Source organism: Providencia rustigianii DSM 4541 (genome assembly GCF_000156395.1).
Classification (GTDB): domain Bacteria; phylum Pseudomonadota; class Gammaproteobacteria; order Enterobacterales; family Enterobacteriaceae; genus Providencia; species Providencia rustigianii.
The window spans coordinates 603,437-661,107 of the sequence record NZ_GG703817.1; the positions used below are offsets into that span (position 1 = coordinate 603,437).

The following is a 57,671-nucleotide window of genomic DNA, read 5'->3' on the forward strand; positions in this document are numbered from 1 at the left end:
AGTACAGAATTACTATGGCAACTTTTGCTGCATTAATTCAGTCAATTCCAATCATATTTAGATGATAATTTTTTGATATATAAAAATTTATATTACGACACGAAGCAATGAAATAAAAAATAATAATGTGAAGCAATGAAAAATAAGTGTAAGGGTTTATTATGAGCAATAATCATGTCGGACTATCCCGCAGACACTTTATAAAATGTGCTGTCGTTGCTGGGATCTCTTGTTATATCGCCCCTTTATATAGCCGAGCTTTTGATGTGCTATTTGAGGAGAAAATTCTACAAGCCCCAGACTGGAATCCTGTCGATAAAAAAATTAAATTTCGCATGGATGGCTATGCAAAAGTACAAGGTGAAAAAGTCTTTGCTAGAGATATTCGAGCGCGCGACATTCCCCATTGGCCCAAACAACAAGGGCATGCTTTTCTACTACGAGTAACCCAAGCAGATAAAATTTATGAAGGTTTTAACCTCGATTTACTCAATAACGGGTTAATGCCTGACCGTATTGTCACTGCAAGTGATTTAGAAAAAGATGGCGTCGCATTTCCTGAATTCTACGGCGATGACCTACTACTTCCGACTGGAAAAACCCCTGCATATTTAGGCCAAGCCGTTGCTTTGCTTGTTTACCATGACTTTGCCAAATTTAGCTTTGCAAAAGAAACACTCAAATTTCGTGATGACGTGATCCAATACGGCGCATATACAGGTCCATTGGAACGTGACCCATGGGGCAGCTATCGAGGGGTTCGTATCGGTGGTGAAACGCCATTTTCTCCCGATGTTTATTCCAGCCTGAAAGATATGCCGATCTCCCCGATTGGAATGAAAAAGCACTTACCTATTTGGCCAGAAGGTCGTGAAGGTGGAAAGCTCGACGAGGAAGGCATGTATTATGCGGATGAGCTTGCCAAACTATTGGAAAAACCGCCCGAAGATTGGCTAATTATCAAACGTAAATATGCCTCACAATCTATCGATACCTCTGCATTAGAACCGGATAATGCCAATGGTTGGTACGATGCTAAAACACAATCATTTCATTTGGTTATCCCTACCCAGTCACCACAGGAAGTTGCAGGTTCACTCCCTGAAATGCTGGCGAAAAGCAAATTCCCTATCAAGCAAATTTTCTTACACCCTTGCTTTACTGTAGGTTATGGATCAAAAGACCATACCCCATTCCCGTATTATGGTGCGATGGCAACGTTATATGGTGATGGTGTACCGATCCGTTTAGCCAATGACCGTTATGAACAGTTTCAATCCACCATCAAACGCCATGCGTTCGACATGGATTACACTCTCGCAGTTAATAAGAAAACCCATAAAATTGAAGCACTTTCAGCTTCATTTATTGGTGATGGTGGTGGTCGATGTAACTTTACCCCTTCGGTTGTCATGGTAGGCGCGACCGGCGCTCAAGCTATCTATTATATTCCTCGAAGTGACCTATCTGCGGTCGGTATTGCATCGCGAGCTGTGGATGCAGGCTCCGCTCGTGGCTATGGGACATTACAAGCCATGGCTGCTACAGATATGTTGATGGAAGAAGCAGCAAAACTGCTCAATGCCGATCCTATAGAATTTCGCTTGAAAAATATCATTAAATCGGGAATGAAAAATACCCAAGGAGCGATCCCTGGAGGTGCAATTCGTGCCGATGAAGTACTAATTCGCTGTGCTGACCATCCAATGTGGACAGAAAGAGCCTCACGAAAAGCCGATTTTGAAGCGAAGAATGCCGGTAAATTGTTTGGTACAGGAATTTCCTGTGTTCAGAAAGATTTTGGTACAGGTGCCGAATCCTCTTTTGCCCGCGTCGAGCTAACGTCTGAAGGAAAAATAGCGATTTACCATAGTGGGGCTGAAATTGGGACAGGAATGTCCACATCCCAAGCCGTCGTATGTGCTAAATGGTTAGGTAAACCCGCAGAAGAAGCCCATTTTTCTGTCATCGACTGGTCTGTATTGCCTATGGTATCCACAGGGAATCCATTTGCCATGTCACAAGATGAGCAAAATAAACTTTCGTTAGATCCACTTTGGACACCGAATTATTGCTCTCCTGCGAGTGCCAGTAACTCCGCTTATTACTTTACTCATAGTACGGAAGAAGCCGCTAGATTAATCTTTGAGTATGGGCTTTGGCCTGCGGCAATGTCTATTTGGCAAGAAGGTATTGGTGGTGGACAAGCGGCACCATTAGTCGTACGGCGTGAAGATGCTCGCTGGGTCGCTAATGGGCTTACCGCCGATGGCTTAGAAGTTCTCAGCTTGCAGCGTTTGATCGACCGTACCTTTGAAATGGGAGGCTTAACCGGTGCCGTTTGCCATGTGTTTAACCGTTGGGAATGGGCGGAAGCTGATTTCCATATAAACGATGAAACTCGTCGTCTCCCTATTGACGGACTATCACTACGTTTTGCCAATAAAGATTACCAAGTTTGGAAACGTCAAAAAGCCTACTATCCTGATACCCAAAGAAATAATGCTGGCGTAACTTATTACAGTGCTGTCGCCACCGTTTCAGAGCTTGCTATTGATAAAGCTACAGGTCATGTCGAGTTACTCGACCACCATAGCGTAGTGGAATGCGGTAACCTGATTGTTCCTCAGTTAGTTTCTGGACAAATTCAAGGTGGGCTTGCTATGGGAATCGGTCATGCGCTCCATGAATATTTACCTCTGTATGAAGATGGACCGGGCAATGGAACGTGGAACTTCAACCGTTACCACTTACCTCTGGCAAGTGAAGTCGCTGTTTGGAAACAAACCAGTGAAATCCTTCCGGGGTTATCCGAAACCGATCCACCGAAAGGGGTCGCTGAAGTCGTTATGATCCCCGTCGTTTCTTCCATCGTTAATGCGATAGCTGATGCAACAGGACACCATTTTTTAAGCCTACCTGTTCGCCCTAAAGACATTCTAGAGGTATTATCATGAGCCTAAATTTACTTCCACTTACCATCAACATTAACGGTCAGCAATATGGACCGATGGATGTGCCTGAAGGTCTCATGATGATCGACTTTCTTCACGAATATATCGATCTCACAGGCTCTCGACTTGGCTGTGGACAAGGAATTTGCCACGCATGCGTAGTGATTTTAGATAACCCATCGGGTACGAGTGAAGAAGTACGAACCTGCATCACAGGAGCGCACTTCTTCAACAATAAACGCATTCGTACTATCGAAGGGGCTGCCACTAAAGAAGAAAATGGTGAAGTTAAACTATCCCCTGTACAGCAAGCATTTATCGACAATTTTAGTTTCCAATGCGGTTACTGCACCCCCGGTTTTGTCAACGCAGCAACAATTTTTGTTGAAGAATTACAACGTAATCCAATTGCAGAAGCTGACTTGGAAGATGCGATTAAAGAAGCCCTGAATAACCACATTTGTCGTTGCACAGGTTATGTTCGCTATTATGAAGCAGTGCGTGATGTCGTGATGAGTACTCCAGGGCTGATCAAGGAGACGATAAAATGATTAAGCGCATTATTTTATGGTTAATAGCAATAGCTATCGTCGTCTGGGCGGTTCTCTATTGGTATGAAAGTCGCAAACCCGACGGTCCAGTACAAAAAGTCACAGCAAGTGCAGAAGAAATCGAACGTGGTCGCTACCTCACTCTTGCTAGTGATTGTGCAGCATGCCACACCAGTGCTAATGGTGCACCGCTAGCGGGAGGTTTTCCACTTGATACGCCATTTGGTACCATTTATAGCAGTAACTTAACCCCCTCTGCTGATTATGGTATCGGTCGATGGACTAAAGAAGAGTTCCACAAAGCGTTAACTGAAGGGATTTCGCCGCCGAGTAAAAATCTTTACCCTGCGATGCCATATACATCATACAAAGGAATGACGCGTAGCGATTCTGATGCCATCTATAGTTATTTAATGAGCCGCCCTGCGGTAGATGTCGCTCCACCAGAAAATTCTCTTCCATTCCCACTAAATCAGCGTATGGCAATGATTGGTTGGAATCTTTTATTTTTCAATGATAAACCGCTACCTAATAGCTCTCAAGGTAGCTCACCTGAATGGGTGCGAGGTAAATACTTGGTTAATGTGTTAGAGCACTGTGCTGAGTGCCATACACCAAGAGGGATATTTGGGGAGATGGAGTTAGATAAGTACATGAAAGGTGGCTCATTAGGTCGTTTTACTGCCCCTGATATTACACCTGAAGCCCTTGCTGCACGCGGTTGGAACAAGGAAGACCTGCAACAGTTTTTTATGACGGGACTGGCGCCTCAAGGTTCAGCTTACAGTGATATGCATCCAGTTATTTATCTCAGCTCTCAACATTTAACACCGGAAGATAATAAAGCCATTGCAACCTATCTGATGGGGGACAATCCACCAGCCACATTACCACTCGAAATGGGGGAAGGTAATCCACAAGGAAAGCAAGTTTACCTCGAAACCTGTTCCGGATGTCACTCTTATGATGGTAGTGGAAAACCGAATGTGTCTGTAGCAATGAAAGGTAATTCCACATTACGTGATGTGGATAGTACCAACCTCATTAATGCGATTCTAGATGGTTTACCAGAACAACCGTTCCCAAATAACCAAAATATGCAAAGCATGCCGGGATTTGCGGACAAACTCGATGATCAGCAAATTGCGAATTTGGTGAACTTCCTTCGAGTCCAATGGGGAGGGCAACCAGCAGATGTCACCCCAGAACAAATTAAAGCACTACGTCAATAAATAGCGATTAGTTACATAAAGGCTTACTGGAACCCAGTAAGCCTTTTTATTTAGCACTCTCTGCATTTACCCTGTACTGAGTATATTTATTTTTTACTTTTTATCTGTGGATTTAAAAACCAGTGAATCACTGGGTTGGTCGACAGTAGAAGCGCTAAAATAATCGTAATCAGTGTTAATGCTATTAATATCGAAAGCCCAGTTTCAATATTTAAAGCCCCTACTCCCGTTAACAATAAAAAACAAATAATAGGATGTATTAAATACACACCTAGCGCATTATTCGCTATTTTTACAAAGCGCACCGTGGATAATGCAAAACAAATAGCCACAATCGCAATCAACACCCCGACTAAAAACGAAAATATCTGCATAAAAAATGCACAGATTAAGAGTCTATGACCGAATACCTGCATCAATAAACTTTCAATTTCAGATTGAAAATAAAAATAAAACCCAACCAATATGATCATCAAAGGGGCAACAAAAAAAGTATGCCGACGGAGCCATTCTAATTTTTTATCATCGCAAAAGTAGGCCACGACAAAGAATGGAAAATACTGCAAGATTGCAGCAAAACTGGTTCTTTCCAAAAGGGAATGAACTGCCCAAAAGGCAATAAAAAGGCTAAGCAGTAACGTAATAAATAACCCTATTCCTTTACTTTTTATTCCGAGAGGCAACAATAAAAAAAACGCTTGCCATATTGGCACAGCCAAGAAAAACCAAACCCCATTTTGAGGAAATAATAAATATTTCTCAATGCTTAATGTCCCCGTGTAATACAAAGGAATAGCATCAAGCGTCTGGAATGTGACATAAATTATCAATGGTGGAATTAAGTGGGTATGCCAATCCTGCCATGAAATTCCTTTGCTGGTATATGCCGCAATAAATACAAACATAGGAATAAGCACTAAATCAAATAGGTTAATTAATATTGAATAATCAACTTTCACAACAGGATTGGAGGCTAGGTAAAAATTAAAGACAATTAATGAGCTTAGGATTAATTTCAATGTCTGCCAATTGGGTAATTTATTCGCTTTTTCTAGCATTGTGAGAGTCTCATCCCTCATATTGATATCTTCTGTATTAAAATGAAATTCAATGAATGACTGAAACCATTCATATTCACTTCACTAACGAAAAATAGCGTGTGCAAATAGCTCTGGAGGCGACTCACTCCAAGAGCCATTATATTTGATAGGAAAATCTATAAAGGTAATGCGTACGTAACTTTAACAGTCTCCATTGGCACTTCCGTTTTAATGCTCTGTACACTACCAATCTGGGTCAAATAATCTGCATGAAAACGGCGGTAAGACGCCATATCTTCAGTAACAATACGGATCAATGCATCACATTCACCCGCCATTAAATGACATTCCACTACTTCAGGCATCTTTTGAATGTCCGCAACAAATTGATTAATTGTCTGCGCGTCTTGAGCTTTAAACCAGATGCGGGCAAATAAAGATAAACCCGCACCAATTTTAGTTCCGTCTAAGACCGCAACATAACGCTTAATAACGCCGGCATCTTCCAGTAGTTTTACACGCCTTAAACAAGGTGATGGTGATAAACCGACCTCTTTTGCCAACTCAACATTTTGAATCTTACCGTCGCGCTGTAGCACTTGAAGAATATGCTTATCAATAGCATCTAATTTGATGGATGATGAACTATGATGTTCTAGTTCATTTTTGTCCGAATTGTTCAACCCTACGCCCTTTGGCATGCCAACCTCTTTTGCTTTTATTTTTTGATATTAAATGTCAAACACACGTTATTAGCAAGCAACAAAACAACCAAATTTCAACAAAAAATAGCTATAATGACCAGCATCAATTTCCGGTATGAAATAACAATAAATAGAGGTGTTTGATGGAGCTACAAACGTTATTACTGTTTAGCGCAACGGTGATCCCTCTGGTTTGTACACCTGGACCGGATATTTTATTTATCTCTTCACAGGGGCTTTCAGGTGGTATGTCCGCCGCTTGGAAAGCTAATTTGGGCATTATCCTCGGTTACATGACACATGCTATTCTTGCTGCACTTGGGTTAGCTGCAATTGTTGCCACATCCCCACTAATATTTAACACCATAAAATGGGTTGGTGTCGCCTATGTCGCTTATTTAGCAGTAAAAATGCTTCTCTCTGCGATTCATGCCAGAGAATTTCAGGTGCGACCCATATCGACCCAAGCGGTGATTGGCAAAGCATTCCTAACTAGCTTTCTTAACCCCAAAGGACTATTAGTCTATTTTGCTATATTGCCCAATTTTATCCATGTCTCCGAGAGTGTTGCAATACAATCTTTAATATTATCAGCGACATTTATTAGTTCGTGCATTGTTATTTATGGTGTTATCGGCATGTTGTTCGCTTCCATGCATAATAAACGCAAATATAGTGATAAGAATCGCCGTATCACCGAAGGTGTAGCAGGAGGCATGTTAACTTTCGCTGCCATTGGGCTGGCAAGTAGTTAGCAAGGGATACATTCTATCCAAAGTAATTGGCTATCGAAGCTACAGGGGGTTAACTCCCCTGTTCTAATATCTGGAAGCCACCAGCCGCCATCCCCCTCAGACATTCGCTCACAGTTACCGCCAGACACTAGCCACTCTCCTGATAATACATACACTAATCCAGCTTGATGTGCGGGGAGTTGCTGCTGAGAGTCAATGAGATAACTTCTCACATTCCAACGATCTGAACGGTAGATAAAATTCATTAATCGTATTGGCTGTTGTAATTCTACATTGACATACAGTTCAGCAGGACATCGAATAGACTCACCAACTTGATGAAAATATTCGTCAATCCGGTGGTTATCATGTATTCGTAGCGTTTGGTTATCCAACAGGATTGTAAGCCTTTCCCCTTCAGGGTACTGCTTTAGAAAACTTGATTGTTCAATCTTCGCAATACTGGCACGTAGCGAGTAATCAGATGCAACGGGCCAGCAAAAGACTTCTTGGCTAGTGCCACAGTTATCATTCCACTCAAACACGGGTAAGTCAGTTGTACTAAAGCATTTAATTTTCATATGACCACCTCAGTTTCCCTTACGTATCTTTAACTAGATTCGCAAAGTTCTTTTTTTAAGGCAATGAAATCACCGCGATAATGTGACTGCTCACCCTCTCTGTTTTACGCTTATTTATCCTCGATCAATGTGTGGCATAAATCCCCTAAAACTTTCATTGACTGTTCCAAACGATCATTCCATGCAAACGAAGCATTTAAACGAAATGCATGGTTAAACTGGTCGCTGGTTGAAAACATGCTGCCCGGCGCAATACCAATTCCTTTTTTTAACGCTAATTGATATAAACGAATTGCATTAAAGGGCGGCTCTAACTCAAGCCATAAGAAATATCCCCCCTTCGGGGTATTCACTTTCACGGATGATGGCAAATATTTGGCGATAGCATTCAACATGAGGTGCTGACGTTGTTCCATCGTCTGACGCAGTTTTCTCAAATGGGTATCATAGCCACCTTGGGATAAATATTCCGCAATGGCTAACTGTGTCGGTACACTTGCCGAAACTGTACTCATCATCTGCAAATGCTGAATTTTTGAAGCATGATGCCCCGCAGCAACCCAACCAACCCGATATCCCGGCGCTAAGCATTTTGAAAATGACGAACAGTGGAAAAAATTACCTTGAGTATCAAGAGATTTTGCAGGAATTGGCTGCTTATTACCAAAATAGAGTTCCCCATACACATCATCTTCAATAAGTGAGATTCGATGTTTATTCAGGATCTCAACCAACCGTTTTTTATTGGCTTGTGGCATCGTGCCACCTAATGGATTTTGGTAATGGGTCATCAACCAACATGCTTTGATTGGGTATTTATCCGCAATATCCTCGAGAGCATCAAGATCAATACCAAAGAGAGGGTCTGTTTTAATTGCGATCGCCTTTAATTTTAAACGTTCAATCGCTTGCAACGAGCCATAAAAAGCGGGTGATTCAATGACCACCCAATCCCCCGGCTGTGTAACGGCTTGTAAGCTTAAAACTAATGATTCCATCGCACCCGCAGTAATAACAATTTCATCAGGGGCGACATGGATCCCTTGAGTCGCATAGCGTTGAGCAATATTACGGCGTAATTGTTCATTTCCCGGTGGTAAATTGGCAGTGGTATTAAATTTCGATAGACGACGAGCAACAGAAGCCAGTGATTTAGCCAATTTGGGTTCATCAAGTAAGGCTGGGTCAGGAAACGCAGAACCAAATGGAATAATATCAGGATCCTTACAGGCTTGCAGGACACCAAAAATGGAGGCATTAATCTCAACATTTTCATTAAGATGTAGCCCTTTCCCTCCTTTCGCTGCGGCAAATGTATTGTTGCGATTTGCAACGTAGTAGCCCGATTGTGGTCGAGCCGCAACCCAACCTTGGCTTTCAAGCAATTGGTAAGCCTGTACTACTGTCATCAGACTTAAACCGGATTGTTTCACGCTTTCTCTAAGTGAAGGTAATCTGTCACCAACTTGCCAGATATTATCTTCTATTTGTTGACGAATTTGTGCCGCTAACTGTTCATATCTCGTCATTCCCGCCTCACTGTTATAGGTATTTTCCTAAAAATTGTTACTATTATAGTTTAACGTCTCATGTTCTACTTATCCACCACATTCACCTGACTTTTTTAACTATAAGCACAAAACATTTCTAGCTGGATTTATGAGTGTTAACAATCCAACGAAAACAATTATTTATTGCTAAGGATTTCGTCAAATTGCTTCGCAATGGCTTTAAATGTCGCGTGTCGTAATCATTTCCATTCAGGGGTCAATATGTTTGGACTAACTGCGCTGGAACTTGCCCGTATACAATTCGCATTTACGGTCTCGTTCCATATTATTTTTCCAGCTATTACTATCGGGTTAGCGAGTTTTCTCGCCGTGCTTGAAGGTTTATGGCTAAAAACTCGAAATCCTGACTACATAAAACTATTCCATTTCTGGTCAAAAATTTTTGCAGTCAATTTCGGGATGGGGGTAGTTTCTGGATTGGTGATGGCGTACCAATTTGGGACTAACTGGAGTTTCTTTTCTGACTTTGCAGGCAGTGTCACTGGACCGTTGCTCACTTATGAAGTTCTCACCGCATTCTTCTTAGAAGCAGGATTTCTTGGTGTCATGTTATTCGGCATGAACCGAGTGGGCGAAAAGCTACATTACTTTGCGACTTGCATGGTGGCACTCGGAACCATTATATCCACCTTCTGGATCCTCGCTTCTAACAGCTTTATGCAAACCCCTCAAGGATTTGAAATCGTTGATAACCGAATTGTGCCTGTCGACTGGCTAGCCGTAATTTTCAATCCTTCATTCCCCTATCGCTTACTGCATATGACAACGGCAGCCTTCCTTGCCGCAGCATTTTTTATTGGCGCATCCGCGGCATGGCATCTGCTCAAAGGTAATAAATCCTCTGCCATGAAGAAAATGTTCTCCATGTCATTGTGGTTGATCTTAGTGCTAGCACCAGTTCAAGCATTTATCGGTGATGCTCATGGTTTAAATACATTGAAATATCAACCTGTTAAGGTAGCTGCGATGGAAGGCCACTGGGAAAATAAACCCGGTGAAGCAACTCCGCTGATCCTCTTTGGTATTCCTAATATGGACAAAGAGAAAACAGAATATGCCGTTGAAATCCCTTATCTGGCAAGCCTGATTTTAACCCATAGTATTGATAAACAAGTTCCTGCTTTAAAAGAGTTTCCACCTGAGGATAGACCCAACGTATTTATGGTGTTCTGGTCATTCCGTGTGATGGTTGGATTGGGCTTACTCATGATCGCTGCTGGTGTCTGGGGATTATGGTTACGTTCACGTAAAAGACTCTATGAGTCCAAAACATTCTTACGCTTTATGTTTGTCATGGCGCCATCGGGACTCATTGCGATTCTTGCTGGTTGGTTTACAACCGAGATTGGTCGCCAGCCATGGGTTGTTTATGGCTTACAACGTACAGCTGATGCTGTGAGTGCTCACGGAGAGGTGCATATGAGTATTAGCTTACTCGCGTTCTTTGCCGTATATGGCAGCGTATTTGGGATTGGCTATATGTACATGATGAAATTAATTCGTAAAGGCATCACCGAGGAGACAGCTCATGGGCATTGATTTACCTCTCATTTGGTTTGTCATTATTGTTTTTAGTATGTTGATGTATATCGTCATGGACGGTTTCGATTTAGGCATCGGTATCCTTTATCCAGCCTTAAAAGATAGTCAAGACCGTGACTTAATGATGAACAGCGTCGCTCCTGTTTGGGACGGTAATGAAACATGGCTAGTACTAGGCGGTGCTGCATTATTCGGGGCATTTCCTTTAGTCTATGCCATCGTATTGGATGCTCTATCGATTCCACTAACCTTTATGTTATTGGCCTTGATTTTTCGTGGTGTCGCCTTTGAGTTCCGTTTCCGTGCTGATGAATCTCATCGTCGCCATTGGGATCATGCTTTTATTTGGGGCTCAATTTTTGCCACATTCAAGGCGTTGTTGTCGGTGCATTTATTCAAGGCTTCCACGTTGAAAATCGCGTCTATATGGGCGGGTATTTCGATTGGTTCTCCCCTTTCCCTCTATTTTGTGGATTTGGGCTAGTCGTCGCTTATGCCTTACTCGCCTGTGGCTGGCTGATTATGAAAACTGAGGGACATTTACGTAAAACAATGTACCGTATTTTGCGCCCATTAACCCTATTAATGTTAGCGGTGATCGGCGTAATCAGTGTGTGGACACCAATGCAAAGTGAAGCCATTTATCAACGCTGGTTTACCTTGCCAAACTTGTTTTTCTTTCTCCCCGTTCCACTACTTGTAATAGGTTGTGTCTGGTTAATCATCAAGAGTGTGAAGCGTCAACAACACGATAGCATTCCATTCTTATCAGCATTAGCTCTGATTTTCCTTGGCTTCACTGGATTAGGTATTAGCATCTGGCCAAATTTAATTCCACCAGCCATCAATTTCCGAGATGCCGCTGGCCCACCAGAAAGCTTAGGCTTCATGTTGGTCGGCGCGTTATTTATTATCCCTGTTATTTTGGTTTATACCTATTGGAGTTACTATGTCTTCAGAGGAAAAATTACCCCTGAACAAGGCTACCACTGATCATTTAGTGAGTTCACCTTGGTGGAAGAAAATGGGTTGGATGGCAATAATCTGGTTAGGAAGTGTATTAGCGCTATTTGCGTTCTCTTCCTTGTTTAAATTGCTGATGACCGCAGCGGGAATGAAAGTAAAATAGTGATTTTCCCCCAATGCCGCATAATATTCTGTTATGCGGCATTTTGTTTTTCACGACCTATTTCACTGTATTATTTGAATGGTTTTCTTATTCTTACTCGTGATATGATAATGATAATAATTAACATATAATAAAATTATCATTAAGAAAGGAGACGGTTCGTGGCTAGTACACCAACAGTTGAAAAAAACATCTACCGCCCAGCACCACCGCAACTCATTCAAGTTAAATCCATCACTGATATCAGTCCATCAATTCGCCGCATTACATTTACGGGCGAAAGACTGACTGATTATCCTGATAACTGCGAAGGTGGGCATCTCAAGATTTTCATTGCGCCAGACTATGCTAGCCAACCAGCACTTCCCGTCTTGACCGATAACGGACGCAGTTGGCCAGAAGATAAACCTCGCCCATTTGTACGGACTTATTCTGTACGTGCCATTCGCCCTAAATTAAGTGAAATCGATATTGAATTTGCGATGCATGAAGGCGTGACAGGTCCAGCATACCTCTTTGCTCGTGATGCCAAGCCGGGTAATTGGCTCGGTATCACAAACCCAGGAGGTCCGGATCCACTGCTTCCGGTTCGCTCTCACTATTTTATGGCGGGAGACTCTAGTTCATTGCCAGCCATTGCCGCGCTGTTAGAAAAGATGCCAGAAAATGCTCAGGGTCGTGTTGTTCTACGCTTAGAACATCAAGCTGATCTTCGCGAACTTTCCAAACCTGCGGGAATGGAGATTGAGTGGGTCGTTGGCGATATTAGTCAAACATCCGCATTGATTAATACATTTAAATCATGGGATATCCCTACAAGTGATGTCGGTTTTTGGATTGCTGGCGAAGACCAAATTATTCGCGAATTACGTCGTTTTGTGCGTCGAGAGAAAGGCTTTAGCCGTGAGGATATTTACGCAATTCCTTACTGGCGGTATGGCTATGATGAAGAAGGCTACCATCATGAACGCCATGCAGTCATGGATAACCCGGACGATTAATCGATAAAAATACTGCCCCGATGATCGGGGCAGATAAAAAGGTTAATCATTGTACGCAAGTAGCGCTTTATGACACAGTTCAGATCTCACACAATCGTCAATCGTAAAATTCACCATAGATACCAAGCTATCACTATTAAAACGCTGTAATGCATCCGCCAATCCTGATGGAACACCGCTCGGTAAATCACACTGAGTAATATCCCCATTGACGATGACTGTCACGTTCTCCCCTAAACGAGTTAAGAACATTTTCATTTGTGTGACTGTCACATTTTGTGCCTCATCGAGGATCACGATTGCATTTTCAAACGTACGACCTCGCATATACGCAAATGGCGCAATTTCCACTTTCGCAATTTCAGGTCGCAAACAATACTGTAAAAATGATGCTCCCAATCTTTTCATAAGAACGTCATAAACAGGTCTAAAATATGGCGCAAACTTTTCAGACATATCTCCAGGTAAAAAACCCAGGTCTTCCTCTGCTTGCAATACAGGGCGAGTTACAATGATTTTACTGATCTCTTTATTGATTAAAGCATCTGCAGCTAATGCGGTACTAATGTAAGTTTTACCGCATCCTGCTTCACCATTAGCAAAAATGAGCTGCTTATGCTTGATGGAGTTGATGTAGAGCTTTTGGGCTTCATTACGTGGAGTGATTGGAGTTTCATCGCGACGTTCTTTCGCCATACCAATAGGCTCAATGCCGGTATATTCGGCAAAGGAGGTTACATTATTCATATCATACCTCCCTGAACGATCCTTGCGAGATGTGCGTTTCATTTCCCGACGTGTTTTTGTTGCAGCTTTCTGTCTACTCATAGTATTAACCCTTCCAGGTATCAGTGATGTCAATTCAAATGACGAACTATTCAAAACAGAGAGGAGCTCCCTTCAAGCTCTTATGTGACATAGGTGAACATTTCAGATATAAAAAAACCGGTTAGCAATCTCACCATGCTAATTTCATGGTGGATCGATAACCGGTCTTGAATTTTTGTAAACAAACACTTTGTTGTCATTAGTTTCTCCTATACAGGCGATACTCGTAAACTAAAGAATCTGTATGACAATATTATGACAATCTGCAAATTTTTATTTGACTAGAATATCATCAACCTACAACATTTCCTTTCTATAAATATAGCTCTAGTTTTTTTTAAATTACAACATTAAATTAACAGAAACTGTGCATTTTTACGTAAAGGTCAGATAATCTGTAGGAAATATCATAAAAAGCCACAAAAACCAATGCGTTGTCAATCTTTGTGGCAATATCTAAATTAGATCGGTTTACAATTGCCCGCTAATTGATACCCTTTAGTTTGTGCCTCAGCTTCAGTAGAAAACATTTCTGCATTTTTATCTGCCGTGGTTTTAAAACCTGAACAGTGCGCCAAATGATATTTTTTAGTATTACGATTTCCTTTCACTTGTTGAACAGTATTATTCGCTGGCGTACTCTGCTCTACCGATTTTACGGGTTTGGCTGATTGCCCCGTTAAACCTTCTGCACCATTTTTATGTCCTAAGTCCCAACTTTTTTCTCCTGTCACAAACGGGTTATTATGCCCCATCACTTTTGCAATGCGCTGGTCGCGTTGTTTTTCCCATTCATTCACAGGATATTGTTTATCCCATGCCATAAACAATTGCTGCTGTTGGCGAGACATAGATAAGTTATAGCGATCATGCATATAGAAATAAACACGAGCAACTTGCCCTTTAACTTCATCACGAGGTTCAAAGACGCGTTGTTTAAAATCAATACGGCTACGACACATTCCATATGAATATGGCGTATTCTCAGGAAGCTTTCCGAAACTCCAATTACTACGATCACCATTCACTTCACCAATCGAAGGCGCTAAATTGTGCATATCGGCCTCCATACGAGCAAATACAGGATCTGAAGAAACACAGTTTTTACGCCCGCCATTTTGCCAACATTGACGCTGATGGCCAAAAACCCATGCTGGAACAATATGTTCCCACTCAATACGTTCCGCACGATTTTGTTGTTTACGAACTTGGTAGCCACAGGATGCTAAATCAACTTGTCCACCACTTTTACCAACCCACTCCCACTGACAACCACAATAGAGTGTTCCCTCTCCTTGATGATTTTGGTCGATATAAACTTGGTTTTTACTCAATGATTTTGCTTCAGGAAATGAGCTAGGTGCTGCATAGACTGAATGGCTAATGAAGGAAAAAATAAGAATTAATGCAAGATGTAAATACTTATAGATTGAATATTGTTTCAAAATAACACCACTGATGAGAAAAAGTCGATAAATTAAATACAACGAGTAAGTTATTCATTCAAAAATAGATGAACACAATATGAATACACTCTAGTTGGATGAAATATAAGTCTTTTTAATATCAATTGGTACTTTATTTTAAGGGATAAAAATCAATATCAGAATTTAGGTAAAAAATAATAAAAACTAACTTACTCGAATATCTATCAATAAAAGTTAGCCCAATCTCTAAATCACGGGTTAACTTTTATTGATCATTTTATGAATATGAAGGCGGTATGTTGATATCAAACACTGGGTTTCTTGCGATATAGCCATAATCCGGGAAGAGAGATACCGATAGAAAGTGCTCCTACAATAAAAGATGCCTTTAAAAAGTAGGTAACAAGCGTTTCCATTAGCTCAGGGGTATAACCGTACTGGGATATTTTCACAACGGAGATCATCGCGATATAGGCACTGATACCGGGAAACATGGGGATCACTGCAGCAACAGTAAAGACTTTAGGATGCGCTAGCCACCAGCGAGACCATTGAATTCCAATCATTCCGATTAAGGTGGCAGCTAAAAAACTTGCCCACTCAATTTGTAATCCGAATGACATTAAAATCATCCGCGATCCATACCCAATTGCGCCTAATAATCCGCAATATTTTAGTGCTCTCACCGGAACATTGAATACCATCGCAAAACCAATGGCAGGGATCGCCGCGAGCAACATCTTCCAGATTAATTCCAATAAAAACATTAGGCCCACTCCCTCAAATTCCAGATAGTCATGGCTAGAACGACGCCAATACAGGTCGCTAGCGTCAACAAGCTTGCCATCACCCAACGAGCAATCCCCGTATTAACATGCCCCTTAAACATATCTGCTACTGCATTTATCAAAGGAAAACCAGGAACCAGCAACAATACACTCGCAGCCATCGAAATAGTCTCAGTGACTTCAAAATAAGGAATTTTTAGTAATAAACCCGATACCGAAGTCGCAACAAATGCGGTAATACAAAAATTGATCAGTGGATTTATTTGATTTGATGTCAAAACCTGACGAATAAACATCGCGCAACCACTCGCTAAAAACGTGATAAACGCGCTTTCTAGTCCACCGCCATTTAACGAACTAAAGCAAGCGCAAGATAACGCTACCATTAAAACCATGAGCCAACGTGGATAACGTAGCGGCTTGATACTATTTAATTTTTTACGTAATTGTTGGCGATCAAGTAAATGATGCTCTACGAGAATGACAGCATGCTGAACCTCTGTCACCACATGCATATTAATCCCGCGGTCAATAATGCGGCGAGTTGATGTTAGGCATCGACCATCCACGATAGTCGTTAACACGAGGGAATTCGATGAAATTGCACTGTCCACCTGATTTGCCCCTAGTGCAATACCTAATCGAGTCGTTAATTGTTCGACAAGCATACTTTCCGCACCATGCTGTAGCAGCAATAAACCACATTCAATACATAATTTGGTGATTTCCCTTTGCACATCAACACTTTTATCTTCTATATGCTGATCAACAACGCTATCCTTCATTGGATCCCCCGAGGCTTTGTTAAAATTCAGATATTGATTTAGACATGATAATATTCATATATATCATAGAGGAAAATAATACGAAGAATTATGACCTCTTTCAGGTAAATTAACGCTACTATTTCATTTTTCGTTAGGATAATTATTTTATGAGTCACCCCATTCCCGCAAAAACCCCAAAAGGTCAACGTCGCCATCAAGCACTCATTGCTGCTGCCGCTGAAGTTTTTCTGCAATATGGGTTTGAAGGAACAACGCTTGATATGATTATTGAGCGCGCGGGAGGTTCTCGCTCTACCTTGTATAAGAGCTTTGGGGATAAAGAGGGTTTATTTTCAGCCGTTGTCGCCTATATGATTGATGACATATTTACGGAACCAGACAGTAAAGAACCACCATTACAAACAATTGAAGCTGTATTATCATTTTATGGCTCGCGCTTTCTACGAAATGTGGTTAAGCCACAATCGATAGGGCTATATCGATTAATCCTCGGCGAATATAACCGCTTCCCTGAAATTAGCCAGTTATTTTTTGAACAGGGCCCCGTTCAAAGTTACCAAAGGCTTACTCAAAAGCTTGCACAACTTCCTAATGTAAATGTGGATGAAAAACTGTTACTGAGTATCTCATCCCGCTATTTGGAAATGCTAAAAGCAGATGTATTCATTAAAACTTTTTGTGTGAAAAATTTTAAGCCCAACGATGATTTTATCAACCAACAAATTGGTCTTTCGGTCGATATCATTGCCAGCTATATCCGTAAAATTAGTGCCACATAAATTTTATTAATTTAATACAGAAACTGCTCGTTTTTGTGCTAATAATGCATTCTCTTCTAGATAAACCTCGGGCCCATAAAGCGATGAAATTACAGGTACCATTTTTTCCATTTCCAGTTTATCGCTACCATCCGACTGCAGCGTGATAACCATGGCTTGACAATATTTCACCATTCCCTCTCGAGCATCTTTCAGCCAACGACGAACCGTTTTCATACATTCCATATCTTCCGCTGTTGGCTTGCCTTTAGGCTTCATCGGTGGATAAATCAAAGAAAATGACTCTTTTTTGGCAAGCAATAATTCTAGCTCAGCTAACCATTGCTGCGTTTCCCCCATTGACGATGGAAATGTATTCATTGAGCATACTGGCCAATCTTGAATATTTATAATCGTATTATTTGTCATCACTATTCCATTCAATATTAAAAGTGTACTAGAATGTACACTTTATACATTCCAAACGTCAATAATGATTCTCATTTATAATTTGCAATTTATGCTATTTCTAATTTTGACTATCAATATGGGGTGAGTTTGATAAAGATTAAATCAGCCCAAAATATTAATCGGCTGATGATGCCTTTTTTAAGTCACAATGCTATGCTGATTCAAATATGTCTTTCGAAAGTGAATATATTATGAAAAAAATCCTTCCAATAGCATTCGGGCTATTTGCCGCGTTATCCGTCTCTCATGCAAGTGCAGGAAATGTGTGTGATAAGTATTTCAAAGAGATGAATGCTCTCGTCAAACAAGCTGAAGAGCAATATAAGAATGAACCAAATGCGGGAGAGCAAATTTCATTAATGAAATCACAGTTAGAGGAAGCTAAAAAAGCATTAGCAACCTACCCTGAAGAATCACAAGAGCAAGCTTGTAGTCAAGCATTAACCGCTATTGAGCAAGCCAAAGAAGCCGTAAATAACCAATAATACCCTTCAAATATAAAAAGACCTGAATCATCAGGTCTTTTTATTTGTTATCCAACTATCTGACAACTAATACCGATATTTTGGCATAAGATACAATTCCCGAAGCGTTCGATCCGAGTAAATGTGTTGAAAAACTTGGGTTACGGGACCCAATAACAATTAAATCCGCATGAATATTTTCAGCTTCAGCTAAAACTTTATCCCTTGGTGAACCAAACTCTACCTTATAAGAGATTTTATCTGCAGGGTAATCGTATTTTTTAGCCAGTGAATCGATCAATTCTTTTAACTGTTCTTCCGAACGCTCAAGGGCTTTTTTTGTAAAGGATGCTAGTAAATCATAATGATAACTGTAACTCATTGAGAATCTAGAGACATCTGGAACTGAGTGGAATAAATGAATATTTGCATTATCCATTTTTGCCAAGTGGATAGCATGTTTTAGTGCATTATCCGTTAATGTATCTTCTGAAATATCTACAGGAACCAAAATAGTTTTGTACATATAAGCCCCTCTCAAGTATGTATCTCTCACTTATTTTTCTAGAAATCCAAGTGTATGAGATAACTGTTTAATGGTTATTTTCATCAATAAAAGTATAGTCTGAATAAAATAAAAATGTCGTGAGCTTCTCGTCTAATCAATAAAAAATCACGTCAATCCACTCGATTAATTATCTTCTAGATGCCATTTATGTAGTACACGATGGATAAATGGAGTCACAATTAAACCAACACTGATAATAAATACACTCTGTAAAAATAAACCGTAAATTGCGATAAAAAACCGTCCAGTCTGAGTAATTGGTGCAGGCTCAATAGGCTGACCACTCAGCATAGAAAGTGCATTCAGCATAGACTCCATCAGTGAGTGCCCTTCTATAAAATAAAAACCAATAATTCCCGGAAGTAGACCAATAAAAAAAACCAATATCGCTAAAAAATAAAAACGTAGTACCCTAAAAATAAAGTGTTCTACACGTAATAATTCCTTAGTGAATTTTTCCATAAATAACCCAATCTTCCCCAACTAATCTACATAAAATATCCTCGGGTAAGATAACTGGAATACTTTATATTAAACTGAAAAATATCAAAAAAAGAACCTATACCAATCATGGTATAGGTTCTTAATATTAATTTATTAACGTACTACGAGTACTGATGTTTCTGCGTAGCGAACAATACCGGCAGCAGTTGAGCCTAATAGATGAGTCGTAATATTTGGACGACGAGATCCAATCACAATAATATCGGCATTGATATCTTTTGCCGTATTAATCACTTCATCGCGAGGAGAACCAAACGTTATTGTATAGCTCACATCTGCCTGAGGAAGATCAATTGAATCCATCAGCATTTTCATATCTTCTTCTGCTTTCACCGTTGCTCGATCTTTGATTTCCATATAACCCAAAGCGTAAGCATTAATGATCGCTGAAGAGATAGGAAGCACGTGGATCAAATGAATTTTTGCACCTGACTGTTTGGCCAAATTAACTGCATGATGCACGGCTTTACTGGTTAATTCTTCTTCTGTTAGATCTATAGGGACCAAAATCGTTTTATACATAACCCCTCCTGATAAGTGTTCAAATGAATATTAACTAGAAAATTATAGTCCAAATGCGGTAAATGTCTCTTAACTCAAAAGATAAATGAGATCTGTAGCTATAAATTCACAATAATTTTTTTATAGCTATATTTTCCCCTCGAAAAAACACCCAAGAATGTAAAATATTTTTAGCTATCGTTATAATAAAATTAAGATAAAAAGCCAAAAGTAAAGCCTATTTTCTTGTTTTTATTATTTATTTTAACTAATTTTTACGGTTTTAAGGGGCAATTAATATTACAAAAAAAGGGGTTGATTTCTTAAATGAGAATGGTTATCTTTTATCTCGTGAATAGTTGAGTAAATTACTCAACTTTATCACAAACGACATTGCTCACATTGCTTCCAGTTTAGCAGGCCAATTCATTTGAGTTGGCCTTTTTTTATTACATATCATTGATAGTTAATCAAAAAATAAACAATTAGTTTTTACGAATCGCGCTACTAAAACTCCAATTTTTTAGATGACCAACATAAGTAAGACGCTCTGTAGGGACAAATGTAGGAACATCCCCCGAGCGCATATGCAGAATATCTGCGGGTGTAATCCATGATGAGTTACCTTCAAACAACGGCACTCCTGCATATTTGTAAGCATCTAGGACAAACTGCGAACAAAAGAAACCGTTCGCTTGTTCAATATCATCACCTAGTTGAACTGTAGCGAGAGTTCTTAAACAAAAATTCCGAATTGTTTGTCCTACTAAGGGTAATTCACACACCCGTTTAGTGAGCATCCAAGGAGCAATCATGACAATCCCTTTCATGTTGTACTTACCGCCATCATTCTGTTCAGAAAATTCACGTAACTTTTCTGCATGAAATGATGTCAGGTGATTATGCCGTAATACCACCATATTGTTAGAGTCATTGATAGCTTGATCTAGACGAATAATTCTAACGCCACTTCCTACTGATTCTGCAACTTGACCAAAACCGAGATAAATAGAAGCGTGACTCACTCCGCTCACGCTAAATAAACGGATCCCCCACGAGTTCATTCCTGTTGCCGATGACAATAAAATATCTCCAGGCAACATATCGGCAACCGTTAATGGCTCGACAGAATCTTTAATCGGAATTGTATTGGCTTGTTGTATTGTAAATTTTAACTGATTCGATTGTTCATCCGTTTTAAATTGTGTAGAACAACCATTGATAAAAATAAAACTAACAATCAATATCCAGCGAAATAATTTCATTTATGCCAATCCATTTTATGGTTATTTTTATAGGCGATTTTATCGTCTGAGGATGATTGTCTCATGAATTTATTTTCAATCAATACATCAATTTTAGTGAAAGATCACACTTCAATCACAACTAACCCTCATATTGAAAATCTCTTAGTATAAATTCGTAATATGAAATTAAAGAAAAACATTTAATAACGCCTTCCGATAAGATAGTTTTAAAAGTCTGATTAAAATTATTTTATTGACCATTATTTATGGTGGTCAGTATAGTAATAAAAATAACAAAATAGGACATAACATGATGAAAACCATCGGACTTATTGGTGGAATGAGCTGGGAATCAACCCTACTTTATTACCAACAAATTAATGAAGGCATTAAACAACATTTAGGTGGATTACATTCTGCAAAAATTGCTTTATATAGCGTTGATTTTGCAGAAATAGAACATTTCCAATCCCATGGTCAATGGGACTTAGCCGCAGAACATTTAGCCAATGCAGGCCTTCGACTACAAGCAGCAGGTGCTGATTTTTTAGTATTATGCACAAATACAATGCATAAAGTTGCACCACAAATTGAAGATATCTCTAAACTTCCGTTATTACATATTGCAGATGCCACAGGTGAATGCATTTCCAATACAGGTATTAAAACTATCGGGCTCTTAGGAACCGCATTCACTATGGAGCAAGCGTTTTATAAAAATAGGCTGAGTGATAAATTCGGATTAAATGTGATAATACCCAATGATGCTGACCGTAAGGTTGTTCATGACATTATTTATAATGAATTATGCGTGGGTAAAATAAAGGAATCATCAAAAGCAGAATATCAACGTATTATGCGTCAATTAGTCAAACAAGGTGCAGAAGGAATTATTCTAGGTTGTACTGAAATTACGCTATTGGTCGGTCAAGAAGATACTTCTGTTCCTGTTTTCGATACAACCGCTATACATGCCCAAAAAGCGGTAGAATTTGCTTTACAGAATTAAAATGTCATTTCCAACAATACGATTATTTTACCTCATCGTCCTATAACAACAAAATATGACCCGTTACTAGGACGATGATTATAATAGCGATAATCAGTTCTTTTACTGAGTTTGAGCTTCTATTAAAACATTGAGAACAAGAATAGCTCTGCAAACACACCACTATAGATGAAGTATTCTACTGGGGTGACCACCATGCTGATGGTTCCCATCATTCCATGTGCAAGTATGTCCATCGGGTTAAACATTGCCATTGTAATTTCTCCTTTTTAGATAAAATTACCCTGAATTCTAGTCGATGTGTATCAGATAAATATCAATCTCATCTACTTCGCACCATTCTCCCTACATTCCAACTTTTTTGCGAATCTGTATCAAAAATCCTCATCCATCTGGTATCATGTGCCTCTAAAAATTTCTTCTCCATACTTGAGCTTTGGTTTTACGCTAGGTAAAACATTTCGCGACAATAAAGAACAACACAGAATGACTACCAATAAAGAACAATACAACTTTAATAAACTCCAAAAACGCATTCGCCGTGATGTAGGGCAAGCCATTGCCGATTTCAATATGATTGAAGATGGCGACCGTATTATGGTGTGTCTCTCTGGCGGGAAAGACAGCTACACTCTGTTAGCAATACTGCAAAGCTTACAAAAAAGTGCGCCAATCTCATTCTCACTAGTTGCCGTAAATCTAGATCAAAAACAACCCGGTTTCCCTGAACATATTTTGCCAGCCTATTTAGATGAATTGGGTGTTGAATACAAAATCGTCGAAGAAAATACCTACGGTATTGTTAAAGAAAAAATTCCAGAGGGGAAAACGACCTGCTCCTTATGCTCTCGTCTGCGTCGTGGAATTTTATATCGCACTGCCACTGAATTAGGTGCAACCAAAATTGCACTTGGTCACCACCGCGATGATATTTTACAGACTCTATTTTTAAACATGTTCTACGGCGGTAAATTAAAAGGTATGCCACCAAAATTGATGAGTGACGATGGCAAACATATTGTGATCCGTCCTCTCGCTTATTGCCGTGAAAAAGATATTGAACGTTTTGCTGAAGCTAAAGGGTTTCCAATTATTCCATGTAACCTGTGTGGTTCTCAGCCAAACTTACAACGCCAAGTCATCAAAGAGATGCTGCGTGACTGGGATAAACGTTATCCAGGGCGTATTGAAACTATGTTCAGTGCAACCCAAAATGTGGTTTCCTCCCATCTCTGTGATACCACGCTATTTGATTTTAAAAATATTTCTCATGGCGATGCGGTTATTAATGGTGGAGATATGGCATTTGACCGTGAAGAGTTGCCATCTCAGCCAATGATAGATGAAGATGACCAACCTGACTTTAGTGCTGACCGTTTAGATGTGATTGAAATAAAATAAATTTAGCTAAATTTTAATGGATTGCCTCAATTTGGGGCAATTCCTAGATTTTAGGCAAAAAAAAGCCGATGTAAAAGACATCGGCATTACAGTGGTCAATTATTCTGTATAAGAACTCAATATGAGAAAAACTACAATTATGGAGCACAACGTTCATCGCTCAACGTTGCATTCACCTGCGGAAGTAATATTGCCTTAAAACCTTATCCACTTTATTGATTTATCTCAAACTAGTTCCCATTACCAAGAATAATTCACTACTGTTATAGCCAGCGACTTCTTTTTAACCACCAAAAGACGGTTGCAATTAAGCAGGCAAGCAATACGCAAAAAGCACTAAACGCAAATCTGAATTCTCCCCCAGGGATCCCACCAAGGTTCACACCAAATAACCCAGTCAAGAACGTCGTTGGTAAAAAAATCATTGCCATTAATGACATCGTATAAATACGACGATTCATCATCTCGGTCATCATATTGGTGATTTCGTCAGACATAATGGCAGTTCGAGCAATAAAACCATCGAGATCTTCAATACAGCGTCCTAATCTGTCAGCAATTTCCTGTAACCGGCGCCTATCTGCATCTTCCAACCATAAAAACTTTTCAGCCGTTAAGCGAGAAAACATATCTCGTTGAGGTGCCATATAACGGCGAATAACAATGATTTGCTTACGAAGCAATCCCAATTCACCACGTTCGGGGATTTCACCGCGTAAAATATCATCTTCCATCTCAATAAGGCGTTCATGGAGTAAATCCGTGAAGTCACTAATTTCATCCGTGATAGCATCGGTGACGTCAGCAAGCCAATCACCCGTGCTCTGGGCGCCAACACCATCGTGTAAATCCTCAATCACTGAGTCTAGTGATTTAACCTTACGATGGCGAGTAGAAACAATCATCCGGCTATTCATGAAGATACGAAAAGCCACTAGCTGTTCAGGACGCTGCCCTACCGTATTATTTAATGTTTGTAAGGTCAGTAAAACACCGTCACCAACACGTACCATGCGTAAGCGGCTCGATTTTCCAGTCAACGCCGACTTTACTTGGTCACTAAATAAATCCGACTGTTGGATCCAATTGAATGACTCTTTATTTTTATAGTCATAATGGAACCAAAATGGGGATTGTTGAGTTGCAGTTGCATTTACATCAATCGGTAAAAAACCGCCTTTTCCATTCAATTGAAAGGCATGTACTGGACTAGAGTCTTGAAATTGGGATCCATAGATTGACGCCATGCAATATCTCCTTGCATTGGAAATACGTTATTTTTAGTAGATTAACGGAGATATTGCAATAAATTCTAAGAATATCTTAGGGATGGGACTAACAGAAAAACTTATATTAAATTCGAAAAAAGATAGAGCAATAATATATGCGATTTAGATAGATTGATGAAATATCGCCATTTTTGCAAAAGAGATCTCACTCCATTGACACAAATTAGCAATAAAACAATAATTATTTTTCCTATCATTAACCCCGTAGTGTTTATTCCTTTTTGGTCCTCCTTCTTACTCTCCAGTGGAAGGAGTTTTTTTTATCTATCTTATTGAAAATACCTCATTTAGCCAGCACACATGCACTGGCCAAATTCGTCTACTAGTGCTTGATAATATAAAAACTATGGCTATAAGCTACATCTTCGGGGTTTTCGATTGGATAACCTTTTAGCCAAGGCTTAATCAAGCGCGCATTGGTATATTGATAAATTGGGGCAATTGGCGCTTCTTTCGCTATAACAGCTTCCGCCTGATTATAATATCCATTACGTACTCCATCATTCGTTTCAATACTCGCAGAGCTCATCAACGCATCATAATTCGGGTTGTTAAACTTAGGAATATTGCCACTATGCTGGGAGGTTAATAAGGATAAAAATGTAGAAGGCTCATTAAAATCCCCTATCCAAGATGCGCGGATCACATCAAAATTGCCCGTATTTCGGCTATCGATGTAAGTTTTCCATTCTTGATTAACCAATTTTACCTGAACACCCAATTTTTTCTTCCACATAGATGCAATCGCTATCGCTATCTTTTGGTGATTTTCTGAACTGTTATATAACAATGTCAGTTCCAGTGGATTATTTTCCCCATATCCGGCTTGCTTTAATAATGTTTTCGCATGCTGGTCGAGTTCTTTTTGCGAATGAGTCTGGTAGAAACCTTTTTGTGGTTTAAAACCGGCAGTAACATCTGGAGTGAAATAATTTGCTGGTTTCTCTCCCGTTCCTAATACCTTGCTGGCAATCAGTTGGCGATCAATTGCCATTGATAATGCTTGACGAACACGTACATCATTTGTCGGTGCCCGTTGGGTATTAAAAGCATAATAATAAGTTCCTAACTGATCAGGTGTAAAAACCTCATTAGGAATATCTTCCAATAACTTTTTATAACGCTGCTTAGGGAATGATTCTGTAATATCCAAATCACCCGCTAAATAACGATTAGTTGCATGTGACTCTTGGTTAATCGGCACAAAAGTCACTTTGGTAATAACTGTATTTTTATTGTCCCAATAGTGGGTATTTGGCGTTAATACAATTTTTTCATTAACAACGCGGTCATTGAGTTCAAATGCACCATTACCGATTAAATTACCCACTTTAATCCAATCTGCACCAAATTTTTCAACCGTATCACGGTGTACGGGAAATAGACTAAAATTCGCTGTTAATGATGGGAAATAGGGAACAGGTTTATTTAATACCACTTTTAATGTGTGATTATCTAGCGCTTCTACACCTAATTGCTCTGGAGGCAATTTCCCATCAATAATATCTTGTGCGTTATTGATTCCAGACAGTGCAGCAAACCATGCAAAAGGCGATGTGTTTGTTGGAGTAACCAGACGGCGCCAACTATAAACAAAGTCCTCCGCCGTCACAGGCTCCCCATTAGACCAAGCCGCATCAGGCCGCAATTTAAAAATCCATGTAAGGTTATCCTCAGTATGCCAACTCAAAGCCACACCCGGAATAGATTGCCCATGGTTATCTTGATTCACTAATCCTTCGAATAAATCACGCATCACTTGCGCTTCAGTGAGACCAACAGATTTAATCGGATCCAAAGAAGCTGGTTCATCTTTCAAATGACGGACAACTTCTTGATTTTCAGCTAATACAGTTCCGGCAGGGATAACAGCACTCATTGCTGGAGTAGTCAGAAAAAAGGATGAAAGTAATACAGCTAAAGAGGTACGTGAACATTTATGCATATTATTATTCTATCTACTATTAGGCAAAAAATACGTAGCAAAGCTTTAAGGATTACATTAAAACTTGCTCAGTCGACATTTGATAAGCTAAAAATATGAGCCATTATGTGCCAATAAGTCACTGATTTGGCTATCCATCAATATTCAGCCTGTTAGGCATCATATAACAAGTAAAACTCGGCACAAAGCGCTCTTTTTATTATCTTGAATATGGTATTTTAAGATAATCCATAATAAAAAACAGAAGCGCTTGATAGGGCTTATCAGTTGTATACTGGATGAATCGCTTAACTAGCGTTAACATCGTAAAAATTAAAGCGTAATTTGGTCAATAATAGATGTAAAAACAAAAAGTTAAGGTCATCAATTAGGTCATTCTTTGAATTTAAAGCTCAATATCCTAACTTGAAATCCTTCAACTCAATTTATAAACGGGAGAAAAACTCATGTCGCAGACAGTTACACTAAAAGGTAATAGCATTTCATTAGGTGGCACGTTCTTACAAGCTGGAGCACAAGCAAAGCCTTTTACTCTGGTCACTAAAGACTTAAGCGAGGCAACCTTAGATACTTACCAAGGTAAACGCAAAATTCTGAATATCTTCCCAAGTGTTGATACCGGTGTTTGCGCTGCTTCTGTTCGTAAATTCAATCAATTAGCTAGTGGATTAGACAACACTGTCGTTCTGTGTATTTCTGCAGATCTACCTTTTGCTCAAGCACGTTTTTGTGGCGCAGAAGGATTAGATAACGTAGTCACATTATCAGCTTTTCGTAGTAATTTCGCACAAGACTATGGAGTTGAAATGACGACGGGCCCACTGCAAGGTCTGACTGCACGTTCAGTCGTGGTATTAGATGAAAACAATAACGTTATTTATAGCCAATTAGTGCCTGAAATTACTGAAGAGCCGGATTACGATAACGCATTAAGTAGCCTAAAATAATGTTAATTTAGGCTTGTACATAGCAGCCTCTAATTGGCTGCTATGCTTTTTTGTATCCATCTACTTTAATCAACGTGAGCCCAATATAGCGGTTTATGATTTTTAGCATTGACCACATTTGCAAATATCACATTGTCTTTCATCATACTGATGAGTGTATGAGATAACGTGCTGAGTATTCTTTGTGCCTGCTCTTGAGTTACAGGGCAACAGGAAGTCAGAACATCGATAATTAAATCTCTCGATTTATCACCATTTTTAACTAACGCCTCCCACGTAAAACGATTTTTTTTAGCGAGATAATTAGCCGCTGCTTTATTCATTAAATAAAGTTCAGCCGCTGAAGTTGCCGATTCAAACATATCACTTTGATAATGACATTTAGACATATATTCACGAAGCTTAAAATTAACAACAAAATTAATAGTGAATTGTTCCATTGCAACTCCTTGAAGGTCTATAACCAACGTTGCGATAAGAATAATCAATGCACAAAATAAGCATTTTTCTTATTGTTTACTTTACTCATTAAAGCCTTTGTCTATCTTTATATAGCAGAAACGATGGACTAATCGCAATGATCAGATCACCGTTTCACCATGAAAAAAGTGTAAATTTAGTTTAATCGAGTTAGCTCATCAAATAATTTTTATAAATTAAATTATTTGTGAGCTATTTCATTTGAATATTTTAAATAATAAAAAATAGATAGTCTTAATCTGGGAAGTATCTTATATCAAGGTGTGTATCATTATTTTTCTGGATAAATTTAAGGGTCGTCTCACCACCCGCAAAATTTTGCTCAATATTTAATTGTTTATCCCCACTCCAGCGATAATGAATCGATGAGCAATTATCATCCGTACAGTTCACGTCCACATCTTTATTTGATATCAGTTTCTTCGCCAAATATTTTCTATCATCGCCAAGTAAATCACGATACTCTTGGTAAGCATTTAATAAAGCCATGTTTGGAAAATAGCATTGGATTAATGCGCCATTTTCATACATCTCATCCGTTGTTTGCTCCACCACTTTACATCGCTTATCCAGCTCACTGTTTTCACTTTGAGCTAAACAACTCGCACTCATGCTGATTAATAATCCAAATAAACTGACTGCTAAATAATTTTTCATCGCGTTAGTCTTGCTCTTTTTTAGTATTCAACCCATATTCTCGCAATTTATTCGCGATTGCAGTATGAGAAATATCTAAACGTTTGGCTAGTTTTCGGGTACTCGGATAATCACGATATAATCTAGCTAATACAGATGCTTCATAGCGCTTTGTAATTTCATCAAGAGAACCATTTAAAGTATCCAAAGCGATTGCTGGGGTATTTGCAACATCAGGTAATTGAATATCTTCAATATCTAAAACATTGCCATTAAATTGTGTTAACGCTTGGTAGAGCGTATTTCTTAATTGCCTTACATTTCCTGGCCAATAATATGAGCTTAAATATTCAATTAACGATGGCGAAATTTTGGGCTCATCAATATTCAATTCTTTGGAGAAATTAGAGACAAAGACTTTAGTTAACGGTTTTATATCTTCGGTACGTTCTCTTAATGGAGGGATAGTCAACGTTAAAACATTGAGGCGATAATAGAGGTCTTCACGAAATTTTTTCTGTTCAACTAACTCTGGTAAATTTTTCTGTGTGGCACAAATAACCCTTACATTCACTTTAACTTCATGCTCTTCACCAACACGTCTGAAAGTACCATCATTGAGAAATCGCAGTAATTTGATTTGCATTTGCGGGGTCATTTCTGCAATTTCATCGAGTAAAACCGTTCCACCATTCGCTTGCTCAAAAAAACCTTTTTTTCCTTCTAGTGCATTAGGGTATGCCCCTGCCGCATAACCAAATAATTCGCTTTCAACAACATCATCTGGCATTGAGGCGCAGTTTAAGCCAAGGAAAGGCGCATTACCGCGATTACTGTGTAGATGACACGCTTTTGCGAGAATATCTTTACCCGTTCCCGTTTCACCCACAAGTAATAATGGCTCATCAAGCATAGCCACTCGTTTCGCACGCTCGACCACTTGAACCATGGCAGAACTCACCGCCACAATCTGGCTAAAGCCACTGTCATTATTATCGGCAACAACTTGTTTGCGATGATTATCGAGAAGAACTGATGATTTCAATAAGATAACCGCACCAGTGCAATGCAATTTGCCATCTTCATCTGACAAAATAATAGGTGTCACCTGCATCAAGTAATCATTACCCTTAACCGAAACTCTCTCGGTGTATGGCTCTGGAGACTCTTTTTCAAACCAGCGATGTAAACCATGGTTTGCAATTAATTGAGAGAATGACTTTTGCTTAATTTTAACTTCATCAAGACCAAAAAGCTGTAAGCTCATTGGGTTAACTAATTCAATATTGAATTTATTATCAATCGATAATACGGCTTCAGGGAATGAATTAAGTAATGCCCATACTGCCTTATGCTCACGCTCCGATGGCATAAAATAGATTCGACGAACATCAATTACCCCATTAATGCGACGAATTTCCGCCATTAACGTGCTAAAAACTTGAAAATCGACTGGTGTAAAATTGAGATAAATTCTACGTTGAGCTGAAATTTCAATACCTTTTAGATCAATATTTTGCAGAACTAACAGGTCAAGTAATTCACGCGTTAGACCGATACGGTCTTGGCAAGTCACTTCGAGGCGCATGGGTAAACCTTTAATGGGAAAAGAAGGAATGCTGATATTTTAGCTTCAAACAGGGGAGTAATACAGTATTTGTGTCACATATTGTTGACACTTATCAGATTTATAATGAAATTATAAAGATAATAGCGTTAAATTAGTTTTTTTGTTGTTTAAATCAGCAATAGAATGGCGGTATTATCTACGATGGCAGGATGAGTTACACTGTCAACTCATCCTGCCAGTTAATTTTACAGCTTAAACATTATCTTTTTTACTTGGAATCGCATTTTTCAGTTGCCCAATTAATTGGCGACGAAAATCGCCAAGTCTAGGCTTATCTTCAATCCATGGTAATGGGCGACATAATTCCATCGCTTTGATGCCTAAACGCGCAGTTAACAGTCCGGCTCCAATGCCTTGGGCTGCTCGGGTAGATAGACGAGCTGTAATGTCCTGCGAAAGCCAGTCCATACCCACTTCACGAATTAATTCAGATGCTCCAGCAAATGCGATGTTAATCAATACCATTCTAAATAAACGAATACGACTGTAGTAGCCAAGTTCAATGCCATAAATCGCTGCGATACGGTTAATTAAACGAATGTTTCGCCATGCAATAAATGCCATATCGACAATGGCTAATGGGCTGACCGCAATCATCAAAGCCGACTCAGCTGATGAGCGACTGATCTCTTTTCGAGCCTGCTCATCCAAAATAGGCTGAACTAATTTACTGTATAATTCAACAACCTCACGGTCATTATGGGAGTCATGTACCGTAGCCTGCCAGCTTTGTATTGCCGGATGTTGCATTGGCAATGCTGATTGTTTGGCTAGCTTTTCGCAGAATGCTTTTCCCTGCCCCATACCATGGCTATGAAGTAAGTCGCGAGCAAAATCACGCTCTTGCGCCCTTTCTCTTAAACGGTATAAACGACGCCATTCCCCCACAATAGAGCCTACACCTGCAACCACTATCAATCCCCCAGCGGCGGCAGTACCTAGAGCGGTCCAATCTTGAGTAATCCAAGATTGATGAATCCAAATTCCTAATTGAGCAACCACGCTAACAGCAAAAATTCCGGCAGCAGCTCCGACAAGTTTACGCCAAAAACTGCGTTTTGGTTTAAGGGCCTCGTTAATCAGACTTTCAACTTCACCGTCTTGATTATCCTGCTCTTCACTGATATCTACTGGCACAAATTTTTCAAATGCTTGTTCGTCAAAAACCTTTGCTTGTTTCAGATTGTCAAGTTGCACATCGTTCTGTTTATCCGAAAAATCAACACGTTGTTTCAGAGGTTCACTCATTTCAGTTTGTCTCCTAACAGAAATTCAAGTGCACTATCCATTCGAATATGCGGTAATGGCTGGTCTAATGGCGTCGGACGCGGTCTAAAGTTTTCAAACTGGAATCCTTGATGTTGCCAAAATTGTTCATTCGGTAAACGCTTTGGTACATCACCCGGATAGAATGTCATCGGCTGGCCATCACTTAGACGCGCACCTTTTAGCGCAGGTAACTTTTCACCTTTATAATCTACCAGCCCGCTTTCTGTGGCTTGAATAGATGCTAAGCCTACACAGTCCATACTGATCCCTTCAAATGCCGCATTTTGCCATGCTTCTTGCACCAATTGTTGTAACAGTGAAACGAGGTTCGCATGTTGATCCGGTGTAACATGGTCAGACTTACTGGCAGCAAAGAGCAGTTTATCAATACATGGAGAAAACATGCGACGCAGCAAAGTACGCTTTCCATAATGAAAACTGCGCATCAATTGGGTTAATGCCATCCTCATGTCGTTAAAGGCGTCAGGACCGCTATTTAGTGGTTGCAGACAGTCAACCAACACGATTTGACGGTCAAAACGTTGGAAATGATCTTTATAGAATCCTTTAACCACGTGATCACAATAATATTGATAGCGACGTTTCAAAGCCCCAATATTGCTGTTTTTATCCGCCTGAGCTAACTGTTTTTCACCATATTTTTCAATATTTGTCCATGGAAAAAATTGTAATGCAGGAGCACCCGCTAACTCCCCAGGTAAAACGAAGCGTCCCGGTTGAATAAAATGTTGCCCCTGCTGCTTACATTCCAATAAATAAGCAGTATAAGCATTTGAAATATCAGCAAGTAAACTTTCATCAACCGGCGCCAGCGGATCACATTTTTCACACAGTTGTAGCCATTCATTGGCTAAGGCTGCACGCTTTCCTTTGAGTAACACTTTCATTTGACTGGACCACGTCAAATAATTTAAGTCCAGCATTGGTAAATCAAGAAGCCACTCGCCAGGGTAATCCACAATTTCTAAGTATAAGGATGAGTTATCGACAAAATGTCTGACAAAAGAGTCATCCGAACGGTAATGAATCTTTAAGCGAATTTCACTAACCCCACGAGTTGGCACTGGCCATTGTGGTGGATCACCATAGAGCGACGCGATACCTTCATCATAAGCAAAGCGTGGGATCGAGAAATCCCGTTGAGGGATCCGTTTCACGCCTAAAATACGTTTGTCTCTAACCGCTGAAAAGAGCGGGAGTCTAGCACCAGTCGTGGAGTTTAAAAGCTGATTAACGAGAGAAGTGATAAATGCCGTTTTACCACTACGGCTTAACCCTGTGACCGCAAGTCTTACATGGCGATCGACACTACGATTCACCAAATCGGTTAATTCATTTTGTAGCCGTTTCATAGTTCTCCTACTTAATCTCTCTCCCAATAAAACACAAAGGGAATACAGTGGTTAAACTCTATTCCCATTCATGTGATGGTGCAAATCAGTTATAGGTTACGAAATTTACTATTAATAGTATAGGTATCCGAAGTGACATAACGCTCAATTTGACGAAGTTTGAGCTCTCCAGCCTGGAGTTGTGCATCTATTTGATTTAAAAGCGTCACCACTTCTGGACCAATATTTTGCTCCGTCGCGTAGTCACTGGGAGCTGACTCGATAAAGAAACACATCACTACATAAACAATTAGCGTTAAGCCAAAACTCATAAACAAGGCAAGTACAGCCAATGCTCTGACCAAGGCAACCGGTAACTCTAGATATTGTGCGAGACCAGAACAAACCCCACCAAGAACTCGTTTATCCGTTAAGCGATATAATTTACGGTTGCGTAAGTTAGTCATTATTTTTGCCTCCAATTAGGGTGCTCAGCATCTAAAATTTCTTCAAGCACTTTAATTCGTTGCTGCATACGAGATGACTGCTCTGCCAGTTGCATTAAACGTTGTACTTCATTGTCAGTAAGTTGAATTCCCTGCCCACTATTCTTTTTACTGTAATGTAGCCACAGCCAAATTGGCAGAATGAAAATGACAAAAATGATTAATACGAGAGACAGAAAAACATAGCCCATCACATTTCCTTATTTATGGTTATTCAAACTTTTGCACTGGCGCAATGATAACACTGCGCCTTGTGCGTTTGATATCACTGAAATATTATTCGTCTTTGTTAATTTTAGCTTTAAGTGCCGCTAACTGTGCACTAATTTCATCATCTGCTTTTAATTCTGCAAATTGTTGTTCAAGAGAGCGCTGTTTACCTATTCCGTAGCTTTGCGCTTCACCTTCCATATGGTCAATACGGCGTTCAAACTGTTCAAAACGCGCCATCGCTTCATCTAATTTGCCACTATCTAACTGGCGACGAACATTTCGGCTAGATTGTGCGGCTTCCAAACGGACAGTCATTGATTGCTGTTTAGCTCGAGTTTCTTGCAGTTTATTTTCTAACTCTGTGATTTCACCTTTTAAGCGAGTCAACGTTTCATCCACGATGATCAACTCATGTTTTAAGGTATCCACTAAGGTCAGTACTTTTTGTTTTTCAATTAACGCTGCACGAGCTAAGTCTTCTTTATCCTTGATAAGTGCCAACTCTGCTTTTTCTTGCCATTCTGCAACTTGTTTTTCGCCCATTTCAACACGACGCTCTAAACTTTTCTTCTCAGCTAAAGTACGTGCAGAAGTGGAACGAATTTCAACTAGCATGTCTTCCATTTCCTGAATCATCAGGCGGATCATTTTTTGTGGATCTTCCGCTTTATCCAGCAGTGAAGCAACATTAGCGTTAATGATGTCGGCAAAACGTGAAAAAATACCCATAATTTATATCCTCTTGATGGATGTTATCTTTCATTACACTCGAAATATTGCAAACACCGTGCCAATTTTTAAATTATTATTTAATTCATTGATAATAAATGAAAATTAAATTAATTATCCATTATTGACTATTTAGCCTATATTTATGAGAGAGTAAAATAAACCAACAATTGGTAAAAATAACCATGAAACAAACCAATAATACTATCCTCGGTGTTTCCAGTAATTTTCTCGATGTCTTAGAACGGGCATCTGAACTCGCGAAACTCAGCAAGCCTATTTTAGTGATTGGTGAACGAGGGACGGGTAAAGAGCTTATTGCGGATCGCTTGCACTACTTATCTCCCCGTTGGCAAGAACCTTTTATCTCCTTAAATTGCAGCGGGCTCAATGAAAATTTATTAGATTCTGAATTGTTTGGGCATGAAGCAGGCTCTTTTACAGGTGCACAAAAACGTCATCAGGGGCGTTTTGAGCGTGCAGATAAAGGAACATTATTTCTTGATGAACTGGCCACAGCACCGATGTCTGTTCAAGAAAAATTGCTAAGAGTCATTGAGTATGGAGAGTTAGAACGAGTGGGAGGAAGCCAGTCCTTACGGGTTGACGTACGTTTAGTTTGTGCAACGAATGCTAATTTACCGGAGCTCGCTCGTGAAGGTCGCTTTCGTGCTGATTTGCTCGATAGACTCGCATTTGAGGTCATTCGTATGCCCCCATTGCGTGAACGAATATCAGATATTTTACTCTTAGCAGAACACTTTGCTATTGGTATGGTTGGTGAGCTTAAACGATCTTACTTCAGTGGATTTACCGAAAGAGCCCAACAAGAACTCATTCAATATCCTTGGCCAGGAAATATTCGTGAGCTTAAGAATGTCGTGGAGCGTTCCGTATATCGTCATGGGGATAGTGACGACCCTGTTGATGAGATTATCTTTAACCCTTTTGGTGAAAAACTGGCTGAACTGGGTGACACAATTATTTCACCAGCAGTGATAGATTTGCCACACTCCTCGTCACCTACATTTCCATTTGATTTACGCCAATGGCAGTTGCAATCAGAAAAACATTATGTTGAAGATGCGTTAAAACAATCTCACTTTAATCAACGTAAGGCTGCACAATCTTTATGCCTCAGCTATGACCAATTAAGAGGGCTGATTAAAAAACATCAAATTAGTATGGATAATTGATACAGTCCTTGGTCACTGCCTTAGTGGCACAAAGATGTTATGAGGGCAAAAAAAAAGCCAGCACCCGAGCTGGCTATCTAAATAAAACACTGGAAGCAATGTGAGCAATGTCATACCTTGTCTGCAAAAGCTTAACCACTTAGGAGACTGAGTTAATGATAATAGTTATTAGTATCATTTGTAAAGTGTTTTAATGCGATTATTTCTCATTAAGCTGGAAATATTTATAATCATAGTAATTACAGTAAGTTAATTTGTTGTTGATTCTTATTTGTATTTAATTGCGCTCTATTTTTATGCTCTTCAAGCATAAAATATACCCCTGAATTTTGCTTATACCCTGTTACCCTATTTTTACGCTACAATAAGGCAATTCCGGTCAACAATATTAGCTCTATGCGCCTATTAATCCTTTGGTTTTTACTTACTGTTTCTCTTTCAGCTACGACGGAAGAAACAGACATAAGCTATAAAGACACCATTGCCAATGATGTCCCAGCCGATATTCGCCAAAAAGGCTTTATCTACTGTGTGAATGGTATTGTCACCACATTCAACCCGCAACTAGCGAGTAGTGGCTTGATCATTGATCCTTTAGGCGCACAACTGTATGACCGTTTACTTGATGTAGACCCTTTCACTTATCGTTTAATCCCCGAACTGGCCGCTCGCTGGGAAGTCTTAGATAACGGAGCTACTTATCGGTTATATCTAAGAAAAGATGTTCAATTTCAAACTACACCGTGGTTTACCCCTACCCGAAATATGAATGCGGATGACGTCGTGTTTAGCTTTTCCCGCATGTTCGAAACCAGTAACCCTTACCACTATATTAATGGTGGGCGCTACCCGTATTTTGATAGCTTGCAGTTCGCCAGCAGTGTTGAAAGTATCAAAAAACTGAATAACTATACCGTTGAATTTCGGTTAAAATCTCCTGATGCTTCTTTTTTATGGCATTTAGCCACCCACTATGCCCCTATCCTTTCTGCTGAATATGCAGATAATCTTTCTGCTGAGAATCACCAAGAAATGATTGACTGGCGACCTGTTGGTACTGGTCCTTTTTACTTTGATGATTATCAATCTGGCCAGTTTGTACGATTACTGCGTAATAAACAGTATTGGAGAGGCGAACCTCGTATGGAAGAGGTGGTCGTTGATATGGGTGCTGGAGGTACCGGGCGTATTTCGAAATTGCTAACTGGAGAGTGTGACGTACTAGCCTATCCCGCCGCTAGCCAACTTAAAGTGCTACGTGATGACCCACGCTTGCGGATTTCCATGCGCTCCGGAATGAATATTGCTTATTTAGCATTCAATACCAGCAAACCTCCACTTGACCAACTTAAAGTTCGTCAAGCTATCTCTTATGCAATAAATAATGAGCGTTTGATGCAATCCATTTACTATGGGACAGCGGAAACGGCTTCGTCCATTTTACCTCGAGCATCTTGGGCTTTTGATAACCAAACGAAAGTAACGGACTATAATCCGGAACTATCCAAAAAAATGCTGCAAGAAATGGGCTTAGAAAAACTTCAACTGGATTTATGGGTTCCTGTTGCCTCACAGTCTTATAACCCCAGCCCATTGAAAATGGCTGAGCTAATTCAAGCAGATTTAGCACAAGTGGGTATCGTGATGAATATCCGATCCGTTGAAGGTCGTTTCCAAGAAAATCAGTTAATGGATCGCTCTCATGATATGACACTGGCTGGCTGGACAACTGACAGTAACGATCCAGACAGTTTTTTCCGTCCATTATTAAGCTGTGCAGCGATCAGCTCACAAACCAACTTAAGTCACTGGTGTAATCCACTATTCGATGAGGTCTTGCATAAAGCACTCCTAACTCAGCAACTCTCAGATCGCATTGATTATTACCATCAGGCACAGCAAATACTGGGGCAAGACTTACCTATTTTACCCCTCGCCTATTCTTTACGCTTACAAGCTTATCGTTATGATATGAAGGGATTAGTCATCAGTGCCTTTGGGAATACATCCTTTGCTGGCGTATACCGTGAAATGCAAGAATCGGCTAAACTGCCTCCTAAGAAACAGGAGCAGCAACCATGATTATTTATTCGCTAAGGCGCATACTGTTACTATTAGTCACCGTTTTCTTTTTGTCCTTGGTCAGCTTCAGCTTAAGCTACTTCACGCCTAACGCCCCATTAAGTGGTGCATCACTTATCGATGCCTACATTTTTTATTTTGATGGGCTGTTGCGTTTCGATTTTGGGGTTTCTAGTATTAATGGCGAGCCCATTACAGAGCAGCTTAAAGACACTTTTCCCGCCACTATGGAGCTATGCATTTTAGCATTTATGTTTGCTCTATTTATTGGTATTCCGTTGGGGATGATTGCCTCATTTTGGCGCAATAAACCAGTTGATATAGCTATCAGTACCTTTGCTTTACTGGGTTTTTCAGTCCCTGTTTTCGTTCTAGCGTTAGTGCTTACCCTATTTTTCTCACTACATTTAGGCTGGCTACCTGTTTCTGGACGTATCGACCTACTCTACAACTTAAAATCTGTTACTGGTTTTGCTTTAATTGATGCTTGGCTTTCTGACTCACCATATCGTAAAGATATGATGATAAACGTGTTAGAACACATGATTTTACCTGTTTTAACCCTCGCCCTTGCACCTACCACTGAAGTGATCCGATTAGTACGTATTAGCACTGATGAAGTCGCTAGCAGTAACTATGTAAAAGCCGCAGCAACACGAGGGCTTTCACGGTTTAAAATCATTCGTCGGCATATTTTCCATAACGCGATCCCACCCATTATCCCAAAGTTAGGCTTACAATTTTCCACCATGTTAACTTTAACCATGGTGACAGAATTAGTCTTTAATTGGCCGGGATTAGGTCGTTGGTTAGTTACTGCTATCCGTCAGGGAGATTACTCCGCAATTTCTGCGGGGGTCATGTTGATTGGAGCCTTAGTGATCACCGTCAACGTGCTGTCTGATATTTTAGGTGCCATGATGGATCCGTTAAAACATAAGGATTGGTATGTCCTCAGATAATTTTTATCGTGAACAAAAAATGCCATCTCCTACGCGGGTGGTATGGAATATTTTTTCTTCTGATGTTTTGGCGATGATCGGTTTTTTTGGAGTGTTGCTACTCGTTATCCTATGCTTCATAGGCCCTTATTTGGCACCCTATGCTCTCGACCAGCAATTTTTAGGCTACCAAGTTACACCTCCATCATGGTCACATTATGGTGAGGTTGCCTTTTTCTTTGGAACTGATGACCTCGGGCGAGATATCCTTAGTCGACTATTAATCGGAACAAAATCAACGTTTGGCTCCGCCTTGCTCATTACTTTTATTGCCACAATAATTGGATTAATTTTAGGTTGTCTGGCGGGAATGACCCGAGGTCTGAAGTCAGCGATATTTAACCATGTTCTCGATACGCTGTTATCAATTCCATCCCTTTTACTTGCTATTATCGTAGTCGCATTTATGGGTGCTAGCCTCACCAACGCCATGCTTGCTATTTGTCTCGCCCTAATCCCCAGAATGGTGAGGACAATTTATGTGGCCGTTCACGATGAGCTAGATAAAGAATATATTGTTGCAGCTCGCTTGGATGGCGCATCGAATATTTTTATTTTGTGGTACACGGTACTACCCAACATTACCCCTATTTTAGTCACTGAATTAACTCGTGCATTATCCATTGCTATCTTGGATATCGCCGCTCTCGGTTTTCTGGATTTAGGTGCTCAGTTGCCGTCCTCTGAATGGGGAGCCATGCTAGGTGATACTTTAGAATTAATTTATGTCGCGCCATGGACCGTGATTTTACCCGGAGTGGCTATTATGAGCAGTGTATTGTTCGTCAACCTTTTAGGTGATGGATTACATCGAGCTATCAATGCGGGAGTTGAATAATGCCACTGTTAGACATCCGCAATTTAACGATTGAATTTATGACAGCAAACGGTCCTGTAAAAGCCGTTGACCGTGTTTCTATGACGCTATCTGAAGGGGAAGTCCGTGGTTTAGTGGGCGAATCAGGCTCAGGTAAGAGCCTTATAGCAAAAGCAATCTGTGGGATCACAAAAGACAACATCCGCGTCACCGCAGATCGTTTTCGTTTTCAAGATATTGACCTACTAAAGTTAAGTCCACGTAGGCGACGCCGCTTAATAGGTCACAATATTTCAATGATTTTCCAAGAACCACAATCGTGCCTAGACCCTGCGGCTGATATAGGAAAACAACTCATTCAGTCCATTCCTGGCTGGACTTATAAAGGTCGTTGGTGGCAGCGATTCAATTGGCGAAAGCGTCGTGCCATAGAACTGCTGCACCGTGTTGGTATTAAAGATCATAAAGATATTATGCGTAGTTATCCTTATGAGCTCACTGATGGCGAATGCCAGAAAGTTATGATCGCTATCGCTATTGCCAATCAACCGCGCCTATTGATTGCCGATGAGCCAACCAATGCGATGGAGTCCACCACTCAAGCTCAAATTTTTCGTTTATTGGATAAACTCAATCAAAACAATAAAATGAGTATTTTGCTGATTAGCCATGATATGGAAATGATGTCCAAATTAGTTGACCGAATTAATGTACTGTACTGCGGGCAAACCGTAGAAAGTGCAACACCGGAAGATATATTACAACGTCCTCGACATCCTTATACACAAGCTTTAATCCGAGCAATACCTGATTTTGAAAGTCCTATCCCTCATAAAGGTCGCCTGAATACCCTTCCTGGTGCTATTCCATCACTAGAACATTTACCGATTGGTTGTCGCTTAGGCCCACGTTGCCCTTATGCACAACGTACCTGTATTGATGCGCCACCATTACGCAGTATTAAAGGACACTTAGTGGCTTGCCATTATCCTCTCAATACGGAGGAACTGCCTTGATGGAAACGTTACTTGAGGTTCGTAACCTAATGAAAACATTTCGTTTTCGTGAAGGATTATTCCACCGCCATGAATTACAAGCGGTTAAACCTGTTAGCTTTAATCTACAAGCAGGACAGACGTTAGCAATTATTGGCGCAAATGGCTCAGGAAAATCGACTCTTGCACGCATGTTATCCGGTGTCACAGAGCCATCTGGCGGCGAAATTTTAATTCGTGGCCAACGGCTGAGTTTTGGTGACTATGGCTATCGTAGCCAACGGATTCGAATGATTTTTCAGGATCCAAGCACCTCACTAAATCCCCGTCAGCGAGTAGGACAAACCCTTGAACTGCCATTAAAATTGAATACTAATTTGACAGGGATTGAGCGAGAGCGGCGGATCATACAGACATTACGTCAAGTGGGATTACTCGCCGATCATGCTGAATACTACCCTCATATGCTGGCTTCAGGTCAGAAACAACGTGTTGCACTTGCTCGAGCGTTAATCTTACAGCCAGAAATTATCATCGCTGATGAAGCCTTAGCTTCCTTAGATATGTCAATGCGCTCCCAAATTATTAACCTCATGCTCGACTTACAAGCAAAGCAAGATATTGCTTATATTTATGTCACTCAGCACTTAGGCATGATGAAACATATTAGCGATAAAGTCTTAGTCATGGATAAGGGTGAAGTGGTTGAGCGAGGGAATACAGCAGAAGTGCTGGCGGCACCATTACATGATGTCACTCGCCGCCTTATTGAAAGCCACTTTGGGGAGCCTTTATCTATTGATGCATGGCGGCAAGATTTATAATTTTTTTGCTAACTCACCGTAGAGGTTTAGGCATACCACCTAAACCGTCTATTTATCGAGCAATAGATACGCAACTTTTGATATGTTTTAAATGGACGACTATCGTAAAAGTCACAATCACTAACAGTGACCAAGCACCCCACTTTCCAGCGTGCACCATTGACCAAGCACCAATTTGATTGGGATATTGCCATACCCCAAAAAAAGTCCCAAAATTTTCTGCGAGCCAAATAAAAAATCCAATTAACATAAATGCGCACAATAATGGCATTTTTCGCTCTTTATCTAATGGGGTATAAAACACCACAGTACGGGCATATAACCCCAAAATAAATGCCGTTAAATACCATCGATAATCATCAATATAATGGTGGCTAAAGAAGTTTACATAGATGGCTAATGCCACTAATGTCGCCATCCAATAAGGTGGATAATGCTCGATTCGTACTTTAAAAAAACGCCATGACTGAATGATATAGCTCCCAACAGCGGCATACATAAATCCGGTAAACAGGGGAACACCCCATAATTTAGTGTATGCCTCATCAGGATATTGCCATGAACCAATGGTGGCCGATGTTTTAAATAGTTCCATCATAAAACCGACCAGATGGAATATACAAATGGCCTTGAGCTCATCCCACGTTTCCAATTTACTCCAGACCAATAAAGCCTGAAATGATACTGCAAATATTAGCAATACATCATAACGTGGGATACCTACAATACCCTTAGCAGGGACGAGAAATAAGGCTAAGAAAAAGAACCCTGCAAACAAGCATGAACGTGCATTAATAATACCAAAAAACCAAAACTCCAAAATAAAACGTTTTATCCCAGTGCTATTGCTCGGCTTATGTGCCATTAGGATCTCATCAAGTTTTCCTAATAAATTTATTTTTTGGCAGAGAATGCTCATTCTAGTCGCTCAGTTTTGGGATCGAAAGTTTTGAGCTTATTAGCTCAATATAAGTCGCAAATTCTAGCAAATTAAAACGATAAACCAATCGGGTAACAATCTTATTTTCAGGCTCTTTATATTCATATAGATAAAAATTCTTTTTTCTACACTTTCTTCGTTAGTTTTATGAATTTTAAAATGATTTTAGATATTGAGATCAATGCCGCATCCTTTAGCAATTCAAATTTTGAATCTGGTGTATACTTAATTAAACAGTAAATAATCACTCTATGACTTAGGAGTTTTATGATGAAATTGTATTACGCTCCCGGTGCTTGCTCCCTTTCTCCACATATTATTTTGCGTGAAACTGGATTAGATTTCAGTATTGTCCGCGTTAACATTAAAGAGAAAACTACCGAGACTGGTGAAAACTTCTTAGCAATAAACCCTAAAGGTCAGGTACCAACGCTTGTTTTAGACGATGGAGAGCAATTAACCGAAGGTGCTGTGATCGTGCAATATATCGCAGATCAAAATCCAAACAGAAACCTTATTGCACTCCCTGGCTCTATGAAGCGTTATCACCAGTTAGAAGCCCTCAACTTTATTTCAACCGAATTGCATAAGAACTTCACACCGTTATTTGCACCGGGTACACCAGAAGAGTACAAAGAAACCGTTCGTGCAATGTTACTTAAAAAATTCCAATACGTTGATAGTATTCTAAAAAATCAACCTTACTTTGTGAATAAAAGTGATTTTTGTGTAGCGGATGCCTACTTATTTACTGTCACAAATTGGGCTAATTTTGTTGGTCTGGATTTAAGTTCATTAACTCACCTGAAAGACTATTGTGAGAAAATTGCTAAGCGCCCGAAAGTACAAGAAGCGTTAGCCGCTGAAGGGTTATTGAAGAATTAATCAAATTGAGTTAATTGAAAAACAGCGCGCATTTATCAGGCGCTGTTTTCTTTAGAAAGGGCGTAAATTAATCTAGCTGAGTTGTACAGAACTTATGTTCTGGATTAACCATTTTATCTTGTGCGGCCACTAACTGTAATTCATACTCACCCATCTCTTTGGTTTTCAGCATTACCTCATACACTGCAGCTGCCACATGCTCTAGACCTTTATCTAGCGGCTCACCTTTCAAGATATTAACTAACATCAGGCCACTGGTTAAATCACCGACGCCAACAGGTTGTTTTTCGCCAAAATCCACCAGCGGACGACTGACATGCCAACTGTGTTTTGCCGTCACTAAAATCATTTCGAAACGATCTGCTCGGTAGCCAGCACGGCTTAAATGTTTTACTAATACAGTCTTTGGACCTTGATGGCAAAGTTTACGTGCAGCTTGTACCGCTTGCTCAACAGTCGTAATTTTTTCACCGGATAACGTCTCTAATTCTAATAAATTCGGTGCAATAACATCACTCGCAGCAAGCGCTTGTTGGCATAAAAACTCCGCAACTCCGGGCGCAACGATACATCCTTTTTCAGGATGTCCCATCACAGGGTCGCAAAAATAAATTGCTTTGGGGTTTGCAGACTTAACACTCTGCACAATGGATAGAATATCCTTTCCCTGCTCCGCTGAGCCAATGTAACCGCTTAAAACAGCATCACAAATTTCTAATTTATGGATTTTGGCTAGACCCGCTACAATATCGGTAAGATGTTGAGCAGGAAAGACGGTTCCAGTCCATTGAGGATATTGTGTATGGTTAGAGAACTGCACTGTATTAAGTGGCCACACATCTACGCCCATCCGGCACATAGGAAATGCGGCGGCACTGTTTCCTGCATGGCCGAAAACAACATGGGATTGTATTGATAATACGCTTTTCATTGGAAACCCAGAGAATTGTTATGTCGAATGAAGAGAAATCAGTGATTAGCCATTTGTTATTATAAATAGCCCAGAATATTTCTGGGCTTGATATGACAAAGGTTAGTCAGAGCTATTTCCAGTTGATTAAGCAGTCATTTTTCTTACCGCGGCGGATAAGCGTAAAACGACCAAATAAACGGTCCGCATCAGTAAACACATACATTGGTTCCGTTTGTTTTTGACCGTTAATTGATACTGCGTTCGAGCTGATTGCAGTTCTTGCTTGACCGCGAGAAGGTGCCAATTCTGAATCCACTAAAGCTTGCTGAAGGTCAGCGCCTACTTCTAATGTGATATTTGGCATACCATCCTGAGCTAATTGCTCTAAGTCAGCTTCTGTTAAATCAGAAACTGCACCTGAGAATAAACTCTCTGTAATACGTTTTGCTGCCGCTAATCCCGCTTCACCGTGAACCAATTTGGTCACTTGCTCTGCTAATACATACTGAGCTCGTGGCGCTTTACCACTATTTTTATCTTCTTCTTCCAGTGCGTTAATTTCGCTTAATTCCATGAAAGTAAAGAATTTTAGGAAACGATAAACATCCGCATCAGCTGTATTGATCCAGAATTGGTAGAATTTATATTGGCTGGTTTTCTTTGGATCCAACCAAACAGCACCACCCTCTGTCTTACCAAATTTAGTTCCATCCGCTTTCGTGATCAGTGGAACAGTCAAACCGAAGACTTGGTTTTGATGTAAGCGACGAGTTAAATCGATACCAGAAGTAATATTACCCCATTGGTCTGAACCACCAATTTGTAATTCAACTCCCATCTCTTTATTCATGTTCGCAAAGTCATAACCTTGTAATAAGTTATAAGCAAATTCAGTGAAAGAGATACCGACATCATCACGATTCAAGCGCTGTTTAACAGACTCACGGTTGATCATTTGGTTCACAGAGAAGTGTTTACCAATGTCACGTAAGAATGTCAGAACGTCCATTTTACCAAACCAATCGTAGTTGTTAGCTAGGCGTGCGCTATTATCGCCACAATCAAAGCTTAGGAATGGCGAAACTTGGTTACGGATTTTTTCTACCCACTCTTGAACGGTTTCTGCGGTGTTCAATTTACGTTCAGTAGCTTTAAAACTCGGATCGCCAATCAGGCCCGTTGCGCCACCTACCAACGCCACAGGCTTATGCCCGGCTAGTTGGAATCGTTTTAAACACAGCAAAGGAACCAGATGTCCCAAGTGCAAGCTATCTGCGGTAGGGTCGAAGCCACAATAGAGAGAGATAGGGCCTTGCGCCAGTCTCTCTGCTAACGCATCCTCATCCGTTACCTGGGCAACGAGGCCCCGCTCTTGCAATTGTTTAATCAGGTTATTGCTAGACATCAATGACTCCATCGGTTGAATTTTGTCTATCTGTTTTAGTATAAAAAACTGGCGGAGCTAGGCTCTGCTCAAAAGTCCGTCAGTGTTATTTGTCAATTTTCTTAAGTGCGGCTATAGCATAAAGCGCATATCAATTAAGTGCCAGCTAAAAAACTATTTATTAGGGAGCCAATCTGTCAATAACCCAAGCATCCCCTTCCCTTTGGTATAAAAAGCGGTCATGTAAGCGATGAGCGCCACCTTGCCAAAATTCGACACTGTTAAACACGACCCGATAGCCCCCCCAAAAACTCGGTAATGGCACTTCACCATTTTGGAATTTTTGTTTTAATTCAAGAAACTTCCCTTCAAGTATCCCGCGGGCGGATATTCTTGATGATTGCTGTGATGCCCAAGCTGCAATCTGGCTATCTTTAGGGCGACTATGGAAGTACTTCAAAACTTCGATTGGGCTTAAACGCTCAGCAACCCCCGTAAAATGAACTTGTCGTTCTAATTGGTACCATGGAAAGTGCAAACTGATTTTATTATTATGTTCTAAATGTTGTGCTTTGCGACTTCCCAGATTGGTATAAAACACCAACCCCTTCTCATCAAAATGCTTTAATAGGACGATCCGTTGATAAGGTTGCCCTGTTTCATCAACCGTTGCTACACACATGGCAGTTGGATCGCTTAAACGTGCTTCACAAGCCTGTTTTAACCAACGTTCAAATAATGAAATTGGGTCTGTGGTTAAATCTTTACGTCTTAAACCGCCTTTTGTGTATTCACGACGAACTGCGGCAAGATCTACTTCATCGAGCTCATTCATTCTTCTATCCTTTAAAACGGTTGTTTTTATCAATATTAGTTGGATAAATTGCACCAAGTACCGTATCTCGATTAGCCCCTGTAACTGAAGCTAGATTTCCCGGTAATCCGGCGATTGTACGGGCGGCTAACCATGCAAAAGCCAACGCTTCCATATCATCACCACTAAGCCCAAATTTATCACTCGCAGCGACTTCAATACCGGGAAGTAGTGCCGCTAAACGCGACATTAAAAATTTATTTAGAGCACCTCCACCACAAACAATTAAGCGCTCGCAACCGCCACATAGAGTGACTTGATCGGCGATAGATGCAGCAGTTAACTCACAGAGAGTTGCTTGAATATCTTGAGGTGCCAAGAGAGGATAATGTGCTAAGTGCTGTTCTAGCCACTGCATATTGAAATATTCACGCCCCGTACTTTTCGGCGCTGCTCGTTTAAAATAATGGTCATTAAGCATGTCATTTAATAATGCTTGATTTACCTTTCCGCTTTCAGCCCATTCGCCATCTTTGTCATAAGCTTGCTGTTGATTACGCCATACCCAAGTATCCATTAGCATATTGCCTGGACCAGTATCATATCCTTTGATATGGGCGCCAGGAAATAATGTTGTAATGTTGGCAATTCCACCAATATTGAGCACAATTCGTTTTTCAGTTGGATGCCCAAGTACAGCAAGATGAAAAGCAGGAACAAGCGGAGCACCTTGCCCACCATATGCCATATCTCTACGACGAAAATCCCCGACAGTGGTGATCCCCGTCAGTGCGGCAATCCGATTATTATCCCCAATTTGCATCGTAAATGGTGTATCGCTATCGGGTTCATGCCATACCGTTTGCCCGTGGCAACCTATGGCTATAATATCCTCAGGAGACAACCCTGTTTGTTCGAGTAACTGATTAATAGCGTCAGCATATAAAGTGCCAAGTTCTCGGTCAATCTGCCCAATTTCAGATAGTGTCGTTTCTTGTCCCTGACAGATGTTTAAAATTCTTTTTTTCAACTCAATGGGAAATGAAGCATTTAGACTAGACTGCTCTGCAACAAATTTATCATTAATAGCAGCCAAGACAACATCAACTCCGTCTAAACTGGTTCCTGACATAACACCGATGTAGCGACCCGATTTAATCATCTTATTATCCCTTCAGAGATCCCGTTTTGAGTGAAGTAAGCCATGAAAGATTGTGCTTTGATAACGCTATTTGTCAACTGATCGATTCAGTTTCTCGTACCGCTTCGCAGGTTTAATAAATAATTGATAAATTAAATCACCGTATTGAACAAAATAACAACAGTTCATCGTTTTTCTATCCCCCTAATTTTAATTTGATTTATAATGGTTCAATCTATAATTATCTGCTAAACCTAAAGATAGTAGTTATTGGTTGCTGTTAACTATAGATATTGATAATCCTAATTTAGCAATTGTCTAGAAGTGATATTCAAAAAATGCACTGTTGCTATGAGTATTTGACAAAGAATGCCTTTAATTAGGGTTTTAGAATAAATTTGAGAAATTTCACCTAGTGTTTACAAACTATTTAATTCAGAATTAGTAGTCTAAATCTCGGTGTCTAATACAATTTTTTGATGTTGTTGTGCTTATGGTGAAAACAAATATACGATGCTATGTTAGTGCCACAGACAGCAAATCTCATAGGAGTCATTATGCTTAAGAAAGTTTTTGTAGGTGTTGTTGCAGTTGCTATGTTATCAGGCTGTGTCAATACCAGTACGCTTTCTGGTGATACTATTTCAGCTCAGGATGCGAAACAGGTTCAGACTGTCACTTATGGTACAATTCTCAATGCTCGCCCTGTTACTATTCAAGCAGGCGAAGATGCTAATGTCATTGGAGCTATTGGTGGTGCTGTACTCGGTGGTTTATTAGGTAATACTGTTGGCGGTGGTACAGGTAAAAGTTTAGCAACAGCGGCTGGTGCAATTGCAGGTGGTTTAGCTGGTCAGCAAGCTCAAGGGGCTTTAAATAAAAGCCAAGGCGTACAGTTAGAGATTCGTTTAGACAGTGGTAAAAATATTGTTGTCGTTCAGAAACAAGACCCTAACGCTTTCCGCGTCGGTCAGCGTGTAATGATTGCAAACAGCGGTAACTCTGTCACTGTATCCCCTCGCTAATCTAACGATTATATATGTTCACCGACCTCATTGTCGGTGAACATTATTTTTATAATCTACACAACCAAACTCAAATTAATTAATTTTTAAATCATTTTAATAAAATCAATTAAACATCGAGATTAATATCAAAAATATATTTTTATGTATACCTGTACAGCAATAAATTTTGTGATATCTGATTTTAATCATATATTTTCCCAGTGTGACTATGTGAATAATAAAATAAAAATCATCTTCATTTTACAAATCGCATGGATAAAAACGAACTGAACCAATAGATATGTACACATATGAAAACAGTACCATGATAAAGAAATAATTTTATTTTAAATAATTATCGTAAATCACAATAAAATATATCATTCAGATTAAGTTCCATTTACTTTTAAGAATCACTCTGTAGTCTCAGAATGTTTTTCTCCAACCTTAATAGAAGCAGGGATAATTGACTGAGCTCATCATGACTAATATTGCTTAAAATTTCAGTACGCGTATTATTAATCACTTGATCGACCGTTTTGATAAAAGGCTCTGATTCCTCTGTCAGTTTAATTCTTTTCGCTCTCCTATCATTGGCACAAATATGACGTGAAATTAAGCGTTTTTCTTCGAGTTGGTCTAGGGTTCTAACCAAAGATGGCTGCTCGATACCAATAGCTTTTGCCAACTGAATTTGCGATTGCTCCGGTGGTAGCTGACTAATATTATGCAACGTTACCCAGTGAGTTTGCGTTAATTTAAGCGGCTTTAGACGATGATCAATTAATGCCCGCCACATACGAACTACACGAGATAATTCAGTTCCGATTTGAGATTCCAATTTACCCTCCTTTATATAATTATAATGACTAAAAAATATACCAAACACATATTATTTTTTAAATTATATATTAATTTCCTTTTATATTGACAACATTTTATTGACCATTTACCTATCAAATACCTATATATAGTGATAATCAATGACTTATTTGGTGACATCAAACCTGATTATTAATCATATTTTTATAAAAAAACAATTCAATTTCTTAATAAGATAACCTATCAATTATCTTATTAATAAGAATAGCCTTACTCTGCTTTCAAATCTATCTATTTTAACCCTTATAGTAATTACAACTAACAATAAAAAAAGCAATAGCAAATAAATTGTTTAAAAACAAAAGAATATAGTTATTCTTAAAGTTATGTTTTTTACAAGGGGTTCAGAATAATACCATCACTAATTTTTATAAATAAAATTTAATTGAAAGATAACTTACGAAATAAGTTTAATCTAATATAATTTAATATGAATCTTTTCAACAATCGATTGATTGAATTATTAATATTAAAGCATATAGATAAAAATAATTACATACCGTAATAAATTAGAAAAGTGACTGTTGCAGATCAATTATTTCTTCTTGTATCACTTTTTTACTATTTGCTCTTAGTAACCGTTGACGGCATAAACGAACCACATGACGTTTTTGAGCATTAGTCAATTGTAACCATCCAAATCTTTCATCCCGAGTCCTATAGCAACCTCGGCAATAACCCTGCTCATTGGTTTGACATATCCCGCGACAAGGGCTAGGAATCTCAAAAAATTCAAGTTGTTCTGCCATAGTTAATCCCTCCCCGCAATCAAAGTCATAAATATATGATATACTCCCAAAAAATGAATATAACCATTAATTGAATAAAAAATAAACTGTAATCGCTGTATTTAGCAATATACCCACGTTATATTAATAGATAAATCGATTCGGCATTATGATGTGAAAATTTATAGGGAGAATTTTATGCGCTTACTTCATACCATGTTACGTGTGACTGATATGCAACGTTCCATTGATTTTTATACCGACGTTTTGGGTATGCGTCTATTACGTACGAGTGAAAATCCTGAATATAAATACTCTCTCGCTTTTGTGGGTTATAGCGATGAAAGCGAAGGTGCAGTGATTGAACTAACTTATAACTGGGGTGTTACTGAATACGAAATGGGTAATGCTTATGGGCATATTGCACTCGGTGTAGACGATGTTGCAAAGACCTGTAATGATATTCGCCAAGCTGGTGGAAAAATTACTCGAGAAGCAGGCCCAGTAAAAGGTGGCTCTACTGTGATTGCCTTTGTGGAAGACCCTGATGGGTATAAAATTGAATTAATTGAAAATAAAAGTGCAAGTAAAGGGTTAGGTCACTAATCAACTCAATTGTTTAAAATTTAGGTGGCTTTCATGTCCACCTAAATTTTCTATTGTATTTAGCGACAAAAATATATTCCCTTTGGCATAATAAAAGCCAACCAGAAACCGTAAACTGAAAGTCAAATGTCTGAAAAAAATAATCCTAACTCACTGGTAAATCGCTTCCGAGGTTACTACCCTGTCGTTATTGATGTTGAAACTGGTGGCTTTAATCCTAAAACGGACGGTCTATTAGAAATAGCGGCAATTACTTTGAAAATGGATAATGAAGGTTGGTTATCTATTGATGAGACTTTACATTTTCATGTGGAGCCTTTTGAGGGCGCTAACCTAGAGCCTGCAGCGCTTGCATTCACGGGTATTGACCCAACAAATCCATTACGCGGTGCAGTCAGTGAATATGATGCTTTGCATGCCATATTTAAAACGATCCGCAAAGGGATGAAAAATACTGACTGTAATCGAGCCATAATGGTGGCCCATAACGCTAATTTTGACCATAGCTTTGTGATGAATGCAGCAGAGCGTTCTGGCTTAAAACGTAATCCTTTCCACCCTTTTGCCACTTTCGATACAGCCGCATTAAGTGGCTTAGTTTTTGGGCAAACTATTTTGGCTAAAGCCTGTGTTACCGCAGGAATTCCTTTTGATGGAAAACAAGCTCATGGCGCATTATATGATACCAATCGAACTGCGCTCCTGTTCTGCGAACTCGTGAATAAATGGAAGAAGCTCGGTGGTTGGCCCCTCCCCGCAGAATCCGAATAGTGTAAGTAACTACATAAAAAAACCGTATTAGACTTTAAAATACTAATACGGTTTTTATTACTTGATGTAACTTTAACAAATTACAACAGCAGTAAACTATTCAGAGACCGCGTCATCCGCCGAACGATATTTATCCGCAGTTTCCTTAATTAGCGTTTGTAACTCGCCACGCTGGAACATCTCAACAATAATATCGCATCCACCAACTAATTCACCATCGACCCATAGTTGTGGGAATGTTGGCCAGTTGGCGTATTTTGGTAATTCTGCACGGATATCTGGATTCTGTAAAATATCAACGTAAGCAAAACGCTCACCACAAGAAGATAGAGCTTGCACTGCTTGAGCAGAAAAGCCACAGCTTGGCAGCTTTGGCGAGCCTTTCATATATAATAAAATTGGATTTTCTTTAACTTGGCGCTCAATTTTTTCAATTGTTGTCATTTCTAATTCCTAAAGCATGGGTGCTGATTTTGTAGTCAATTAGCAGTATTACCCGCCTCTTTATATACCGAACTCATCAACTGGAATGACTTCTCGACACTGTTAAAACATCGTAAACAGCTCAGTGATAGTTTCATACAATATGCCAGTTTTGTAAGGTGATTACTATAGCACTCCTACTTGCTTCACTCAAAAGGTGAAAAGCTGCGTACATTGGTTCTATTTTACAAATGTCTATTTTACTGCGCTGTTTTTACAGTGTAATTATGGTTGTTGTTTGTTAATATATTAGCAAATTAATAACACTGAATGCTTTTCCATACTCAATAAAAGCTAAAAGTGGAGAGGTTGCCGAGGTAAAACTTGAATATACCCAACAAAAACTTAGTCATTAATAGCATCATGGGATAGGCTTTTTATTATTAAAAGTTGTATCCTATGATGATAATTAAATGATATATCAAACAGCATAATACGACGTTAACGTTTTAGCTGTAATAATAGAAGTAAGAACAATTTCAGCTCATTTTACGAGCAAACACCCTAAATATTGAATAAAAGCAATCAAGGAGTACGCAATGTCTTTTGAATTACCAGCTCTACCGTATGCTAAAGATGCTTTAGAACCTCATATCTCTGCAGAGACCTTAGAATATCATTACGGTAAACACCATAATACTTATGTTGTTAACCTGAACAACCTAATCAAAGGGACTAAATTTGAAGGTTTGTCTTTAGAAGAAATCATTAAAACTTCTGAGGCTGGTGTATTCAATAACGCCGCTCAAGTTTGGAACCACACTTTTTATTGGCACTGCTTAGCCCCTAATGCAGGTGGCGAACCTACTGGCAAAGTTGCAGAAGCTATCAATAAAGCATTCGGTTCTTTTGCTCAGTTCAAAGAGCAATTCACAGATGCTGCTATTAAAAATTTTGGCGCAGGTTGGACTTGGTTAGTTAAAAAAGCTGATGGTAGTCTAGCTATCGTTAATACATCTAACGCAGCAACACCAATTTCTGGTGATGATAAACCTATTTTGACTGTTGATATCTGGGAACATGCTTACTATATCGACTACCGTAACGCACGTCCAAAATACTTAGAAAACTTCTGGGCGCTGGTTAACTGGAAATTTGTTGAAGAAAATCTGGCTTAATTGTAGTTCAGATCTAAAATGATTAAGGGCGAGTATCATACTCGCCCTTAATTGTTTTTCACCTTCAATGGTGGTGAAAAAAGAAATCAAAAAATATGTACGGCAAAAAGAATAATTACAACTAAAGAGCCCATTGCCGCCATTAATCCATATTTAAAATCTGTATCCATGAGTTCCTCTCATTTAAAGTAAAGAAGTTGAAGTAATATTAACCATGCCAATACAACGGTTAATTTAGTATACATCCACAAAAATGCAAAACCAGTGCTTATGTCACATGTTATAACATCAATTATTTCTTTCGTTTTTGCGCTAGATCAGACAAAATCGATAACAAATCGCTAAATTATTGCTTGTAAAGGGTCAATGCATCAATATGCAGGTAATTATTTAACTAGAATTCTTTTAGAGACCAAGTCTGGTCAGGAGTTTTTTCTTCCCATGGCAACGATTAAAGATGTGGCGAAGCGTGCTGGCGTCTCCACCACAACCGTCTCCCATGTTATCAACAAGACGCGTTTTGTCGCTGATGATACAAAGACAGCCGTTTGGGCTGCCATCAAAGAGCTTAATTATTCACCAAGTGCGGTTGCCCGTAGTTTAAAAGTCAACCATACAAAGTCTATTGGCTTACTGGCAACATCAAGTGAAGCGCCCTATTTTGCTGAAGTTATTGAGTCGGTAGAAAATAGTTGCTATGAAAAAGGCTATACCCTAATTTTATGTAACTCCCATAGTAACTTAGGTAAACAAAAAGCCTATCTGCAAATGTTAGCGCAAAAGCGTGTTGATGGCTTATTGGTGATGTGTTCCGAATACCCTGACACTCTTATCAGTATGCTGGAAGACTATCGCAATATCCCCATGGTCGTAATGGATTGGGGTACATCTCGAGGCGACTTTACAGATAGTATTATTGATAACTCTTTCCATGGTGGTTATCTTGCTGGGCGTTACTTAATTGATCGAGGTCATCGTGACATTGGAGTGATCCCTGGCTCCCTTGAAAGAAACACAGGTATAGGGCGGCTTACTGGCTTTAAAAAGGCCATGGAAGAAGCCAAGGTTACCCTAAGAGATGAATGGATCGTTCAAGGGGATTTCGAACCAGAATCCGGCTATAAAGCCATGATGCAAATTTTAAGTAATAAGCATCGCCCTACTGCCGTCTTCTGTGGTGGGGATATTATGGCGATGGGAGCCATCTGCGCTGCTGATGAAATGGGCTTGCGCGTCCCACAAGATATTTCCATTATTGGTTATGATAATGTGCGTAATGCTCGTTATTTTACCCCTGCATTGACTACCATCCATCAACCTAAAGAACGTTTAGGTCAGATGGCATTTACGATGTTGCTCGACCGTATTGTTAATAAACGCGAAGATGCACAGACGATTGAAGTTCATCCTCGCTTAGTTGAGCGTCGCTCTGTCGCGGATGGTCCATTTATTGATTATCGTCGATAAGGATGCCTTATTCAGGACGATAACCATTCAGCGTTGAGGGTTTCACTATCGCCAAGATAATCCAGTAACCAACTCAACGCTGGAGAAGGATTATTCTCTACCCAAGTTAAACAACAAGGGCTCGATGGAAATGGTTGTGATAGCTTTAACTCCACCAACTTCCCTTGTTCACATAATGGTGCTGCACGGTGTTCCGGTACCATTCCAACGCAAAGACCATTCATCAAACAAGTTAATCCACTCTCCCAGTATGGCACCACTAAGCGTCGCTGGTTATCCAGTGCCCATGTATCTCTTTTAGGTAAACTGCGTGATGTATCCTCTAAACATAAGCTAGGATATTGACGCATTTGGTCATCAGAAAGCTTGTTTTCAATTTGAGCTAACGGATGATCAGGACTAGCAACACAGCGCCAAGACATAAATCCCATATCACGAAAACTGTAACGCTCACCAATTGGAGACGCGCGTGTAGCACCGATAGCCACATCTACACGCCCATCAGCTAAGGCATCCCATACCCCATTAAAAACCTCAGGGTGAATAAATAATTCGATGTCAGGAAAATGTCGATAAAAATCCAAGATCAATTGCTCTGTTCGCTGTGGTTTAACAATACAATCCACAGCAATACTAAATTGCCCACGCCAGCCATTTGCCACTTGCTGACACATATGGCGGGTATCAGTCATTTTTTTGATAACTGATCGTCCTTCCTTGATAAAAATAACACCCGCTTCAGTGAGCACAACATCACGATGGCGTCGTTCAAATAGAGGTACAGCAAGCCACTCCTCAATTTGCTTTACAGTATAACTGATTGCAGAAGGCACACGATGCAGCTCTTCGGCGGCACCGCTAAAACTTCCCGTTCGAGCAACAGCATCAATTACTTCAAGTGCATGCGCTGACCACATACGCGTTCCTTTCAAAATATTTGATAACAGAGTCCAAATATTACCGTTTCACAATGTAAAAAAACAGCCTATACAATAAGATAATCGTTAACATTATTTCAAATATTAATTAAGTAAAATACTATGACCAATACTGCGACAAAAAACTCTTCCGGTTTTCTGATTTACCTTGCAGGGTTAAGCATGCTAGGTTTTTTGGCCATCGATATGTATCTGCCTGCCTTTGGTGCTATGCAAACCTCCCTGAATACAACTGAAGGTGCTATCAGCGCTTCACTCAGTATTTTTTTAGCTGGTTTTGCTTTTGCTCAACTACTGTGGGGGCCCCTTTCAGATAAATTAGGTCGTAAGCCAATTCTGATCGCTGGATTATCACTATTTATTATTAGTTGCCTCGGAATGTTGTGGGTTACAGATGCAACTCAATTGTTAATACTGCGCTTTTTACAGGCTGTCGGTGTATGTTCGGCTGCAGTACTCTGGCAAGCATTAGTTATTGATCGCTATGATGAAGCAGATACTCAAAAAGTCTTTGCTTCAATTATGCCTCTTGTTGCTCTGTCTCCGGCTTTAGCGCCACTATTGGGTGCTTGGGTATTAGAGCATAAAGATTGGGAGTTTATTTTTGTTGTTCTTATGATGGTTGGCGTTCTGTTGCTTCTGCCGACTTTATTTTTAAAGAAAATCACGCCAAAAACAGTTTTAGAAGAAAAATCTCCATCAGATAAAATTTCTTTTTCAAAATTAATGAGTTCCCGTATCTTTAGTGGAAACGTGCTGATTTATGCTTCTTGTAGCGCAGGTTTTTTTGCATGGTTAACTGGCTCACCATTTATCTTACGTGATATGGGCTTTAACCCTGCTGACATCGGCTTAAGCTACATCCCGCAAACTCTGGCATTTATTGTCGGTGGATACGGCTGCCGCTTTGTTTTGATAAAAGTGCGAGCTGAGCTGTTATTCCCATTATTATTAATTGGTTATGCTATTAGTATGTCCATACTGTTTATCATGGCACTGTATAGCCAACCAACATTAACCTTAATTCTAATTCCATTCTGCTTTATGGCAGCGATGAATGGAGCCTCCTATCCCATTGCGGTTTCGAAAGCACTGAATGCATTCCCAACCGCCAGTGGCAAAGCGGCCGCTTTACAGAATGCACTGCAACTCGGTTTGTGCTTCTTAGCTAGCTTGCTTGTCTCTGCTCTTGCTTTCAACCCATTACTCGCAACAACTGGCGTTATGGCGTTTACTATTATTCCGATGATTATTGGTTATTGGATGCAACGTTGTGCCGTAAAGTCGAATAATGAGGTAAAGCGTGCTGAGTACCAACATAATTCCTAATTATTTCAACTAGCCACGACTTAGCCACATCACACTTCAATAAGCGATGTGGCTTTTTTATCTTCAATTAGTTACGAATAATTTATAGGGTTAATTTTATATTCAAAACAGGCTATCATAAAATCATTCAATGATGAGTTTTTGAGAGCCATGCTAAAACAGTATTACCCACCAGATGAATTAAAAGAGTTTGTGAGCTCAATTTTAATCATCAAGAAGTTCACATCTCCTATTAAAATATTTCCAGGCACTGGTGCGGAAATATGGATTTCTTCGACCAATATCAGCATGTCCACTGACGCCCATACATCTATAAATCCATATCAACTCATCATTCCAAGAATTAATATTTTTACTGCAATTCCTAACAATGCCACGGTTATGGTCTTACGTATTCGTCATGATGCATTACGCTTTTTACTTCCTCTACGAACCTTAAACTTTACAGATACTCCTATGCCACTGAGCCATATTTGGAACGATAATTGGTTTAAATCATTGGCTAACTATTCCTTTAAAGAATTACACGATTATTTCTACGCAAATAAAGCGACAAAGAAA

At 39.7% G+C, this 57,671-nt stretch carries 59 protein-coding genes and 1 pseudogene (1 of these 60 cut by a window edge); 27 read left to right on the top strand and 33 right to left on the bottom strand.

Going from position 1 to position 57,671, the window contains the following annotated elements; all coding sequences use genetic code 11:
• Positions 1–161 precede the first annotated feature (161 nt).
• The 3 genes from PROVRUST_RS02885 to PROVRUST_RS02895 are packed head-to-tail and all read left to right on the top strand — an operon-like array spanning position 162 to position 4,737.
• Positions 162–2,957: a xanthine dehydrogenase family protein molybdopterin-binding subunit gene (locus tag PROVRUST_RS02885; RefSeq protein WP_006813191.1), complete on the top strand. Its 2,796-nt coding sequence runs from the start codon at positions 162–164 to the stop codon at positions 2,955–2,957.
• A complete protein-coding gene (locus PROVRUST_RS02890) occupies positions 2,954–3,505 on the top strand; it encodes a (2Fe-2S)-binding protein (protein ID WP_006813192.1) in 552 nt (183 codons plus the stop codon). Before PROVRUST_RS02885 ends, PROVRUST_RS02890 begins: the two co-directional genes overlap by 4 nt.
• Positions 3,502–4,737, top strand: a complete 1,236-nt coding sequence (locus tag PROVRUST_RS02895; RefSeq protein ID WP_006813193.1) for a c-type cytochrome — start codon at positions 3,502–3,504, stop codon at positions 4,735–4,737. Before PROVRUST_RS02890 ends, PROVRUST_RS02895 begins: the two co-directional genes overlap by 4 nt.
• 86 nt (positions 4,738–4,823) lie before the next feature.
• Here PROVRUST_RS02895 and PROVRUST_RS02900 read toward each other — a convergent pair whose 3' ends face one another.
• Entirely contained in the window at positions 4,824–5,696 is an 873-nt protein-coding gene (locus PROVRUST_RS02900; RefSeq protein ID WP_248696620.1) for a hypothetical protein, read from the bottom strand.
• Between the two features lie 257 nt (positions 5,697–5,953).
• Entirely contained in the window at positions 5,954–6,478 is a 525-nt protein-coding gene (locus tag PROVRUST_RS02905; protein ID WP_006813195.1) for an Lrp/AsnC family transcriptional regulator, read from the bottom strand.
• Positions 6,479–6,624: 146 nt separating this feature from the next.
• Between PROVRUST_RS02905 and PROVRUST_RS02910 the strand changes: the two genes are divergently transcribed.
• Positions 6,625–7,236, top strand: coding sequence for a LysE family translocator (locus PROVRUST_RS02910; RefSeq protein WP_006813196.1), 612 nt, complete (start codon positions 6,625–6,627; stop codon positions 7,234–7,236).
• On the opposite strand, the gene PROVRUST_RS02915 is transcribed toward PROVRUST_RS02910, so the two are convergent.
• A complete protein-coding gene (locus PROVRUST_RS02915) occupies positions 7,233–7,796 on the bottom strand; it encodes a HutD/Ves family protein (RefSeq protein ID WP_006813197.1) in 564 nt (187 codons plus the stop codon). The genes PROVRUST_RS02910 and PROVRUST_RS02915 overlap by 4 nt on opposite strands.
• 110 nt (positions 7,797–7,906) lie before the next feature.
• Positions 7,907–9,325: an aminotransferase-like domain-containing protein gene (locus tag PROVRUST_RS02920; protein ID WP_006813198.1), complete on the bottom strand. Its 1,419-nt coding sequence runs from the start codon at positions 9,323–9,325 to the stop codon at positions 7,907–7,909.
• 243 nt (positions 9,326–9,568) lie between these two features.
• Between PROVRUST_RS02920 and PROVRUST_RS02925 the strand changes: the two genes are divergently transcribed.
• From PROVRUST_RS02925 to PROVRUST_RS02940, 4 genes and pseudogenes are all read left to right on the top strand, one after another.
• A complete protein-coding gene (locus tag PROVRUST_RS02925) occupies positions 9,569–10,906 on the top strand; it encodes a cytochrome ubiquinol oxidase subunit I (protein ID WP_006813199.1) in 1,338 nt (445 codons plus the stop codon).
• Positions 10,896–11,902, top strand: a pseudogene (gene cydB, locus PROVRUST_RS02930) (cytochrome d ubiquinol oxidase subunit II). Before PROVRUST_RS02925 ends, cydB begins: the two are co-directional and overlap by 11 nt.
• Positions 11,903–11,933: 31 nt before the next feature.
• Complete coding sequence (locus PROVRUST_RS20675) at positions 11,934–12,038, top strand: DUF2474 domain-containing protein (protein WP_377093570.1); 105 nt, start codon at positions 11,934–11,936, stop codon at positions 12,036–12,038.
• Between the two features lie 161 nt (positions 12,039–12,199).
• Entirely contained in the window at positions 12,200–13,039 is an 840-nt protein-coding gene (locus tag PROVRUST_RS02940) for a siderophore-interacting protein (RefSeq protein ID WP_006813203.1), read from the top strand.
• Positions 13,040–13,081: 42 nt separating this feature from the next.
• Here the strand turns inward: PROVRUST_RS02940 and phoH are convergent, their stop codons facing one another.
• The 4 genes from phoH to PROVRUST_RS02960 all read right to left on the bottom strand — a co-directional run bounded on the left by phoH (position 13,082) and on the right by PROVRUST_RS02960 (position 16,867).
• Positions 13,082–13,867 carry a phosphate starvation-inducible protein PhoH gene (gene phoH / locus PROVRUST_RS02945; RefSeq protein ID WP_006813204.1) on the bottom strand — a complete coding sequence of 262 codons (786 nt, stop codon included), beginning with the start codon at positions 13,865–13,867 and terminating at the stop codon, positions 13,082–13,084.
• 461 nt (positions 13,868–14,328) lie between these two features.
• On the bottom strand, positions 14,329–15,312 hold the full coding sequence (locus PROVRUST_RS02950) for an endonuclease (protein ID WP_039854124.1): 984 nt from the start codon (positions 15,310–15,312) through the stop codon (positions 14,329–14,331).
• Between the two features lie 287 nt (positions 15,313–15,599).
• The gene (locus PROVRUST_RS02955) at positions 15,600–16,061 is read right to left on the bottom strand and encodes a threonine/serine exporter (RefSeq protein WP_006813207.1); all 462 of its coding nucleotides are present in this window, start codon (positions 16,059–16,061) and stop codon (positions 15,600–15,602) included.
• On the bottom strand, positions 16,061–16,867 hold the full coding sequence (locus PROVRUST_RS02960; RefSeq protein ID WP_006813208.1) for a threonine/serine exporter family protein: 807 nt from the start codon (positions 16,865–16,867) through the stop codon (positions 16,061–16,063). Before PROVRUST_RS02960 ends, PROVRUST_RS02955 begins: the two co-directional genes overlap by 1 nt.
• Positions 16,868–17,016: 149 nt before the next feature.
• Here PROVRUST_RS02960 and PROVRUST_RS02965 point away from each other — a divergent pair, with 149 nt between their 5' ends.
• Complete coding sequence (locus PROVRUST_RS02965; protein WP_006813209.1) at positions 17,017–17,649, top strand: TetR/AcrR family transcriptional regulator; 633 nt, start codon at positions 17,017–17,019, stop codon at positions 17,647–17,649.
• A 6-nt stretch (positions 17,650–17,655) separates the two neighbouring features.
• On the opposite strand, the gene PROVRUST_RS02970 is transcribed toward PROVRUST_RS02965, so the two are convergent.
• Complete coding sequence (locus PROVRUST_RS02970) at positions 17,656–18,057, bottom strand: hypothetical protein (protein WP_039854128.1); 402 nt, start codon at positions 18,055–18,057, stop codon at positions 17,656–17,658.
• A 233-nt stretch (positions 18,058–18,290) separates the two neighbouring features.
• Between PROVRUST_RS02970 and PROVRUST_RS02975 the strand changes: the two genes are divergently transcribed.
• On the top strand, positions 18,291–18,584 hold the full coding sequence (locus tag PROVRUST_RS02975) for a DUF5339 domain-containing protein (RefSeq protein ID WP_039854130.1): 294 nt from the start codon (positions 18,291–18,293) through the stop codon (positions 18,582–18,584).
• A gap of 55 nt (positions 18,585–18,639) precedes the next feature.
• Here the strand turns inward: PROVRUST_RS02975 and PROVRUST_RS02980 are convergent, their stop codons facing one another.
• The 4 genes from PROVRUST_RS02980 to PROVRUST_RS02995 form a co-directional block, all read right to left on the bottom strand.
• Entirely contained in the window at positions 18,640–19,089 is a 450-nt protein-coding gene (locus tag PROVRUST_RS02980; protein ID WP_006813212.1) for a universal stress protein, read from the bottom strand.
• Between the two features lie 165 nt (positions 19,090–19,254).
• A complete protein-coding gene (locus PROVRUST_RS02985; RefSeq protein ID WP_006813213.1) occupies positions 19,255–19,593 on the bottom strand; it encodes a hypothetical protein in 339 nt (112 codons plus the stop codon).
• A gap of 135 nt (positions 19,594–19,728) precedes the next feature.
• Positions 19,729–20,157: a universal stress protein gene (locus PROVRUST_RS02990; RefSeq protein ID WP_006813214.1), complete on the bottom strand. Its 429-nt coding sequence runs from the start codon at positions 20,155–20,157 to the stop codon at positions 19,729–19,731.
• A 464-nt stretch (positions 20,158–20,621) separates the two neighbouring features.
• The gene (locus PROVRUST_RS02995) at positions 20,622–21,401 is read right to left on the bottom strand and encodes a YaeF family permuted papain-like enzyme (protein WP_006813215.1); all 780 of its coding nucleotides are present in this window, start codon (positions 21,399–21,401) and stop codon (positions 20,622–20,624) included.
• Between the two features lie 295 nt (positions 21,402–21,696).
• Between PROVRUST_RS02995 and PROVRUST_RS03000 the strand changes: the two genes are divergently transcribed.
• Positions 21,697–22,392, top strand: coding sequence for an aspartate/glutamate racemase family protein (locus tag PROVRUST_RS03000; protein WP_039854404.1), 696 nt, complete (start codon positions 21,697–21,699; stop codon positions 22,390–22,392).
• A 122-nt stretch (positions 22,393–22,514) separates the two neighbouring features.
• Here PROVRUST_RS03000 and PROVRUST_RS20310 read toward each other — a convergent pair whose 3' ends face one another.
• Entirely contained in the window at positions 22,515–22,640 is a 126-nt protein-coding gene (locus PROVRUST_RS20310) for a hypothetical protein (RefSeq protein WP_255312655.1), read from the bottom strand.
• A gap of 181 nt (positions 22,641–22,821) precedes the next feature.
• Between PROVRUST_RS20310 and ttcA the strand changes: the two genes are divergently transcribed.
• Positions 22,822–23,793, top strand: coding sequence for a tRNA 2-thiocytidine(32) synthetase TtcA (gene ttcA, locus PROVRUST_RS03005; protein WP_255312724.1), 972 nt, complete (start codon positions 22,822–22,824; stop codon positions 23,791–23,793).
• 263 nt (positions 23,794–24,056) lie between these two features.
• Here ttcA and zntB read toward each other — a convergent pair whose 3' ends face one another.
• On the bottom strand, positions 24,057–25,040 hold the full coding sequence (gene zntB / locus PROVRUST_RS03010) for a zinc transporter ZntB (protein ID WP_006813219.1): 984 nt from the start codon (positions 25,038–25,040) through the stop codon (positions 24,057–24,059).
• 364 nt (positions 25,041–25,404) lie between these two features.
• The gene (locus PROVRUST_RS03015) at positions 25,405–27,027 is read right to left on the bottom strand and encodes a peptide ABC transporter substrate-binding protein (RefSeq protein ID WP_039854134.1); all 1,623 of its coding nucleotides are present in this window, start codon (positions 27,025–27,027) and stop codon (positions 25,405–25,407) included.
• A 446-nt stretch (positions 27,028–27,473) separates the two neighbouring features.
• Between PROVRUST_RS03015 and tpx the strand changes: the two genes are divergently transcribed.
• On the top strand, positions 27,474–27,974 hold the full coding sequence (tpx, locus tag PROVRUST_RS03020) for a thiol peroxidase (RefSeq protein ID WP_006813221.1): 501 nt from the start codon (positions 27,474–27,476) through the stop codon (positions 27,972–27,974).
• Between the two features lie 65 nt (positions 27,975–28,039).
• On the opposite strand, the gene PROVRUST_RS03025 is transcribed toward tpx, so the two are convergent.
• From PROVRUST_RS03025 to pspA, 8 genes are all read right to left on the bottom strand, one after another.
• On the bottom strand, positions 28,040–28,414 hold the full coding sequence (locus PROVRUST_RS03025) for a hypothetical protein (protein WP_039854137.1): 375 nt from the start codon (positions 28,412–28,414) through the stop codon (positions 28,040–28,042).
• A gap of 274 nt (positions 28,415–28,688) precedes the next feature.
• The gene (locus tag PROVRUST_RS03030; RefSeq protein WP_006813223.1) at positions 28,689–29,111 is read right to left on the bottom strand and encodes a hypothetical protein; all 423 of its coding nucleotides are present in this window, start codon (positions 29,109–29,111) and stop codon (positions 28,689–28,691) included.
• Between the two features lie 4 nt (positions 29,112–29,115).
• A complete protein-coding gene (gene tyrR, locus PROVRUST_RS03035; RefSeq protein WP_006813224.1) occupies positions 29,116–30,678 on the bottom strand; it encodes a transcriptional regulator TyrR in 1,563 nt (520 codons plus the stop codon).
• A gap of 234 nt (positions 30,679–30,912) precedes the next feature.
• On the bottom strand, positions 30,913–31,968 hold the full coding sequence (locus tag PROVRUST_RS03040) for a YcjF family protein (RefSeq protein ID WP_006813225.1): 1,056 nt from the start codon (positions 31,966–31,968) through the stop codon (positions 30,913–30,915).
• Complete coding sequence (locus PROVRUST_RS03045) at positions 31,965–33,362, bottom strand: YcjX family GTP-binding protein (RefSeq protein ID WP_006813226.1); 1,398 nt, start codon at positions 33,360–33,362, stop codon at positions 31,965–31,967. The genes PROVRUST_RS03040 and PROVRUST_RS03045 overlap by 4 nt, the downstream gene beginning before the upstream one ends.
• An 89-nt stretch (positions 33,363–33,451) precedes the next feature.
• A complete protein-coding gene (locus tag PROVRUST_RS03050; protein ID WP_006813227.1) occupies positions 33,452–33,808 on the bottom strand; it encodes a PspC domain-containing protein in 357 nt (118 codons plus the stop codon).
• The gene (gene pspB / locus PROVRUST_RS03055; RefSeq protein ID WP_006813228.1) at positions 33,808–34,038 is read right to left on the bottom strand and encodes an envelope stress response membrane protein PspB; all 231 of its coding nucleotides are present in this window, start codon (positions 34,036–34,038) and stop codon (positions 33,808–33,810) included. The genes PROVRUST_RS03050 and pspB overlap by 1 nt, the downstream gene beginning before the upstream one ends.
• A gap of 85 nt (positions 34,039–34,123) precedes the next feature.
• Entirely contained in the window at positions 34,124–34,789 is a 666-nt protein-coding gene (gene pspA, locus PROVRUST_RS03060) for a phage shock protein PspA (RefSeq protein ID WP_006813229.1), read from the bottom strand.
• 185 nt (positions 34,790–34,974) lie between these two features.
• On the opposite strand from pspA, the gene pspF reads away from it, so the two are divergent.
• The 6 genes from pspF (at position 34,975) to sapF (ending at position 41,704) form a co-directional block, all read left to right on the top strand.
• Positions 34,975–35,985 (top strand): phage shock protein operon transcriptional activator, encoded by a 1,011-nt coding sequence (gene pspF / locus PROVRUST_RS03065; RefSeq protein ID WP_006813231.1) that lies wholly within the window; start codon positions 34,975–34,977, stop codon positions 35,983–35,985.
• 396 nt (positions 35,986–36,381) lie between these two features.
• Entirely contained in the window at positions 36,382–38,067 is a 1,686-nt protein-coding gene (gene sapA / locus PROVRUST_RS03070) for an ABC transporter substrate-binding protein SapA (protein ID WP_006813232.1), read from the top strand.
• Positions 38,064–39,029, top strand: coding sequence for a putrescine export ABC transporter permease SapB (gene sapB, locus PROVRUST_RS03075; RefSeq protein ID WP_006813233.1), 966 nt, complete (start codon positions 38,064–38,066; stop codon positions 39,027–39,029). The genes sapA and sapB overlap by 4 nt, the downstream gene beginning before the upstream one ends.
• Complete coding sequence (gene sapC / locus PROVRUST_RS03080) at positions 39,016–39,906, top strand: putrescine export ABC transporter permease SapC (protein WP_006813234.1); 891 nt, start codon at positions 39,016–39,018, stop codon at positions 39,904–39,906. Before sapB ends, sapC begins: the two co-directional genes overlap by 14 nt.
• A complete protein-coding gene (sapD, locus tag PROVRUST_RS03085; RefSeq protein ID WP_006813235.1) occupies positions 39,906–40,901 on the top strand; it encodes a putrescine export ABC transporter ATP-binding protein SapD in 996 nt (331 codons plus the stop codon). Before sapC ends, sapD begins: the two co-directional genes overlap by 1 nt.
• Complete coding sequence (sapF, locus tag PROVRUST_RS03090) at positions 40,901–41,704, top strand: putrescine export ABC transporter ATP-binding protein SapF (protein ID WP_006813236.1); 804 nt, start codon at positions 40,901–40,903, stop codon at positions 41,702–41,704. Before sapD ends, sapF begins: the two co-directional genes overlap by 1 nt.
• A gap of 52 nt (positions 41,705–41,756) precedes the next feature.
• On the opposite strand, the gene PROVRUST_RS03095 is transcribed toward sapF, so the two are convergent.
• Positions 41,757–42,623 carry a DUF817 domain-containing protein gene (locus tag PROVRUST_RS03095; RefSeq protein ID WP_006813237.1) on the bottom strand — a complete coding sequence of 289 codons (867 nt, stop codon included), beginning with the start codon at positions 42,621–42,623 and terminating at the stop codon, positions 41,757–41,759.
• Positions 42,624–42,914: 291 nt separating this feature from the next.
• Between PROVRUST_RS03095 and gstA the strand changes: the two genes are divergently transcribed.
• Entirely contained in the window at positions 42,915–43,529 is a 615-nt protein-coding gene (gstA, locus tag PROVRUST_RS03100) for a glutathione transferase GstA (RefSeq protein ID WP_039854139.1), read from the top strand.
• A 67-nt stretch (positions 43,530–43,596) separates the two neighbouring features.
• Here gstA and pdxY read toward each other — a convergent pair whose 3' ends face one another.
• The 4 genes from pdxY to anmK all read right to left on the bottom strand — a co-directional run bounded on the left by pdxY (position 43,597) and on the right by anmK (position 47,802).
• Complete coding sequence (gene pdxY / locus PROVRUST_RS03105; protein ID WP_006813239.1) at positions 43,597–44,460, bottom strand: pyridoxal kinase PdxY; 864 nt, start codon at positions 44,458–44,460, stop codon at positions 43,597–43,599.
• A 112-nt stretch (positions 44,461–44,572) separates the two neighbouring features.
• Positions 44,573–45,847 (bottom strand): tyrosine--tRNA ligase, encoded by a 1,275-nt coding sequence (tyrS, locus tag PROVRUST_RS03110; RefSeq protein ID WP_039854143.1) that lies wholly within the window; start codon positions 45,845–45,847, stop codon positions 44,573–44,575.
• Between the two features lie 160 nt (positions 45,848–46,007).
• Positions 46,008–46,661 carry a pyridoxamine 5'-phosphate oxidase gene (pdxH, locus tag PROVRUST_RS03115; protein WP_006813241.1) on the bottom strand — a complete coding sequence of 218 codons (654 nt, stop codon included), beginning with the start codon at positions 46,659–46,661 and terminating at the stop codon, positions 46,008–46,010.
• Positions 46,662–46,665: 4 nt separating this feature from the next.
• Positions 46,666–47,802, bottom strand: a complete 1,137-nt coding sequence (gene anmK / locus PROVRUST_RS03120) for an anhydro-N-acetylmuramic acid kinase (RefSeq protein WP_006813242.1) — start codon at positions 47,800–47,802, stop codon at positions 46,666–46,668.
• Between the two features lie 536 nt (positions 47,803–48,338).
• Between anmK and PROVRUST_RS03125 the strand changes: the two genes are divergently transcribed.
• Complete coding sequence (locus PROVRUST_RS03125; protein ID WP_039854148.1) at positions 48,339–48,806, top strand: outer membrane lipoprotein; 468 nt, start codon at positions 48,339–48,341, stop codon at positions 48,804–48,806.
• Between the two features lie 388 nt (positions 48,807–49,194).
• Here PROVRUST_RS03125 and slyA read toward each other — a convergent pair whose 3' ends face one another.
• Both slyA and PROVRUST_RS03135 read right to left on the bottom strand, forming a co-directional pair.
• Positions 49,195–49,629: a transcriptional regulator SlyA gene (gene slyA / locus PROVRUST_RS03130; protein WP_039854149.1), complete on the bottom strand. Its 435-nt coding sequence runs from the start codon at positions 49,627–49,629 to the stop codon at positions 49,195–49,197.
• A gap of 550 nt (positions 49,630–50,179) precedes the next feature.
• Entirely contained in the window at positions 50,180–50,419 is a 240-nt protein-coding gene (locus tag PROVRUST_RS03135; RefSeq protein ID WP_039854151.1) for a DUF1289 domain-containing protein, read from the bottom strand.
• Positions 50,420–50,596: 177 nt separating this feature from the next.
• Between PROVRUST_RS03135 and gloA the strand changes: the two genes are divergently transcribed.
• Positions 50,597–51,004 carry a lactoylglutathione lyase gene (gene gloA, locus PROVRUST_RS03140; RefSeq protein ID WP_039854154.1) on the top strand — a complete coding sequence of 136 codons (408 nt, stop codon included), beginning with the start codon at positions 50,597–50,599 and terminating at the stop codon, positions 51,002–51,004.
• Positions 51,005–51,130: 126 nt separating this feature from the next.
• Positions 51,131–51,775, top strand: coding sequence for a ribonuclease T (gene rnt, locus PROVRUST_RS03145; protein ID WP_006813247.1), 645 nt, complete (start codon positions 51,131–51,133; stop codon positions 51,773–51,775).
• Between the two features lie 96 nt (positions 51,776–51,871).
• Here the strand turns inward: rnt and PROVRUST_RS03150 are convergent, their stop codons facing one another.
• Positions 51,872–52,219, bottom strand: a complete 348-nt coding sequence (locus tag PROVRUST_RS03150; RefSeq protein WP_006813248.1) for a Grx4 family monothiol glutaredoxin — start codon at positions 52,217–52,219, stop codon at positions 51,872–51,874.
• Between the two features lie 578 nt (positions 52,220–52,797).
• Between PROVRUST_RS03150 and sodB the strand changes: the two genes are divergently transcribed.
• Entirely contained in the window at positions 52,798–53,376 is a 579-nt protein-coding gene (sodB, locus tag PROVRUST_RS03155; RefSeq protein ID WP_006813249.1) for a superoxide dismutase [Fe], read from the top strand.
• Positions 53,377–53,817: 441 nt separating this feature from the next.
• Positions 53,818–54,843: an HTH-type transcriptional repressor PurR gene (purR, locus tag PROVRUST_RS03160; RefSeq protein ID WP_039854157.1), complete on the top strand. Its 1,026-nt coding sequence runs from the start codon at positions 53,818–53,820 to the stop codon at positions 54,841–54,843.
• A gap of 11 nt (positions 54,844–54,854) precedes the next feature.
• On the opposite strand, the gene punR is transcribed toward purR, so the two are convergent.
• Positions 54,855–55,760 carry a DNA-binding transcriptional activator PunR gene (gene punR / locus PROVRUST_RS03165; protein WP_006813251.1) on the bottom strand — a complete coding sequence of 302 codons (906 nt, stop codon included), beginning with the start codon at positions 55,758–55,760 and terminating at the stop codon, positions 54,855–54,857.
• Positions 55,761–55,883: 123 nt separating this feature from the next.
• Here punR and punC point away from each other — a divergent pair, with 123 nt between their 5' ends.
• Together punC and PROVRUST_RS03175 are read left to right on the top strand one after the other, a co-directional pair.
• The gene (punC, locus tag PROVRUST_RS03170; protein WP_006813252.1) at positions 55,884–57,110 is read left to right on the top strand and encodes a purine nucleoside transporter PunC; all 1,227 of its coding nucleotides are present in this window, start codon (positions 55,884–55,886) and stop codon (positions 57,108–57,110) included.
• A 150-nt stretch (positions 57,111–57,260) separates the two neighbouring features.
• Positions 57,261–57,671, top strand: the 5' portion of a protein-coding gene (locus PROVRUST_RS03175) for a helix-turn-helix domain-containing protein (protein WP_006813253.1). Its footprint extends 345 nt past the window's final position; the window shows 411 of its 756 coding nt (coding positions 1–411); its start codon is at positions 57,261–57,263; its stop codon lies off the right edge, out of view.

Coding starts and splice junctions, on each gene's coding strand:
- PROVRUST_RS02885 (WP_006813191.1), top strand. CDS start 162: ATGAGCAATAATCATGTCGGACTATCCCGCAGACACTTTATAAAATGT.
- PROVRUST_RS02890 (WP_006813192.1), top strand. CDS start 2,954: ATGAGCCTAAATTTACTTCCACTTACCATCAACATTAACGGTCAGCAA.
- PROVRUST_RS02895 (WP_006813193.1), top strand. CDS start 3,502: ATGATTAAGCGCATTATTTTATGGTTAATAGCAATAGCTATCGTCGTC.
- PROVRUST_RS02905 (WP_006813195.1), bottom strand. CDS start 6,478: ATGCCAAAGGGCGTAGGGTTGAACAATTCGGACAAAAATGAACTAGAA.
- PROVRUST_RS02910 (WP_006813196.1), top strand. CDS start 6,625: ATGGAGCTACAAACGTTATTACTGTTTAGCGCAACGGTGATCCCTCTG.
- PROVRUST_RS02915 (WP_006813197.1), bottom strand. CDS start 7,796: ATGAAAATTAAATGCTTTAGTACAACTGACTTACCCGTGTTTGAGTGG.
- PROVRUST_RS02920 (WP_006813198.1), bottom strand. CDS start 9,325: ATGACGAGATATGAACAGTTAGCGGCACAAATTCGTCAACAAATAGAA.
- PROVRUST_RS02925 (WP_006813199.1), top strand. CDS start 9,569: ATGTTTGGACTAACTGCGCTGGAACTTGCCCGTATACAATTCGCATTT.
- PROVRUST_RS20675 (WP_377093570.1), top strand. CDS start 11,934: ATGGGTTGGATGGCAATAATCTGGTTAGGAAGTGTATTAGCGCTATTT.
- phoH (WP_006813204.1), bottom strand. CDS start 13,867: ATGAGTAGACAGAAAGCTGCAACAAAAACACGTCGGGAAATGAAACGC.
- PROVRUST_RS02955 (WP_006813207.1), bottom strand. CDS start 16,061: ATGTTTTTATTGGAATTAATCTGGAAGATGTTGCTCGCGGCGATCCCT.
- PROVRUST_RS02960 (WP_006813208.1), bottom strand. CDS start 16,867: ATGAAGGATAGCGTTGTTGATCAGCATATAGAAGATAAAAGTGTTGAT.
- PROVRUST_RS02965 (WP_006813209.1), top strand. CDS start 17,017: ATGAGTCACCCCATTCCCGCAAAAACCCCAAAAGGTCAACGTCGCCAT.
- PROVRUST_RS02970 (WP_039854128.1), bottom strand. CDS start 18,057: ATGACAAATAATACGATTATAAATATTCAAGATTGGCCAGTATGCTCA.
- PROVRUST_RS02975 (WP_039854130.1), top strand. CDS start 18,291: ATGAAAAAAATCCTTCCAATAGCATTCGGGCTATTTGCCGCGTTATCC.
- PROVRUST_RS02980 (WP_006813212.1), bottom strand. CDS start 19,089: ATGTACAAAACTATTTTGGTTCCTGTAGATATTTCAGAAGATACATTA.
- PROVRUST_RS02985 (WP_006813213.1), bottom strand. CDS start 19,593: ATGGAAAAATTCACTAAGGAATTATTACGTGTAGAACACTTTATTTTT.
- PROVRUST_RS02990 (WP_006813214.1), bottom strand. CDS start 20,157: ATGTATAAAACGATTTTGGTCCCTATAGATCTAACAGAAGAAGAATTA.
- PROVRUST_RS02995 (WP_006813215.1), bottom strand. CDS start 21,401: ATGAAATTATTTCGCTGGATATTGATTGTTAGTTTTATTTTTATCAAT.
- PROVRUST_RS03000 (WP_039854404.1), top strand. CDS start 21,697: ATGAAAACCATCGGACTTATTGGTGGAATGAGCTGGGAATCAACCCTA.
- PROVRUST_RS20310 (WP_255312655.1), bottom strand. CDS start 22,640: ATGTTTAACCCGATGGACATACTTGCACATGGAATGATGGGAACCATC.
- zntB (WP_006813219.1), bottom strand. CDS start 25,040: ATGGCGTCAATCTATGGATCCCAATTTCAAGACTCTAGTCCAGTACAT.
- PROVRUST_RS03015 (WP_039854134.1), bottom strand. CDS start 27,027: ATGCATAAATGTTCACGTACCTCTTTAGCTGTATTACTTTCATCCTTT.
- tpx (WP_006813221.1), top strand. CDS start 27,474: ATGTCGCAGACAGTTACACTAAAAGGTAATAGCATTTCATTAGGTGGC.
- PROVRUST_RS03025 (WP_039854137.1), bottom strand. CDS start 28,414: ATGGAACAATTCACTATTAATTTTGTTGTTAATTTTAAGCTTCGTGAA.
- PROVRUST_RS03030 (WP_006813223.1), bottom strand. CDS start 29,111: ATGAAAAATTATTTAGCAGTCAGTTTATTTGGATTATTAATCAGCATG.
- tyrR (WP_006813224.1), bottom strand. CDS start 30,678: ATGCGCCTCGAAGTGACTTGCCAAGACCGTATCGGTCTAACGCGTGAA.
- PROVRUST_RS03040 (WP_006813225.1), bottom strand. CDS start 31,968: ATGAGTGAACCTCTGAAACAACGTGTTGATTTTTCGGATAAACAGAAC.
- PROVRUST_RS03045 (WP_006813226.1), bottom strand. CDS start 33,362: ATGAAACGGCTACAAAATGAATTAACCGATTTGGTGAATCGTAGTGTC.
- PROVRUST_RS03050 (WP_006813227.1), bottom strand. CDS start 33,808: ATGACTAACTTACGCAACCGTAAATTATATCGCTTAACGGATAAACGA.
- pspB (WP_006813228.1), bottom strand. CDS start 34,038: ATGGGCTATGTTTTTCTGTCTCTCGTATTAATCATTTTTGTCATTTTC.
- pspA (WP_006813229.1), bottom strand. CDS start 34,789: ATGGGTATTTTTTCACGTTTTGCCGACATCATTAACGCTAATGTTGCT.
- pspF (WP_006813231.1), top strand. CDS start 34,975: ATGAAACAAACCAATAATACTATCCTCGGTGTTTCCAGTAATTTTCTC.
- sapA (WP_006813232.1), top strand. CDS start 36,382: ATGCGCCTATTAATCCTTTGGTTTTTACTTACTGTTTCTCTTTCAGCT.
- sapB (WP_006813233.1), top strand. CDS start 38,064: ATGATTATTTATTCGCTAAGGCGCATACTGTTACTATTAGTCACCGTT.
- sapC (WP_006813234.1), top strand. CDS start 39,016: ATGTCCTCAGATAATTTTTATCGTGAACAAAAAATGCCATCTCCTACG.
- sapD (WP_006813235.1), top strand. CDS start 39,906: ATGCCACTGTTAGACATCCGCAATTTAACGATTGAATTTATGACAGCA.
- sapF (WP_006813236.1), top strand. CDS start 40,901: ATGGAAACGTTACTTGAGGTTCGTAACCTAATGAAAACATTTCGTTTT.
- PROVRUST_RS03095 (WP_006813237.1), bottom strand. CDS start 42,623: ATGAGCATTCTCTGCCAAAAAATAAATTTATTAGGAAAACTTGATGAG.
- gstA (WP_039854139.1), top strand. CDS start 42,915: ATGAAATTGTATTACGCTCCCGGTGCTTGCTCCCTTTCTCCACATATT.
- pdxY (WP_006813239.1), bottom strand. CDS start 44,460: ATGAAAAGCGTATTATCAATACAATCCCATGTTGTTTTCGGCCATGCA.
- tyrS (WP_039854143.1), bottom strand. CDS start 45,847: ATGTCTAGCAATAACCTGATTAAACAATTGCAAGAGCGGGGCCTCGTT.
- pdxH (WP_006813241.1), bottom strand. CDS start 46,661: ATGAATGAGCTCGATGAAGTAGATCTTGCCGCAGTTCGTCGTGAATAC.
- anmK (WP_006813242.1), bottom strand. CDS start 47,802: ATGATTAAATCGGGTCGCTACATCGGTGTTATGTCAGGAACCAGTTTA.
- PROVRUST_RS03125 (WP_039854148.1), top strand. CDS start 48,339: ATGCTTAAGAAAGTTTTTGTAGGTGTTGTTGCAGTTGCTATGTTATCA.
- PROVRUST_RS03135 (WP_039854151.1), bottom strand. CDS start 50,419: ATGGCAGAACAACTTGAATTTTTTGAGATTCCTAGCCCTTGTCGCGGG.
- gloA (WP_039854154.1), top strand. CDS start 50,597: ATGCGCTTACTTCATACCATGTTACGTGTGACTGATATGCAACGTTCC.
- rnt (WP_006813247.1), top strand. CDS start 51,131: ATGTCTGAAAAAAATAATCCTAACTCACTGGTAAATCGCTTCCGAGGT.
- PROVRUST_RS03150 (WP_006813248.1), bottom strand. CDS start 52,219: ATGACAACAATTGAAAAAATTGAGCGCCAAGTTAAAGAAAATCCAATT.
- sodB (WP_006813249.1), top strand. CDS start 52,798: ATGTCTTTTGAATTACCAGCTCTACCGTATGCTAAAGATGCTTTAGAA.
- purR (WP_039854157.1), top strand. CDS start 53,818: ATGGCAACGATTAAAGATGTGGCGAAGCGTGCTGGCGTCTCCACCACA.
- punR (WP_006813251.1), bottom strand. CDS start 55,760: ATGTGGTCAGCGCATGCACTTGAAGTAATTGATGCTGTTGCTCGAACG.
- punC (WP_006813252.1), top strand. CDS start 55,884: ATGACCAATACTGCGACAAAAAACTCTTCCGGTTTTCTGATTTACCTT.